Genomic DNA, 57,671 nt, shown 5'->3' on the forward strand with positions numbered 1-57,671 from the left:
TTTTATCCTTTCAATCTGCGTGAAAATTAAATTTTGTCTTTACTAAATCTTAAAATAATTACGCCCAATCCAAAAATCCTTTTTATCCTTTCAATCTGCGTGAAAATTAAATTTTGTCTTTACTAAATCTTAAAAAAATTACACCCAATCCAAAAATCCTTTTTATCCTTTCAATCTGCGTGAAAATTAAATTTTGTCTTTACTAAATCTTAAAATAATTACGCCCAATCCAAAAATCCTTTTTATCCTTTCAATCTGCGTGAAAATTAAATTTTGTCTTTACTAAATCTTAAAAAAATTACACCCAATCCAAAAATCCTTTTTATCCTTTCAATCTGCGTGAAAATTAAATTTTGTCTTTACTAAATCTTAAAATAATTACGCCCAATCCAAAAATCCTTTTTATCCTTTCAATCTGCGTGAAAATTAAATTTTGTCTTTACTAAATCTTAAAATAATTACGCCCAATCCAAAAATCCTTTTTATCCTTTCAATCTGCGTGAAATTAATATTTTGTCTTTACTAAATCTTAAAATAATTACACCCAATCCAAAAATCCTTTTTATCCTTTCAATCTGCGTGAAAATTAAATTTTGTCTTTACTAAATCTTAAAATAATTACGCCCAATCCAAAAATCCTTTTATCCTTTCAATCTGCGTGAAAATTAAATTTTGTCTTTACTAAATCTTAAAAAAATTACACCCAATCCAAAAATCCTTTTATCCTTTCAATCTGCGTGAAAATTAAACCTTATACTTCTTCGAAATACGTATCGGCATCATTTGGATTGAAAAATTCGTTTATCCAAAAGTTGGTATATAAAATATCGTCACCAATATTTTTTATGTTATGTGTGTACCAAATTGGCATATCCACATAAGCAGGTTCATCGCCATTTAATTCGAAATTTAAAACCTCATCCGTTCCAATTTTTCTCAATTGAATTAAGGCTTTTCCTTTGATCACAGCAAAACGTTCAATTTTTCTGGTGTGATAATGATTGCCTCTGGTAATGTTGGGTTTAGTTGTAGAAAAAGAAACTTGTCCTCCCACTTCTAACCTGATAATTTCTACAAAACTTCCTCTGTCATCAGTATGTTGCATCAATTTTACAGGAAAATGAGTGGCTATATCCATATAACATCTAAAAGTATTAAATAAATTTAATTCGAAAACCGATGGTAAAACCGGAATGCTTCCATTATCTTGATATTCTGATTTAAAATGTTGTAATAAAGCTAAAATTTCAGAAACTTTCTTTTCAGAAGTATGTTGAATTTCTAGTTTGGATTGATGCTTTTTTGTTCTAATTTGTGCGATAATTTCTTGAACCAATTCGCCAACATAAATCAGTTTTAAATCGCCATCCACATCAATTTTTGGCGTTTCATTATGTGAAACTTGATGACAAAATGTGGCGACAACCGAATTATAAAAAGGTTTTCCGAAAGGTCCGAAAACGTTTGGAATAATTAAACCTGTGAAAATTCCATGATTTTTCTTAGCCCAATTCGCAAGTATTTCTCTACCTTCTTTTTTTGATTTTCCGTATAAATTATCTCTTTCTTCCTGACTTGAAGAGGAAAGTAAAACATGCGGTTTTGAGTTCGTTCGTTCTAAAGCATTAACTAATTTCTGAACCAGATTTACATTCGTTTCATAAATTACATCTTGACTTTCATGACGATTCATAGCTGCTAAATGCACAATGACATCGCACTGAGAAACAAAATGATCTAATTTCTTATCATTCTCAAAAAAGTCACGTTTAAATTCTACACGTAAAAACTCATCAGAAAATAAACCTAATGTATTGTATAAATGTTTGCCAACGAAACCGTCTTGACCTGTAATACCTATTTTCATAATTATAAAGAGCCAAGTAAAAAGTAAAAAGAAACAAGTTCTCGAAAAGTAATAAGTTTCTTCATTTGTTATTTGTTTGAATTGTTTACGATTGCTCCTAATATGTTTTTCAATTCTTGACTTTCTTTTAATAAATTGTTTAATTCAATATTTTCTTTCTCGATTAATGCCTTAATAATTCTTAACCAATAATTAGATTCTCTAGCTTCTCTCAATGAAATTTTAACTTTATTAAGAAAATCTGCTTTTGATGAACCTGCTTGAGATTCTTCATAATTAGCACCAACCGATGTACACGATTTTCCTAGTTGATATCTTATAAGATTGCTTTCAGGCAAACTTTCAATAGTTCTTAAAAATTTTAAAACTGCAACTGCAAAATTAAAAGTTCTATCCAACAAATCATTTTGTCTCATTTTCAATACTTTTTACGTGGCTTTTATTTAACTTTTTACTTGGCTCTTTTTACTTTTTACTTGGCTCTTTTTACTTTTTACTTGGCTCTTTTTACTTTTTACTTGGCTCTTTTTACTTTTTACTTGGCTCTTTTTACTTTTTACTTGGCTCTTTTTACTTGGCTCTTTTTACTTGGCTCTTTTTACTTGGCTCTTTTAAAGGTCAAAATATTTATTGATTTCTTCTCCATAGATATCTTTTCTGATTAAAGGCAATTTCAACAATAACTGTTTCATTTCCTCAACGTCCAAAATATCTGTATTATGAGAATGATATTCTTCTAATTCGGTTAGTTTTATATCACCTTCTGAAAAATATTGTTCGTAATTTAAATCTCTATTATCCGCTGGAATTCTGAAATAATTACCACAATCTTCCGCTTTCACCATATCTTCCCGATTCACTAAAGTTTCGAATAATTTTTCACCATGACGTGTACCAATAATTTTTATTTCTGTGTTAGAACTGTATAGTAAATTTAAAGCTTTTGCTAAAACTTCAATGGTACAAGCTGGAGATTTTTGCACGAATAAATCGCCTTGATTACCGTTTTCAAAAGCATATAGAACCAAATCTACTGCGTCTTCTAACGTCATCATAAAACGTGTCATATTTGGATCGGTAATGGTAATTGGTTTACCAGTTTTAATTTGCTCTATAAATAAAGGAATTACCGAACCACGAGAAGCCATAACGTTTCCATAACGAGTTCCGCAAAAAATAGTTTTACTATCGTCTAAATTACGAGATTTGGCTACCATCACTTTTTCCATCATCGCTTTAGACATTCCCATAGCGTTGATTGGATAAGCGGCTTTATCAGTACTTAAAACTACTACTTTTTTGACTTCATATTTTTCAGCAATAGTTAGCACATTATCCGTTCCGATGATATTGGTTTTCACTGCTTCCATTGGAAAAAATTCACACGAAGGCACTTGTTTTAAAGCGGCTGCGTGAAAAATATAATCGACACCTTTTATTGCGGCGTCAATACTATGCACATCACGAACATCGCCAAGATAAAATTTTACTTTATTATTGTTGACTTTCTTTCGTAAATCATCTTGTTTTTTTTCATCACGACTTAAAATTCGGATTTCTTTAAAATGGTCGGTATGTAAAAACTGACTTAAAACAGCATTCCCAAAAGAACCCGTTCCGCCAGTTATTAGTAATATTTTGTCTTTAATTTGCATCTTTTGATGTGATTATGTTTTTATAAGCTATCAACTTGTAAAACTAATAATATGATTGATATAACTATTTAAATTTTAAGTTTATTTTAACAACTCTAAAAACAGATTGATTTCATTAAAAACTATTTGCTCTGTTTTTTTTATATTATGATTTGTTGCATGAACAAATGCTTGTGCAATTTCATTAATTTCTAAGGGATTAAATACTGAGGAAGGTTTGCAAACGACATAAGCATAAGGCAAATCAGCAGCAATAACATCACAACCTAATTCAATTGCTTCAATAAGACCGAGTCCAAAACTTTCGGATAATGAAGGATAAATAACAAATTTTATTTTTGAATATAAATTTGACAATTCTGGTCGAGGAACAAAGCCATGATTTATTATTGGATATCCTAGGTTTTTCAATTTTTCAATTTCATTTATTAAAGAAGTAAACTCATTTCCAACAGTTAAATGCAATTCTTGTTTTCTATCATTTGTATCACAATACTTTTTAAATCCTAATAATAAGTTTAAATGATTTTTATGAGAGCTTCCGTTACTTGCATACAAAAAACCTTTTTTATCTGGACTTATAATATTAGACGAATCTAATGGCGGATAAAACGGAATCACTTTTGTATTTATTTCGTTTGTAATTTCCAATTTTTGCAATAATCTTTTTTTTACTTCATCAGTTTGAACAATCCAAAAATCTGTATTTTGTTTTATTATTTTAAAAATTTTAGACTTAACATTGAAAATTATCCTTTGAAATAAAGACAATGAGTTTGGAATATCTAAAAAAAGGAGTTGATGAAAATAGGTAAATACTTCAGCTTTTAAACGAATTGAAGGAGGCAAATTTCCGAAGCAAATAACTTTTTCGAAGTTGTTTTTATGTTTTCTATAAAAAAAATGTCTTTTGATGAAACTTCCTTTTAAGTAAATAACTTTATTCTTTTTTATTTCAGCATGGTTATCTTTAACTCGAACATCTAATAAATAGGTTATTTCAATATTTTGTTTTTCAATTTCATCAATTAAATAATCTAATAAAATCTTTCCTCCACCATTATTTATAAAAACTGCGTCAAATAAAATCATTGTTAACTATTTTAAGTTGATACTCATTAGTGACGCCGCTGAAGTTTCAGGATTTATTTTTTTACTCAAAACCTTACTTCTTTTTCCCATTTCAATTAATTCTGAATTTGAAGTTAAATCAAATTTCTCAATTGCATTTCTTAAATCCATTTTATCGTTAGCCATAAAGACAAAAGAATTGTAATTATTTATTGCAAAAACAGAATTAGCACCACAAACATTGGAAACCAGTAAAGGTAAACCAGCAGCAGCCATTTCATGAATTACAACACCCCAAGGCTCTGATATGCTAGGTAAAATAAATCCTTGAACATCTTTTAATTCCTCTAAAAGATGTTCTGGTTGTATAAACTCTTTAACAATAATGGCATCTGATTCATGTTTTTTTACTATATCTAACTCTATTCCTCCACCAATTAATTTAAGTTTTAATTTTGATTTTGTTTCATTAATATAGTCTGTAAAAACATTTAATAAAATGTCAATTCCTTTTACTTTATCAAAACGACCGATAAACAATAATGTTTTAAAATCATCATTAACCTCCATTTTGTTGTTTTCTAACAAATTGGTGTTTGCAGAATAGCAATTAAATATTATGTTTTCATTTGAAAAGCCTAATCTTTTTGCGTATTCAAATTGATAAATTCCTGAAACCCATAAATGATCAAAATATTTTTTATGATAAAAGGGAGCAATAATTGTGGCTATTTTTTGTCGAATAGTATTTTTCCATTGTGTATCCATCGCCCCAACAATAGTGACTCCTTTGTTTTTTAAATCTTTACAAATTTCTAAGTATTCTTTATCCATCCAGCCAGAAACTACCACTAAATTTGGAGAAAATTTATTTACAAAATTTACTAATTCTATTTTATTAAAATCTTCTTTATAAAAATAATTTACCTTTTCTGATTTTTCAATTTGATAATTAGATATTTTTTTTTTCCAACTAATCACATTAATTTCTGAACAATAATTTTCAGCCAAAATGTTAATTGTTGGAACATTATATCCCATAATTTCAGAATACAAATAAAGTAGTTTCATAATTTCTTCATTATTTTATAAACTAAAAATTTAAAGTTAATTTATACATTATTTTATGGACAAGGTTCGGATTTCTATTTAATAATTTTCTTTCTTTAAGATATAAATCGTGGTTTAAATCACCTAAAGAGGCACCATATTTTAAGAACTGAGAAAGTGTTTTTCTACAATACCAAAATTTAAAATCATCATTTAGAGCGATATTTATAAAAAAATCTATATCGCCAATAATTCTATAAGTTTCATAATTAAACTTAATTACATCATATATTTTTTTAGAATAAATACTTGATGGCTGAACAAATGGAAGTATTCCTTTCTTTAAAAAATATTTACCGAAAGGATTTGCCTTTTGAAAAGTGATTTTATTTTCATTAGACCAATTAAATTCGGAATTACCATAAACAAAATCAATTTTTTCTGAAATTGCTTTCTTTAGAGCAAATTCATAATTTTGAGAATAGATAATGTCATCACAATTTACCCAAGCTAAATAATCAAATTTAGCATTTTCATATCCTAAATGAATTGCTCCATATAAACCGTTTTTTTCCGTTTGATGAATTACTTTGACATGCGGAAATTTACTAATAATTTGTAAAGTTTTATCAGTTGAACCTCCATCTACAATGATATGCTCAAAAGGAACGGTTAAGGATTGAATAGAAAGAATATTTTTTTCAACAAAACGCTCTCCGTTTAATACGGGTGTAATTATACTTATCATCTTACTACTGTTTTTTTATTTTTTAAATTATTCTCACTTACTAAATATAAAATTATTGCTAAAATAAATAAGTAATACGAAGTTAAAACCATCATATTTGCTACAAATATTGAAATGAAGAATGCAAAGATATCCAAACTAATGTTAAATGTTCTTTTTGCTAATTTAGTGAAAAACAAAATCCACAATAAAATACCTATGACTCCCGATCTCGCTAGTAGATTTATTATAAAACTATGTGGCGCACTATCAATTCTATCTTCATATTCTTTTGAATTGGTTTCTGTTAAAAACTTGGATGAAGGTATACTTATTAAATTTGGCCCAGTTCCTGTTATAATATAATCTTGATTAAAATATAAAAAATTTAAGGCGGCTCTATCAAATATTTCAAAATGACTAAAGAAATTAGGTTCATAAGAATTAACTTTTTCGTTAGCAAACTCATTCTCTTCTAATAAAGTGGCCTCAATTTTCAAAAGTGTATTCTGTCTAAAAAATTCGTCTTGATTTAATAATGAATACAGTAAAAACAGCATTGGTATTCCTAAAATTATAAATTTAATCCTACCAGAAAAAGCAAAATAAATCCCAACACTTATAACAAGCATTAATATTGCTGAAGCTGATAAACTCAGTAACAATCCTAATATTGAAACTAGGAGCCCAATGTTGACTAATCTCTTGTTATCAATATATGTTTTTAAACCTAATAAGGTTAAAAATGTTAAAACACAAACTCTACCAAAAGCTCTTGGTTCTCCATTTAATGCTGTATATCTATCTCCTATAAAGCGGGATTCTGAAAATAAAAAATTCTTAATTACTCCATTAAAACTTACATCAAGAAAAGCAACAATCAAATTTAAAACAATCAAATAAACAATTGATTTAATAACAAAATTCATAGTAATTTTGTTTGTTTTTAACCAAAACACAACTAAAAAAACTAAAAAGAATTCAATTATTATTCTAAAGGTTTGTACAACCGCTCTTCCTTCTGCTTTTTGACTCCAAGAACGAAGTAAATCTTGACTATCTTCCCATGGATGAATATATCCAAAAATAATTGCTAAAATTATTAAGTATAAAATTTCAAAATATAAGGGAAGTAATATCGGATTTATCCTGTTTGAAATTTTAGAAAAATTCATTAAAATAGTTGGAACATAAAATAATGAGATTATAAAATGTAAGGGCAATGAAAATCCAAAAGAAAAAACAATTAAATCATTCATCAAAGAAAATAGCATCAAAACAAAAATCCCCTTTGTGAACTTAGTCATATAAAAACAAAGGAATAACAAAAAGAAAATTAATGAACCTATCATCCTATATTTTTTTTATGAATTGTGCAGGGTTACCTCCCCAAATTTCATTATCAGGAATGCTTTTACTTACAACGCTTCCGGCCCCAATAACAGAATTCACTCCTATGGTAACACCTTTTAAAATGATAGAATTTGCTCCAATAAAACAACCTTGTTTAAGCAGTATAGGTTTTGAAATAATTTTGGCAACATCGTTAACTACTCTATTCTCAAAGTGAATAGGATGAAAATCAGAATCTAAAATTTGAACACCGCCACCTATCATAACATATTTTTCGATTTTTACTTCTTCTAGACTGAAAATGGTTACATTACTCATAGAAACAAAATCTTCAATAGTAACTTTGCCACTTGCACTACAATAAATTGCTGTACGATTGCCATTTCCAACTGGATTTGAATAATTATTACTAGTAATTATTATATCTTTTCCTAAATTAATTTCACCTCTATTAACTAATAATATAAATCCATTAATTATTGGAAACTTTTCATAAGAAACCATTTCAATTTTAAGTTTCAAATAATTGAAAACATACCAAATTGGAAATTTTATGGCATTTTTAATCCTTGCAAGTACTTTAGATAATAAAAAACTAATCATAAATAGTATTCTTTTGTTTATGCAAATTTTATTTATTCCAAATACCAAATGCTTTTTTTGAAATTAACTTTCTAGTTTGAATGAAACAAGAAATCAAAGTTACAAACATATTAATATTAATAGCCATTATAACTCCAATAGTATGTAAATTCATCATTTTTGCTAAAAAATAAGCCAAAGGAATATATACAATACATTGAATTATTGAAACTATTAATGTTAATTGAATTTTTCCAATTCCTGCAATGAAAGCAGAAAAAATAGAAATTCCTGTTATTAAAATAGTATATAATGCAAATTGAAAAGATAATTGAAACGGAATTGAAACTTTATTGCCAATCCATATTTTAAAAACTATTGGTGATATTAACCATAAAACTAATACTCCTATAGAGAATAATATCCATAATTTTAATAAGTTTTTTATCGAATTTTTTATCCAAGTATAATCTTCATTAGAATTAGCATCAGTAAATGCTGTCCAAAAAGGTGTTACAATTATTGTAAAAACAATTTGTGCTGCAGCAAATAACTGAAATGCAATATTGTAAGACGTAACTGAAGATGGACCATATAATCTAGTAATTAAAATACTACTAGATGAAAAAATAATTATACTTGTAATTTGAATAAGAAAAAACTTTAAACCTAATGTCATTAATTCATTAAATGAATTTCTTTTAGGAATAATTTCAAACGAAGGTTTATATTCTTTAAGTTCTTCTTTAAATACTATAAATGTTGCCAAAAAATAAACTATAATTGGCGAAAGCATAAACACGAAAGCAACAATAAATAAATTTATTTTGAAAAAATAATTTATTAGAATAATTACAAGAAAAGAAATAACATTACCTAACAAAACTAAAACATTACTAAATGCTGTTTTTTGTATTGCTAATAAAATAGTTGAAATATTTTTTAGTACCAATTGAAAACAAAAAAGCACAAACACAACTAAAACAATTGTATTTAAATTTTCGCTAATATCAGGATTTACATTTAGTATTTTATACCAATCAAGATAAAAATTAACACACAAAAATAGAATTAAAAATATAGAAGAAATTAAAAAAGTGGAAGAATATAAGGTTTGTACATATTCTTTACCTTTACTATAATTCTTATTTGCAATAGTTTCGGCAAATTTATTTCTAAAACCATTACCTAATCCAATATCCATAATATTGAACCAATTTACTATCGAAAAAATAGTAATCCAAATTCCATATTTTTCATTATTTAATATGGAAATAGTAAATGGAACCAATAAAAAACAAACCAAAACATTTAATCCTTTCGCAACAAAAGAACCCAAAATATTTTTTTTTATGATAAGTGTTCTTTCAGAATCAGCAGTGTTTTTTTTAAAAATATAATTTAACATCTTTACTTATTTAGTAACTTAAAAGAACAATCCTTAAATTAATTATTGAATAGAAACTTAATCTAAAAATTACAATCTTCCGTCAACTTCTGCTGTAAGGAAACCTTTTACATCATAAACAACATTATTACTTTTTGTTAATAAATTGATATCTAAAGTACTAAACACGGTATGAGAAACGCCTAAAATTACGGCATCAAATTGTGATGATGGAATCGTTTTAGTGGTTACAATTCCGTATTCATGAAGTACTTCTTCTGGTTTTGCCCACGGATCATAGATGGTAATATTTATGCCGTATTCTTTCAGAGCGTGAACGATATCTACAATTTTTGTGTTTCGTACATCCGGACAATTTTCTTTGAATGTGATACCTAAAAGCAACAATTCTGCTTTATGCAAAACGATTTCTTTCTTAATCATCAACTTCACAACCTCAGATGCAACATATTCGCCCATACTGTCATTCATACGTCTACCAGCCAAAATAATTTCTGGATGATAACCTGCTTCTATAGCTTTTTGTGCTAAATAATACGGATCAACACCAATACAATGTCCGCCAACCAAACCTGGTTTAAAAGGAAGGAAATTCCATTTTGTACCAGCTGCTTCTAAAACATCTTGTGTATTAATATCTAGAATATTGAATATTTTTGCTAATTCATTTACAAACGCAATATTGATATCACGTTGCGAATTTTCTATAACTTTAGCAGCTTCTGCCACTTTAATTGTGGGTGCTAAATGCGTTCCTGCAGTAATTACACTATTGTATAAAGCATCAACTTTTAAGCCAATTTCTGGAGTGGAACCTGCGGTAACTTTTAAAATTTTATCAACCGTATGTTCTTTATCTCCTGGATTGATTCTTTCTGGTGAATAACCTGCAAAAAAGTCGACATTAAATTTTAATCCTGATAATTTCTCTAAAACAGGCACACATTCTTCTTCTGTTACACCTGGATAAACTGTTGATTCGTAAATCACAATATCTCCTTTTTTTAAGACTTTCGCAACAGTTTCACTCGCTTTATAAAGTGGAGTTAAATCGGGTTTATTGTGTTTATCAACTGGAGTTGGAACCGTCACAATATAATAATTACAATCGGCTATGTCTTCTAATTTATTTGAACAATGTAAATAATTAGTCGTCAATTGTGAATTATGCTTTTTTAAAACCGATTTCAATAAATCTTCTTCAACTTCTAACGTTAAATCGATTCCGTTGTTTAATTCGGAAATTCTTTGCTCATTAATATCAAAACCAATTACAGGATACTTTGTAGCAAACAATCTTGCTAAAGGAAGTCCTACATAACCTAATCCAAGTATGGCGATTTTGTTGTGTGTTGTGTGTTGTGTGTTGTATGTATTTGAATTCATATTTACTTCCAGTTTTTTTCTACGTAAGAAATAAAATTAAAAATTTTACCTCCTAAATTTTCATATTCATTAATATAAGGTTCAAAAATAGAGTTGAACTCCGGATACAAAATAGATATTTTATAAACATGACCTATTGTTTCTAAACAACTACTATGAGAAAAAACTAAAAATCTTATAAAATCCGCTTTATACCTTCTTCTCCCATATCCTTCAATAATATTTGAAACAACACTATCCGAAGAGCGTCGAAGTTGGCTACCTAATTCATATAATTCATGTTTTGGTAATTTTAATGAACTTGGGTGAACTTGTAAAAATAAGTCCAAACTAATCTTATAAATATCTAAATCCTTATAACTTCTAGAATCACTCATAACCCAAAACAAACAACGTAAAACTCATAACCCACAACTCATAACCCACAACTCACAACCCAATCTAACTCCCAATTGCTTGGTAAATAAATCCAATTTTTTCTAATTCAGCTTTGTTCAATAAGTTTCTACCATCAAAAACGAATGCTGGTTTTAACATATTGTCATATATTCTTTGCCAATCGTAAGTTTTAAACTCATCCCATTCTGTTAAAACAGCAATAGCGTGTGCGTTTTTACAAGCATCATAACCATTTGTTTCAATAGAAATGTATTTTTTATTTTCTACATCAGTACGAGTTTCTAAATAATTTAAATCGAAATGAATTTGATTTGCTTCTACTTTAGGATCGAAAACAGCAATATTTGCTTGCTCGCTAATTAAATCATTGGCAACATAAATAGCTGCTGATTCACGAGTATCGTTGGTGTCTTTTTTGAAAGCCCAACCTAAGAAAGCAATTTTTTTACCTGAAACCGTATTATATAAAGTACTAATGATATTTTTTGAGAAACGACGTTTTTGGTGGTCGTTCATAATAATTACTTGCTCCCAATAATCGGCAACTTCATTTAAACCATAAGATTTTGCGATGTATACTAAATTTAAAATATCTTTTTGGAAACAAGAACCTCCAAAACCAACTGATGATTTTAAGAATTTTGAACCAATTCTACTATCTAAACCGATTGCTTTTGCCACTTCATTAACATCAGCTCCTGTTTTTTCACACAATTCACTCATCGCGTTGATAGATGAAACACGTTGTGCTAAAAAAGCATTTGCTGTTAATTTTGATAATTCTGAAGACCAAACGTTTGTGGTTAAAATGTTATCTCTACTTACCCAATTGGCATAGACTTCAACTAACTTATTAATAGCAACTTGACCTTCTGGTGTGGTATCGCCACCAATAAGCACTCTATCTGGAGCGAATAAATCTTCGATTGCTGTTCCTTCCGCTAAGAATTCTGGGTTAGATAAGATTTGAAAATTTACACCATTTCCAGTATGATCTAAAATATCTTTAATCGCTTGAGCTGTTCTTACAGGTAAAGTAGATTTTTCAATAACAATCTTATCCGTTTTAGCTACACGAGCAATTTGTCTGGCACATAATTCGATATATTTTAAATCAGCTGCCATACCTTTACCAACTCCATACGTTTTGGTTGGTGTATTTACTGAAATAAAAATAGCGTCTGCTTCATCTATTGCTTTATCAACTTCTGTTGAAAAAAATAAGTTTCTTCCTCTAGCTTCACCAACCACTGCATCTAAACCAGGTTCGTAAATTGGTAATAAACTTAAATCTTCATGATTCCAAGCGTTTATTCTATCTTGATTTAAATCGACAACAGTAACTTTTATATGCGGACATTTTTGAGCAATTACTGCCATTGTTGGTCCACCAACATAACCTGCGCCAATACAACAAATATTTTTAATCATTTTGTTCTGTTTTTAAATTTTTCCAATACCAATCGATGGATTCTTTAAGTCCTTCTTTAATAGAATATTTCGGATTATAGCCTAATAACTCTTTAGCTTTATCAATACTTGCCAAAGAATGTGGAATGTCTCCACCTCTATTAGGTCCATAAACACAAGAAACATTGTCTATTTCAGAATCGTATGGTGTTAGAAATTCTTTTATATATTTAATTAATTCGTTTAAGGTTGTTCTTTCTCCAAAAGCCGTGTTATATACTTGATTTATCGCTTCTGAATTTTGAGCCTGCAAAGCTAATTCATTCATTTGAATTACATTGTCTATATAAGTAAAATCTCTAGAATAATTCCCATCACCATTAATAACAGGACTTTCGTGATTTATAAACAAGGAGATAAATTTCGGAATAACGGCCGCATAAGCTCCGTTTGGTGTTTGATGACGTCCGAAAACATTAAAATATCTTAATCCGATAGTTTCCATACCGTATGTTTTACTAAAAACATCGGCATATAATTCGTTTACATATTTTGTAATAGCGTAAGGCGATAATGGTTTCCCGATAACATCTTCTACTTTTGGCAAAGCTTCTGAATCGCCATAAGTTGAAGAACTTGCGGCATAAACAAAACGTTTTATATGGGCTTCTTTGGATGCTTGTAACATATTTAAAAAACCAGAAACATTGACTTCATTTGAAGTTATTGGATCATTTATAGAGCGAGGCACACTTCCTAAAGCCGCTTGATGCAAAACATAATCTGCATTTTCAACTGCTTTTTTACAAGTTTCTAAACTTCTAATATCACCTTCAATTAAAGTAAAATTCGGATTGCTTAAAAATATTTCAATGTTATGTTTAAACCCTGTAGAAAAATTATCCAAGCAAACAACTTGGTTTTTGTTTTTTAAAAAATATTCACACAAATTAGAGCCGATAAAACCAGCACCACCTGTGATGACAATTTTTTTATTTTGAATTGAATTGTACACTTAATTTATGAATTATTCTTTTTAGATAAATTTAGCATATCTAAAATTTTCTCTTTTTTAGTTTTTGGTTTTCTTTCTTCTTCATCATAGTAGGCTCCATATCCGTAACCGTAAGCTCCATAACCATATCCGTAACCATATCCATATCCATATTTAGCTTTGTTTTGGAAACCATTGAAGATAATACTTACATTTTTCAATTCACCACGTAGGTGTTTTTCATTAACTACAGAAAGCATTCCTCTTTTGGTGTACGCTTGTCTTACCACATACAAAGTAGCATCTGCAAAATGTGATAATTCTAAAGCATCTGATACTAAACCAACTGGCGGAGTATCTAAAATAATATATTCGTATTTTGTTTTTAAATCGGCGATTAATTCACCCATGGCATCACTCATTAATAGTTCTGAAGGATTAGGAGGAATTGGACCTGATGTAATAATATCTAAATTTGGAATATGCGATTTATAGATAATCTCATCCACTGTTTTTTGCCCAACTAAATAATTTACTACTCCTAAATTATTATCTACTTTGAAATCACCAAAGATTTTAGGTTTTCTTAAATCCAAACCAACAATTACTGTTTTCTTTTCACTTAATGCAAATACAGTTGCTAAATTTATAGAACAAAACGACTTACCTTCACCTGATATGGATGAAGTTAGCATTAAAATTTTAGTTCCTTCCACGTTTTGTTTTTTGGACAAAAATTGCAATGAAGACCTTACAGCTCTAAATGATTCTGCTAATGGCGATTTTGGTTTTTCAAACACAGAAAGGTTATTATCTGTGTTTTTCTTTCCTATAACTCCAATGATTGGAATCTTAGTTAATTGAATAATTTCCTGTGTTGTATTGATATTTGTATCTGCTAAAGCTTTAATTAATACATATAAAAAGGGTAAAAAGAAACCAACAATTATTGCCAATACATAATTTATTGTTCGTTTTGGTCCTCTGAAACCACCACCAACATCTTTTGCTGAATCAATAAACTCTATATCAGAAACACTTGCGGCTTTTACAATATCTGCTTCGCTTCTTTTTTCTAAAAATGTGCTATATATTTTTTCTTTTAAGGAGTATTTCCTTGTAATATCAATATAATCTTGTTCTTTTCCTGGCAATTGACTAATTGACCCTTCTGCTTTATTTATTCTAACATTAATACTCTTTAAATCAATAGACAAGGCAGCTTTTGAACTTTCAATATTGTTTAGTAAAACTTTTTTAACTGATTCCATTTGAGAGTCTAACTCTTTATATGAAATTTGGTTTTTTACAGTATATGTTTTTTCGGCTCTTTCAATTGACAACTGAATTAATCTTGATACATTAGTAATTATATTTGGATCGTCAATTCCTGCAACTGCTGGTGCTGGCAATTTAGAATAATCAGTATTTTTCTCTAAATAACTTTTAAGAAAATTATAAAAGGCTAATTTTCGTTTTACATTGTCTTGTTCTAAATCTAAACTTGAAATTTCCTCTGAAAGTTTTACTCCACCACCTTCTAATTCGTAAACATTCGTGTTTTTTCTAAAATTTTTTAAGTCTGACTCTGTGTTTTTTAATTGTCCTTCTATTACATTTAAAGTACTATCAATAAATCTAATAGTGTTTACGGCAAAAAGATTTTTACTATTTAATTCGTTTTCTCTTAATATAGTAACTGTTGAATTTAAATATTCTACTAAACGTGCTTTATTAGACCCTTGCATATCTAACACAATTACTGAAAGTGCTTTTGAATCAGCAGTTACTCCAATTCCTTTATATGCTCCAACTGTTCCGTTAAAATCATCAAACCTAATATAAATATCTTCATTAAGATTTAATGGTTTTGAGGAATCTAAAGTAATTTGACCATTAAAAAAAGGAAGGTTAATTTCTTGATTAAATTTAAATTTACTAAAAAACTTTTTTCCTGATGTTTTTATTGTACTTGTAGAATAATCGGTATAATGATATAGCATTACTTCTTTAGCTTCCCCAAAATCTACTTCAAATTCAAACTCTGTATTTGAAACTGGTTTTATTCTGATTAGTGTATTTGCTAATTGTCCTCTTTGTTTATTAATTGCGGCTTTAAAAGGAATTGTACCATAAGCGTCAGGATAAAAATAATCTCCTTTTCTTAGATATTGAATATAATATTGTAATTTATCTACAACTTTTTCATTGTGTGTTCGAGAACGTAGCGTAGTAATTACGGTTTGAACTTTATCTGAAGTTCCTCCCCAGTTAAACGTTAAACTTGTATTATTAGAAAACATTGGATTGCTATCATCTTTTACAACAATTGAAGCATCCATTCCGAAAATACTTTCTTTCCTAATATTTACATAATATGCCCAATACATAGCTATTGACATGGAAAGTAAAAATATTTTCCAATGTCCAAGAAGTTTAACAAGAAATGCTTTAATATCAAAACTTGCTCCTTCACTTATTAATTTTATATCTTTTGTATCAAACATATTTTGAAATTATAAATTTTTCACTAATAAATAAGTTGTTGTAATTACTCCAAAAAGCGACAAAACCGTAGTTAGTGTTTGTAAACCGTTTGTTCCAAAACCTGTACTTTTTTGTTTTAATGGTTTTACATAAACATAATCGTTAGGCTTTAAATAAAAATATTGTGAATTGATAACATTTGCATCAGTTAAGTCAATTGTTTCAGATTGGTAACCTGTTGGTATTTTTCTCATTACCACAACTTCTTTCTTATTTCCAGTAATTTTTATATCTCCAGAATTTGCTATTGCTTCTAAAATATTTAATTTATCTTGAAAAACTGTTTTTGTACCAGTTGCTCCAATCTCACCATTAATAGTGTATTTAATTCCAGCTAATTTCACTGTTACAAATAAATTTGAAGCAGGAGTAAAATATTCCTCTAATAACTTTTTTTCAAGCAATTTACTAATATCATCAACGGTTTGACCTTGAACATTAACTAATCCTAAAACGGGTATTCTAATATTTCCAAAACCATCAACTTGATAACCATCAAAATACAATTGATCTTGGTTAACTATACCTGAAGCATTATTTCTTGTTTTACTGAAAATTTCAACTTCTTTTTGGTTATTTGCTCTTATTTCTACAGAAAGTATATCATCAACCTGAAGTCTGTATGGTTTATAAGCATCCGCATTAATCTCAATATCAGCTACTTTTTCTTTGTTTTTCTCTAAATAAAGCGTGTCTTTATAAGGAACACAAGAGGTCAATAATTGAAAAATAAAGAATATTTTTATGGTTTTTATAAAAAATTTCATATTACTTATTTATTGTTTTTTTATTAAAACAGTGCATCACTTTTTATTTATTTAGTATAATCTTGTTATTCTTGCGATATCCTATTAAAATTTAAGATTTTACAAATATACTTTTTCCTTGTTAATTTAAAAGAATTACATCGATTTAATTGAGGACTCAAAGGGAATTCTGTGCAATAAACTTCTTCCAAGTGTTACTTCATCCGCATATTCCAATTCGTCACCCACAGAAATACCTCTGGCAATAGTAGAAACATTTATTTTATACTCTTTTATTTGTTTGAAAATATAAAAATTTGTGGTGTCGCCTTCCATTGTAGAGCTTAAAGCAAAAATAATCTCTGAAACCTTTTGTTGTTTCACTTTTTCAACTAAAGAAATTATGTTTAATTGACTTGGAGAAACACCTTCAATTGGAGAAATTTTCCCGCCTAAAACATGATATATACCTTTATAAATTCTTGTATTTTCAATAGCCATAACATCTCTTACATCTTCCACCACACAAACAATTGAATGATCACGAGTGGCATTATTACAAATTTCGCAAATAGCATTATCTGAAATATTATGACAACTTTGACAATAAATTATTTCGTTTCGCATTTTAGTTAATGCTTCCGTTAGCAATAGAGTTTGCTCACTTGGTTGTTTTAATAAATGCAAAACCAAACGCATAGCAGTTCGTTTACCAATTCCTGGTAACATTGCTACTTCATTAACCGCGTTTTCTAATAATTTTGATGAGAATTCCATTTTGCAAATATATTAAAAAGTAAAAACCTATTCACATTTCTGTAAATAGGTTTATTATAAATTCTATTTCGTTTTATTCGTTAACTTTAGCAGAAATAATGGCTCTTTTAGCTTCTTTACCAAATTTTTCTTTTACTGATGGTTCGTACATTGATGTCACAACAATACATTCGTTTTCATTTGAATGTTTCACTAATACTTCCATAAAAATTTCTTTATCATTTTCTACAGTAATATTACCAGAATAAAAAAACACTTTTTTACCCGCATTATCAAATTCTCCTGTTTTTAAATTTTTAATACCTTCTGAAGGATCTTTTTTCATTTCAGTAATTAGTTCTGAATACTTTTTTGGCACAATCATACCAATTAAAGCCGCTTTTGGTTCATTTGAAAAATAGGCATTTCCTTCGCTTTCAGGATAAATAGATTTATTGAAATCCATATCAATTACAACTTCTGGAGCTATTTCTTCACTACCTTCTCCATCTTGAGCAAAAGCAGTAAGCGACAACATAAATAATGCTAAAAAGTAAAACAACTTCTTTGTAAGTATATTTTTCATCCTTAAATAAATTAATTTTTTCAAATGTAAACAAATATGCTTTGAATTTGCATTATTCTGCTATTTTTGTAAAAAAAACTTATGCAGCCAATTACTATACTTTTATTTTTCTTATCGTACTTTATTGTTTTGTTCGGAATTTCGTATTTCATGAATAAAAAATCTGGAAGCAGTAACGATACTTTTTTTAAAGCCAATAGTAAATCGCCTTGGTATTTGGTAGCATTTGGAATGATTGGAACCGCACTTTCAGGTGTAACTTTTATTTCTGTTCCAGGTGCAGTTGACGCGAATCAGTTTGCTTATTTTCAATTTATTTTAGGAAATGCTATTGGTTTTGTTATTGTAGCAACCGTTTTATTACCTTTATATTACAGATTAAATCTGACATCAATTTACACCTATATTGAACAACGATTAGGTTATTTTAGTTATAAAACGGCTTCATTTATTTTCCTATTGAGTCGAACAATTGGCTCTGCTTTCAGATTGTATCTGGTTGTTTTAGTGTTACAACATTTTGTTTTCGATAAATTTGGAATTCCTTTTTCAGCAACAGTTTTAATTAGTTTAGGGTTAATTTTTGCTTACACTTATAAAGGCGGATTGAAAACCATTATCATCACAGATACTTTACAAACTGTGTTTTTAGTGAGTTCTGTTTTCTTTACGATTTATTTTGTTTGTGACAGTTTAAATTTTGGATTAAGCGAAGCCATTGCAGAAATTGACAAATCAAAATATTCTAAAATTTTCTTTTTTGAAGATTTCATTGGTTCAGGGCAACATTTTATAAAACAAATTTTAGGTGGAATTTTCGTAACCATCGCCATGGTTGGATTAGACCAAGATTTGATGCAGAAAAACCTGAGTTGCAAAAACATCAAAGAAGCTCAAAAAAACATGTTCACTTTTACAGGGATTTTTGTAGTTATTAATTTATTTTTCTTAAGTGTTGGAGCCCTATTATATTTATATGCTTCAAAAAACAACATTCCAGTTCCAACATTAAATGGCGCTGTGAGAACCGATTTATTATTTCCTGAAATTGCCTTCAATCATTTTGCACTTGTTCCGGCTGTGGTTTTTTTATTAGGATTAACTGCTGCAACTTTCGCTACAACAGATTCTGCTTTAACAGCATTAACGACTTCTTTTTGTATTGATTTCTTAGGAATGGAGAAAAAGGAAGAAACTAAAAACACAGTAAAAACTAGACATTTGGTTCATATTGGTTTTTCTTTGGCCATTTTTGTGGTGATAATGATATTTAACTCGTTAACCAATCAATCAGTTGTAAAACTAATTTTCAAAGTCGCGTCTTATACTTACGGACCTTTATTAGGATTATTTGCTTTTGGAATTTTGGTTAAAAATCGTTCTGTAAAAGATAAATTAGTGCCTTTTATTTGTTTGCTATCACCAGCAATTACTTATTTAATTAGTATGAATTCTGGAATTGATGCAGAAGCTCCAAAACTAATTCCTTACGCTTTCGCAGAAGAATTAATCATAGTAAACGGATTGATAACTTTTATTGGTTTGTATTTAATTAGCAAGAAGTTTGAACAAACAACTTAATATTTTCTCAAACTAAAATCAATAAATTGAAAGTTCAAATATTACAAATAGATCAACTTCAAACCGAAAGATTACTACTTATTCCTTTTACTTCACAAATTTGCAAGAATCTGATTCGTAACGATTTTAGTGATTTGTATTCTATCGGTTTAAAAAGAGGAAAAAATTGGCCTGATGATGATGTTTTAGAAACCTTACCAAAAATAAGCAATAATTTATCTTTAGTTGAAGCACCAACAGGATTTGAATCTTGGATGATTATTAAAAATGAAACCTTTGAAATAATTGGAGATCTCGGATTTAAAGGGTTTAATTACGAAAAAGAAAATATTGATATTGGTTATGGAATTATTAAAGAAGAAAGAGGAAATGGCTATGCAGAAGAAGCCACAAAAGTCCTTATAAAATGGGCTTTTACCCAAGATATCGTTAAAGAAATAACGGCTCGCTGCTTGATTGACAATACAAGTTCTATCAAACTTCTTAAAAAACTAAATTTCGACATAACTAAAAATGACAATGAAATGATTTATTGGTCATTACAAAAGGTCAATAAATTTAATACTGATTCGTAGCCAACAAAACCAAGGTACAAGCGACTTCGAAGTCAATATTATTTTTCTTTAATATTTCATAAAACTCTGGATTTTCCGTTCCTGGATTGAAAACTACACGTCTTGGTTTTAAGGAAATAATATAATCATAATATTCCTCTTGATTTTTCGGATTTAAATATAACGTAACCGTATCAATTCCGCTAAAAGGAACTTTTGTTGTTTCAATTTTCACATCTAAAGCCATGCCTTCTTTTGTACCTATAGCTACAACTTGATGACTTTTATCAATTAAACTATGAATCGCTTTATAAGCATATCGTTCTTTGTTGGTGGTTGCGCCTAATACTAAAGTTTTCATATAATAAGATTTTATTTTTATCTAAATTACTAAATGTTTTTTAATTTACATTTATATAATTCTATTTTAAATTCTATCTTTGATTAACAAGATATATTTGCAAAAAAACTATGGACATTTTTATTTATTTATTTGTTGCTTTATTTTCCGTTTTAAATCCAATTGGAACTGTTCCAATATTTGTAGGATTAACTCAAGGCTACACTTCTTCTGAACGCTCAAAAACTTCACTTGTCACTTCAATCAATGTCTTTATTATTTTAATGATCTCTTTTTTTGTGGGTCAATACGTTTTATCCTTTTTCGGAATAACGATTACTGCTTTACGAATTGCGGGTGGAATTATCATTGCAAGTTCCGGTTTCTCCTTATTAAATGGAAATTTTAGCAAGAATAAAGGGATCAATAAAAAAGTACAAAAAGAAGCTGAAGCCCGTCAACATATTGCCTTAACACCTTTAGCCATGCCAATGTTAGCTGGTCCGGGTTCCATTTCTCTATTAATTGCTTATTATCAAGAATTAAGCGAATCAGGCGATGTAATTACAACAACGGAAATCTTGTTTTCTTGTTTGGCTATTTTAGCTGTTGCTGCTTTAATTTATATCGTTTTAAGAAGTGCACACTATTTAGCTAAGATATTAGGTTCATCAGGAATCGTGGCAATTTCAAGAATCATTGGTTTCTTAACAATTGCAATTGGTATTCAGTATATTATTAGTGCTACTTTAAGTATTATTAGAGGAATTTAAAGCTTATAATTTTAAAAAAATGTCAGAAAAATTAAGATTAGAATCAGATATTGTTTTAATTGGAGCAGGAATAATGAGTGCCACATTAGGGCTTTTACTAAAAGAACTAAACCCAAAATGTACCATTCATATTTTTGAAAGATTAGACAGAGCCGCAACAGAAAGTTCTGATGCTTGGAATAACGCTGGTACTGGTCATTCTGCATTTTGTGAATTAAACTATACGCCACAATTAGCTGATCATAGCATTGACATTTCGAAAGCTTTAAAAATTAGTGAATCCTTTGAAGTTTCACGACAATTTTGGAGTTATTTAATTAAAAAAAAACTTCTAAAAAACCCTAAAACTTTTATTCGAAAAGTACCTCATATGAGTTTTGTTTGGGGAAATGAAAATATAGAATTCTTACACAATAGATATCTAAAATTAAAAGAATATCCATTATTTGCAGGCATGCAATTTTCAACAAATACAAAAATTATTTCAGAATGGGCGCCTCTGATAATGGAAAATCGAAAAACTTCAGACACAATAGCTTGCACTAAAATGGATGAAGGTACTGATGTGAATTTTGGTTCGTTAACCAGAAGTATGTTTCAATATTTAAGCTCTTTAGAAGGTGTGCACATCCATTATAATCATGAAGTTAAGAAATTAAAAAAAACGGATGATAACAAATGGCGCATAAAAATTGAGAATCTAACTCAGAACTCGAAAGTAAGAACAATTACTTCTTTCGTATTTATTGGTGCTGGTGGAGGATCTTTACTACTATTGGAAAAAGCTAATATCCCAGAAGGTGAAGGATATGGTGGTTTCCCTGTAAGTGGACAATGGTTAAAATGCACTAATCCTGAGGTCATTGCTAAACACCAAGTTAAAGTTTACGGAAAAGCTTCAGTTGGAGCACCACCAATGAGTGTGCCTCATATTGACACGAGAATAATTGATGGTAAAAAAGCCCTATTATTTGGACCATATGCCGGATTTTCTACAAAGTTTTTAAAAAACGGCTCTTATTTAGATTTATTTGATTCTATTCAAATTAGTAATTTAAAACCAATGATTGGAGCTGGAATTTCAAATATTTCATTAACCAAATATTTAATTGAACAAGTCTTTCAATCTGATGAGGACAGAATGAATGCTTTAAAAGAATATGTTCCATCTGCAAAAGAAGAAGATTGGACACTTGAAAATGCTGGACAACGTGTTCAAGTAATTAAAAAAGATGAAAACGGGAAAGGTATTTTAGAATTTGGAACAGAAGTAATTGCATCAAAAGATGGGTCTTTAGCAGCCTTATTAGGAGCTTCACCTGGAGCTTCTACAGCAACTTCAATTATGCTTGAATTACTTGAAAAATGTTTTCAAAACGAGATGAAATCTGAAGCTTGGCAAAATAAATTAAAAGAAATAATTCCTGCTTTTAACGAAAAATTAAATAACAATTTAACTCGTGCTCAAGAAATAAGAAATTTTACTAATACCACTTTAGAATTAAACACTTAAATATTTAGTATTTAAACCAAAATATTTTAAGAAAATTCAATTTTAACTTTTGTTTGACCTTAATAAAGATTAAAATATCGTAATTTCATATAAATAATTCTGTATGAAGATTTTACTAACTGGTGCCAATGGTTATGTTTCTAGACGATTATTACCTGAACTATTACTTTTAGGTCATGAAGTAGTGTGCGCAGTTAGAGACAAAAACCGATTAGGAATTGACGACGAAATGTTGCAAAAAATTTCCATCTGGGAAGTTGATTTCACAAAACCTCATGAAGAAACAGCTATCTTAAATGATGTAGATATTGCTTATTACATGATTCATTCTATGTCGACCTCAATCGGAGATTTTGATGAATTAGAAAAAACTTCAGCTAAAAATTTTAATAAATATTTAGATAACTCTGCTATCAAACAAGTGATTTATTTGAGCGGTATTGTCAATAATAATTCCCTATCCAAACATTTACAATCTCGTTTAAATGTAGAACAAATTTTATTTTCTGGAAATTATAATTTAACGGTTTTACGAGCTGGAATTATTGTAGGTTCTGGAAGTTCTTCTTTTGAAATTATTAGAGATTTATGTGAAAAATTACCCTTGATGATTGCTCCAAAATGGGTGTTAACTCGAACACATCCTATTGCGATTAGAGATGTTTTAAAATATTTAATTGGCGTTATTGAAAATCCGAAAACGTATAATAAATCTTTTGATGTTGCCGGACCAAACATTCTGACCTACAAACAATTGATGGAACAATATGCTGAAGTTAGAAACTTGAATTTAAAAGTTTATAATTTCCCATTAATGACTCCGCGATTGTCATCATATTGGTTATTTTTCGTCACCTCAACATCTTATTATTTAGCGGTGAATTTAATTAACAGTTTGAAAGTAGAAGTGATTGCAAAAGATTCGGAAATAAAAAAAATCATTCCGTTTGAAGGCACTACGTATAAAGAAGCGATACGATTAGCGTTTGATAAAATTGAACAAAATTCTGTTATTTCAAGTTGGAAAGACAGTTTAACTAGTAGCAGATTGAATCAGCCACTTTCTAATTATATTCAAATTCCAAAATATGGTTGTTTTAAAGATAAAAAAAGAATCAAAATCACCAATGTAGAAAACACAATAGAAAACATTTGGTCTATTGGTGGTCATCGAGGTTGGTATTATGCGACTTGGATTTGGAATTTACGTGGAATTCTTGATAAAGCCTTTGGAGGAATTGGCATTCGTAGAGGAAGAACTCATCCCTCACAATTAGACAATGGAGATGCTTTAGATTTTTGGCGTGTTTTATTAGCCGATAAAGAAAATAAACGTTTGTTACTATTTGCCGAAATGAAAGTTCCCGGTGAAGCTTGGCTAGAATTTAGAATTGACAAAACCAACACCTTACATCAAACGGCAACATTCCGACCACACGGTATTTGGGGTAGATTATATTGGTATGCTATGTTACCGTTTCATTATTTTATTTTCGATGGGATGATAAAAAATATAAACAAGTTTAAAACCACATCTAAATAAAAAATCCCGATTTCTTATTTGAAATCGGGATTTTTTATCCTTTTATTTGTTATTCTACTTTCGGTAAGAAAACCTCAGCCATCATGCAACGAGCGCTTCCACCACCGCATGCTTCAATAATATCTAAACTCGCGTGTAAAATTTCGCAGTGTTTTTCAATTTTATCGATTTGAGCTTTCGTTAAACTTTGGTAAGCCGAATTACTCATTACTAAATAACGCTTGTCATCCTTACCACGAACTTGCAACATGTTTCCAGCGAAATTGTTTACTTGTTCTTCTGTGATTAAAATAATTTCTTTTCCATCCGCTTTTAGGTTTTCTAAGACCATTTTACGTTCTTTTTTATCATCAATACAATCTGAGCAGATTACTGCAAAAGTTTCTGCAATACACATCATTACATTGGTATGATAAATCGCTTTTCTTTCCCCATTAACAGTTTGGAACGCTTCGAAAATAATTGGCGACATGTCAAAATCTTCACAAAACTCAATGAATAATTCTTCATCAGCTCTTGGAGAAAGGGCGCAATATGCTTTATTGAATTCTCTATCTAAAATTAAACTTCCTGTTCCTTCTAGATAAATATTATCTTCTTCTGCAGAAGTATAATCCATAATTTCAGTGATTTCGAAACCTTTATCTTCTAAAACATCTAAAATATCTTCTCTTCTTTCTAACCTTCTGTTTTCGGCAAACATTGGATATAAAGCTACATCACCAGTTTCGTGAAAAGAAATCCAATTGTTCGGAAAAATACTATCTGGTGTATCTGGTTCTTTTTTATCTTGAATCACAATTACATTAATACCAACGCTTTTTAGTTTTTCAACATAAGCATCAAATTCTTGTACTGCTTTGAAATTAACCGTTTCTGGTGTTAAATCATCTAAAACTTTTTGATAATAGTTGTTCACAGCTGTTTGTTCGTTCATACGAAACGCCACTGGACGAATCATTAATATGGTGTTGGTAGTTTGTTTCATGTTTTTTTGTTTAAAGTTTCAGGTTTCAGTTTTTACAACGTAAAACTTGATACAAATTTATTTAATCTCTAATTAAAGGTAAAGTTGAACAACGTAAAAGTCCTTCTTGTTTTGAAATTTCTGCGTATGGAATTTCTTCAACTGTAAATCCGTTTTGTCTTAACCAATTGTTTAATCTGGTAAAATTTTTCTCAGACACAATAACATCAGGTGCAATTGAAAAAACATTGGAATTCATATGATACATTTCTTCACGTTCGATATGAAATAAATTTTCTTTTCCGAAAAGGTTCACTAAAAACATATAATCGGCTTCTTCACGGAAACCACTTTTGTAGACAATTCCTTTATTTGTTCCAATCGGTTGAAAACAACAATCTAAATGTAGCGCATTATCTCTAGGCTCAATTTTTGATTTCACTAAATCGAATGCTTTCACTTTTTTATTTGGAAATAAATCTTGAATATATTGCACACCTTCCATATTAGTACGAGCTGTAATATAATCCTTATAATCTGAACCTTTGTAAGTTCCGATAAAAATATAGTCGTTCCAAGGCATTACATCACCACCTTCAATATGCACTTCATCTGGCGGTCGTACTACTTTTTTAGGATCAATTTGATCAATTACATATTGTATAGCGTCTAATTCACGTTCTCTATCTGGCAAAATATTGGCTTTTATAAAAATATCATCGATTACAAATCCAATATCACGAGAGAAAATTTGATTGTAATTTTTAATAATTTCAGGACGAAATACTTTTACATCATATTTTTGAAAAACTGCATTAAACGCTTCCATTTCAGCAACCATATCTGCTTCTATTGGATAAGTACCCGCTTTAATGTGTTCTAATGATTTTGGATCATAAGCTTCTTCAATTGTAGGTGTTGGACCGTTATTTACTGCTATCCCTAACACAACTGCTCGTAATCTTGATGTTTCGTTTTTTACATTTAATGATAACATATAGCGATTTTTTACAAATATAGAAAATTGAAAACGATTGAGAAAGTTTGAAAGTTGCTTTTACATTAATTATTCAATTGTTAGCAAATTATTAATTTTTATTACCAAAAATTTTTATGTTGCATATTGATTACTAATATTTTATCTTTGAAAAAACTAAAAATTAATTTACTATGGGATTATCAAATTTTTTTAGCTCTTTGTTTGGAAAAGCTAAACAAACTGCAGAAAGTGCAAGTGAAAATATTTCTGAATTTGCAGATTCGGCAATGGATAAAGCTACAGAAGTTGTGGCTGATGTAAAAGAAAAAGTAGAAGAAGCAGCAGAAACGGCTTCTGCAAAATTAGAAGAAATGGGTGTGCCAGAACAAGTTTCTCAATTGGTAGATTCAGCAAAAGATAAAATCGCTGAAGCAACAGATTGGACAGAAGAAAAAGCGGCAGTTGCTAAAGAAAAAATAGCTGAAGTTGTGGAAACAGTTGAAGCGAAAGTAGAAGACTTAAAAGGAAACAAAGAAGAAACTCCTACTGAAGAAGCATAAAAAATATGAAAATAAATTAAAAAGGCTCCGAAAATTCGGAGCCTTTTTTTTATAGATTTAGTTTACCTACAATTTTCTTAATATCTTGTTCTTTAGATTTCGGATAAATGAATAAAACACCTTCTTTATCTACAATTATATAATCTTTTAAACCATCAATGACAACCAATTTTTTTCCTTCGGTTCTGATGATGTTATGTGTAGCATTTTCTAAATAAACAGTAGCATTAACAATGGCGTTATTTGCTTCGTCTTTGTCTAATTTATCGTATAATGAACCCCAAGTTCCTAAATCATTCCAATCAAAAGTAGCCGACAAAACAAACACATTTTGAGCTTTTTCTAAAATAGCATAATCGATGGAAATATTTTCTGCTAACGGATAATTTTCTGCAATAAATTCTTTTTCATCAGGTGTATTGTAGGCATCATATCCTTTTAAGAAATGTTCGTACATTTCTGGTTGAAACTTTTCAAAAGCCGTAACTATTGATTTCACACTCCAAATAAAAATTCCTGCATTCCACAAGAAATTTCGACTTTGAATGAATTTTTGAGCCGTTTTATAATCTGGTTTTTCTCTAAATTGCACTACTTTTTTAATCAGTCGAGAATCTAGTTTATCGTACTCAATATAACCATAACCTGTATTTGGAAAAGTAGGCAAAATACCTAAAGTCATTAAAGTATCTTGTGTTTCACAATGATTGAATGATTGTTTTAAGTTGGCTGCAAATTGCATTTCGTCTTCAATCCAATGGTCACTTGGCGCCACTAAAATTAAGGCATCTGGATTTAGTTTTTTAATTTTTAAAGAAGCGTACAAAATACAAGGTGCTGTATTTCGCATGGCTGGTTCTAAAATAACTTGTTCTTGTTTTACAGAAGGCAATTGTTCTAAAACTATATCGTTATAACTTTCGTTTGTTAAAATTAAAATATTTTCTTTTGGAATAATTTGCGATAAACGACTAAAAGTTTTCTGAATTAGCGTTTCACCCGTTCCTAACATATCATGAAATTGCTTTGGATATTCAGCCGTACTCACTGGCCAAAATCTTGAACCCACTCCACCTGCCATTAATATGGCGTAATAATTTTTATTCATCTATTTTGAATTTTAAAGCTTTTAAATTTGCTTTAATTTGAAATCACTTCTACTTCTGCATTCGGTTGAAACAAGAACATTCTACCTGAACTTACTTCTAAACATTCGTATCGTTTGACACGTAATGCAATCTTTTTAAAAACTTTTCCGTTTTTAATTCGGAACACGCTTCCAAACGGAATTTCAAAGATATAATTATTCTCTGTATTTCTTTCATCAAATTGTTTTAAAGCTAAAGACAAAGTTGCGTCTGTATCAGAACTGGCTTTCGGATTTCTAAAATGCCTTGCCATTAAAGGTAAAATTTGATGTGGGAAAATTTCCGGACGAATAAATGGAACCATTAAATGTTGAAACGTAATTTTCCATTCGGTTCCGTGCGGTAAAATGTTTCTACCGTATTTTTCAAAAGCTACCAAATGTGCGATTTCGTGAATTAATGTCATTAAAAAACGATATTTATTCAAATTCGCATTTACGGTAATTTGATGAAAACCATCAGGATGTCTACGATAATCACCATGACGTGTATTTCGTTCATTGACAATTTTCAAGTGCACCTGATTTTGTTTAATCAGTTCGAAAACTGGTTCCACTGCGTGTTCTGGTAAATATTTTTGTAAAACGTCTGACATTAATTATTTATCGTTATTCTTTAATCCTAATATTGATTTGGCATTACTTTCCGTTATCACTTTTTTTCCAGTTTTTGCTTCTAATTCTTTTCTAGCAACATTAGCTACATTTCCACCTTGTTCAGCTACTATTTTATTTTCTTCAAAAGTCTCTGTATTTACTGCTTGCGAAATATCTTTTGCTGATGCTTCTGCCAACATATTTAAAATCAACTCGATATTTGTCATGTTGTCCCGAAGATTCTCTTTCTTTAAACCTTTTAATACTTTATATTCTTTTGTTGTTTTATCTGACCAAGTTTTTGAAATTATATAGGTTAAAATTGAAATTGTTGCCCTTCTTTTAAACCTCTATTTTTCCATTCACCCGTTAATTCTTTTCGAATTTCAATACTTTTTAAGCGTTGATTTATCCAATTTTCAGAATAACCTAATTGTAAGTATTGTTCCAAAGCTCTATCAATTGAAAGTTCTGGATCTTGCATTTCATCTAATCGTTCTGCCACAATTTGTGCTAGCCAAAGCTTAAATGGCTCTGCTTTTGGCGATGGAACAGATTGAATTAATCGAAATAATTGCTCTGTATCAGCAACATCCGTTTTGTAAAATTTACCATCTGAGGATTGCATTTTCAGTTGACTACAATTTGTAGCCAACTCACTACCTTCTTTTTTTAGACGAAGTTTTAAAACACTCCAATACTTCCTAGCGTTAGAACTTCTATTAAATCAATAACAGAAATAAACCATTTTTCTTGTTCAGCATCCCAAACAGTTCTTACTTTTTATTTTCAAATAATTGAATGGCGTTTTCATTTTTCATATTTTGGCGTGTAAATTAATAATACTTATTTTGAACTCTTACAAATTTATCTATTTTTGTCAAACTACTAATATGTTTTTTCATGAATTTAGAAATAAAAGAATATTATAACAATTTAGCTTCATCTTATGACATCAATAGGTTTGAAAATTCATATGGTAAATTTATTGATTCGCAAGAAAGATTATTTCTATCTAATTGTTTAAAAAACATTAATTCGAACCAAATATTAGATTTAGGTTGTGGTACTGGAAGATTATTAGAATTCGCAAATTATGGTGTAGATTTTAGTCAAAACATGCTTGAAATTTCGAAATCAAAATTCCCTGAAAAAGAAATTTTAGAAGGAACGGTTACTTCAATTCCATTTACAAATAATTCATTAGATTGTATTTTTTGCTTTCATGTAATTATGCATTTAGACAATGAAACAACAACAGGATTTTTATCAGAAACACATGAAAAACTGGCTAATAATGGGCGATTAATTTTCGATTTTCCATCCGAAAAGAGAAGAAAATTATTGAATTTTAAATCCGAAAATTGGCATGGTGCAAACAATTATAGTTTAGATGAAATAAAAAAAATGACAGAAAACAATTGGAACATTAAAACCAGACAAGGAATTTTGTTTTTACCCATTCAACGTTTTCCAGTTTTATTAAGACCATTTATGTTGAAAGTAGACACGTTTTTATGTAAAACATTTTTAAAAGAATATGCGTCTTATCTAGTAATTGAATTACAAAAAAAATGAGTTTTAAAAAACATATCCCAAAAAAGATAAAAGTAAACATTCAATTATTCAAAAGAATTCTCAATGATTACAATATGAAATTTTCAAAGAAGAGAAATGAAAAAATCATTTTGAATCAAAAACTTGAAACCGTTCAAGAAATAAAAAAGGGAAGTTATTATGAAAATAAAGTCCATAATTTTCATTTCGTATCGAGACAAATTTCTCAAGTTATAATTTATCCGAATGAAGTTTTTTCCTTTTGGAAAATCATTGGCAATCCAAACAATAACAAAAACTTTAAAGTCGGTAGAAATTTAGTTAATGGAAAAATATCAGAAGAAATTGCAGGCGGAATCTGTCAAATTAGTAGCATTATCTATCATACCGCAATAAAAACTGATTTAGAAATAATTGAAAGACACAATCATTCTATTGATATTTATGCTGAAGAGGAAAGATTTACTCCATTAGGCGCAGATGCAACTATTGTATTCCCCTACAAAGATTTAAGAATTAAAAATAATTATAATTTTCCAATTTCCTTTTCTTTAAAAATTAATGAAAATGAAGTTCTTTGTGTTTTACTTAGTGAAAAACATATTCAAGAAAATAATCTAGATTTTGTTCGAGATTATTTTCCGAATACTATATGTGTTTCAACAATAAAAAATGGTGAAATCATTAAAAAATCTATTTACAAAAAACCTTAAGGCGTTGTAGAACTCACTTGCAACACTTTTCCGTTATAATATTTGTTTCCAGTTAAGGCGAAATTATAAATATAATCGGCCATTTCTTTTGCTGAAAGTGGTGCTTCGTAACCTGGAAAAGCTTCTTGTAACATTTCGGTATTTACAGACCCTAAGGCTAAAACATTGAAAGCAATTCCGTTTTCTTTGTATTCTTCCGCTAATAATTCTGATAACGTAATTACAGCACCTTTACTTGAACTGTAAGCTGAAAGTCCTGCAAATTTCATACTTCCTTGGATGCCGCCCATAGAACTTATGGTTACGACGTGACTCCCTTTTTCCATAAATGGAATACACATTTTAGTCAATTCGGCAACAGCAAAAACATTTACTTTATAGATATTTTGAAATTCTTGTGTAGTAATTTCAGTGAAATTTTTATGCAATAAACTTCCTGCATTATGAATTAATACATCAACTTTTTTCCAAGTTTTCGAAATAAATTCATTCACTTGTTGTAACTGATTTTCGTCTGAAATATCAATTGGCAAACACGTAATATTTTTGTGATCGATTAAAGTTTGAGGTGTTTTACGAGAAATGGCTAAAACATTATAACCTGAATTGGCAAACTGCAACGCCATTTCGTAACCGATTCCACGAGATGTTCCTGTAATAATTATATTTTTATTTTCCATTTAGCTTAATTTCTTTGGTTGGGGCATTCGTCATTTTTTCTAAAACTGGAATCGTTTTATTTACGATTGTTGTAATATGAGCTGTATTCATTAATTCGAATTCGTCATCTGGTTGATGGTAAAATTGAAAATTCTCAAAATCGAAAGTGGAAACCGTTTGGGCTGGCACATTAAATTCGTCATAAAAAGGGAAATTATCTGACGCTCTAAATAACATATATTTCGTTTCAGCTGAAATATAACCCACTAATTTATCTCCAGAATATTCATTCATTTTAGCAGCCATATTACTTTTTCCAAAACCGGTAATATACATTAACATATCTCTATTTTGCATTGGCACACCAACCATTTCATAATTAAACATGAAATATAAATTCATATTTTGTTGTTTCAATTTTGCTGCTAAATGTTTAGAACCTAGTAATCCTTTTTCTTCTGCAGAAAAGAACACAAACAACAAACTTCTTTTATTAGATTTTGCTTTCGCGAAGTATTTCGCAACTTCTGAAACTGATGTAGTTCCTGCAGCGTTATCGTTGGCACCATTGGCAATATCGTCTCCATTTACGGCAGAAATTTTACCAATATGATCATAATGTGCACCAATAATTACAAATTCATTTTTTAAAACTGGATCCGTTCCTTCAATGTAACCTACAATATTATATGATGTTTTTTCAAAATTTGAAAGTGTATCACGATAGGTTTTGAAATAGGGTTTGATACCGTTTTCTTTTAACAGATTTTCAAGGTAAATGGATGCTTTTTCGATGCCTTTACTTCCAGAATCTCTTCCTTCCAATTCATCAGAAGTTAAATATTTTAATGTTTTAGAAATATCTGCTTCTTTTGCAAAAGCAATTACTTCGTTAGACTTATTTTCTTGAACTTCTACGATAGCATCAGGAGTTGGAATCATTTTAGCGGGTCCGCAAGATGCAATTAGAAAACCAAAAGCAATTAGTGAAATTTTGTTCATATTTTTAAATTTTAGTAAAAATAAAAAAATCCCATCAAGTATTTACAGGATGGGATTTTTATTTATGTATTTTATGAAAATTTTATGCTAACATTGTAACTGGATTTTCAATAAATTGTTTTAATGTTTGTAAAAATTGTGCTCCAGTTGCGCCATCAATTGTTCTGTGATCGCAAGCTAAAGAAAGCATCATTGTATTTCCTACTACAATTTGTCCGTCTTTCACTACTGGTTTTTCAACAATTGCTCCAACAGATAAAATCGCAGAGTTAGGTTGATTTATGATTGAATTAAATTCTGTAATTCCAAACATACCTAAGTTAGAAATCGTGAAAGTACTACCTTCCATTTCTGTTGGTAATAATTTTTTAGATTTCGCTCTACCTGCTAAATCACGAACTCCAGCACCAATTTGAGACAAACTCATTTGGTCTGTAAAGTTTAAAACAGGAACTACTAATCCGTCTTCCACAGCGACAGCCACACCAATATTAACGTGATGATTGATAAGAATTGAATCCTCTCTCCATTGTGAATTAATTTTTGGATGTTTTTTTAATGCCATTGCTGATGCTTTAATCACCATATCATTAAAGGAAACTTTAGTATCAGGAACTGTATTAATTACAACTCTAGATTTCATCGCTTCATCCATAGCAACCTCAATTACTAAATTGTAATGTGGTGCTGTAAATAATGATTCTGCTAAACGTTTCGCTATAATTTTTCGCATTTGCGAATTCTTAATTTCTTCAGTAAATTTTTCTCCGTTTGGAACAAATACTTTTGCTGCAACTGGAGTTTCTTTAGCTTCAACAACTGCTTGAGCCGGAGCGCTAACTGTAGATGGAGTAAAGTTTTCTACATCTGATTTTGTAATTCTTCCGTTTTCACCAGAACCTTTCACTTGAGATAAGTTGATTCCTTTATCAGAAGCTATTTTTTTAGCTAATGGTGAGGCGAAAATTCTATCATTTGAGTTTGTTGGAAGTTGGGTGTTTGAAGTTACTTCAGTTTGCGTTGATGCTTTAACTTCTTCAGCTTTCGGAGCTTCAGCAGTTCCATCAACTGCATAATTTGCAGCAATTGCAGAAACATCAGTACCTGCTGGTCCTAAAATGGCTAAAATAGTATCAACTGGAGCAGTTCCACCTTCTTCAACACCAATATATAATAAAGTACCTGCATTAAAAGATTCGAATTCCATTGTAGCTTTATCTGTTTCGATTTCTGCTAAAATATCTCCTTCTTTAACGGTATCACCTACTTTTTTTAACCAAGTAGCTACTGTTCCTGTTGTCATCGTATCAGACAAACGAGGCATAGTTATTACTTTTACTCCTGCTGGAATTTCAGTTTTAGCTGAAGTTGCAATTGGAGCATCCGATTTTACTTCAGTAACTGGAGTTGCTTCTGCTTTTGGAGCACCACCTGCTAATAAGGCAGAAATATCTTCACCTTGTTTTCCGACAATGGCTAATAAGGAATCAACTGGTGCCGATTCTCCTTCTTGAATTCCGATGTGTAATAAAACCCCATCATAGAAAGATTCGAATTCCATTGTCGCTTTATCTGTTTCGATTTCAGCTAAAATTTCACCTGTTTTTATTGTATCACCCACTTTTTTCAACCAAGTTGCTACCACTCCTTCTGTCATGGTATCACTTAAACGGGGCATTGTAATTACTGTTGCCATAATTTATAGTCTGTGAGGAATAAATGGATAATTTTCTTGTTCGTAAACCACATCATATAATTGTTGTGCTTCAGGGAATGGAGATTCTTCAGCGAATTTTTCACATTCAGCTACTAAATCATTTACCCTTTGATCTATTGCTTCAACTTCAGCTTCAGTAGCGTAATTGTTTTCTTTGATGATATCTAAAACTTGAGTAATTGGGTCGATTTTTCTGTATTCTTCCACTTCATCTTTCGTTCTGTAATGTTGTGCATCTGACATAGAGTGACCTCTATATCTGTACGTTTTCATTTCTAAGAAAGTTGGTCCGTCTCCACGACGAGCTCTTTCCATTGCTTCATGCATTGCTTCAGCCACTTTTACTGGATTCATTCCGTCAACTGGTCCACAAGGCATTTCATACCCTAAACCTAATTTCCAAATATCTGTATGATTGGCAGTTCTTTCAACAGAAGTTCCCATCGCATATCCGTTGTTTTCACAAATAAATACGACTGGTAATTTCCATAACATAGCCATATTGAAAGCTTCGTGTAAGGAACCTTGACGTGCCGCACCATCTCCAAAATAAGTTAATGTAACTCCGCCAGTTTCAAAATATTTATCGGCGAAAGCCATACCAGCACCAACAGGAATTTGTGCTCCAACAATACCGTGACCTCCATAAAAACCATGCTCTTTAGAGAAAATATGCATTGAACCACCCATACCTTTAGAAGTACCAGTAACTTTACCTAATAATTCTGCCATTACTGCTTTTGGATCCACGCCCATACCAATTGGTTGTACGTGATTTCTATAAGCTGTAATCATTTTATCTTTTCCGCCTAACTCCATAGCATGTAATGCACCTGCTAATACAGCTTCTTGTCCATTATATAAATGAAGAAATCCTCTTACTTTTTGTTGTATATATAACGCAGCTAATTTGTCTTCAAATTTTCTCCAAAACTGCATTTCTTCATACCATTTTAGATATACTTCTTTTGTAATTGGTTTCATATGTTATTTATGAATTTATTTGTTTTTATTTTTTACGAACCACAAAAATACTACAACCTATTTTATTCTAAAAATTAATTGCTGTTTAAATTTAGAAATTAATCGATTTAATTTATTTTTTGCTAACGAAATCGTTATAGGTTACTTTTATCGAACATGAATGGCAATAAATTTTTCAAAGAATCCGATTTATATATTGCTCCTTTTGCTCCCATAAAATAAATTTCGATAGGTAAATCTTGTTTGATTTCATATTCTGCAATAGATTGTCGACAAGAACCACAAGGCGGAATTGGATTTTCCGAATCTCTATCTGAAGGCGTTGCCGAAATAAATAATTTCACAATTTTATTATTTGGATAATTTGCACCTGCATAAAAAATCACTACTCGTTCTGCACAAAGACCAGACGGATAAGCCGCATTTTCTTGATTTGAACCTTGTAAAACCACTCCATTATCTAAAACTATTGCTGCTCCAACTAGAAATTTTGAATAAGGCGCATAGGCATTCTTTCTTATTTCAATAGCTTGGTTCATGAATTCTTTTTCAGATTGTGATAATTCTTCGAAAGACTCGAAAACTGACAATTTAGTTTCTATTTGAATTTCCTTCATATTTCGTTCTATATTATTTTAATTTTTTAGGAAAAAAAATCCAAATTCAAAAAAAATTGAATTTGGATTAAAGTTTATTTTATGTTTTATTAATTATCATCGTATTCGTCACCGAAATTAAATGTTAGAGAAAAACGCAATGTGTTTTCTAATGGGTTTCTTACTTTTGAAGCGGAGAACAAATAGGAAACATCAATTTTAACAATATTATATTTGAAACCTGCGCCTAAAGTTAAATACTTTCTGGCACCTTTTTCTACACTTTCATTAAAGTAACCTGTTCTTAAAGCAAATGAATCTTGGTACCAATATTCTGCACCTAAAGCCCATGTAAACTCTTTTAATTCTTCAGAAAAACCATCAGGTGCATCTCCAAAAGATTTGAAAATCCCGCTTGTCCAACTTATTTTTCTATAGTTTTCGTTATTCGTATCTCTTGCAGCAGTTACTTCGTTAGGATCTGTAGTATCACCATCATTATTTAAATCTACAGGAACAGGAATTTGAGGTGTTGGCACTAATAACTTTGTTACTTCACCAATAAGACTCACTTTATTATAATCGTCAAAAATAAAATCAAAACTTCCTCCTAACCTCATGTTTGCAGGAATAAAGTTTTCATTTAGTTGATCATTATCGTAAGAAATTTTTGGTCCTAAATTTTGAAAGTTAAAACCTGCTCTCCATCTTCCATTAAAACTATCGTAAGCTTCTTCTTCAGATTGATACAAACCAGAGATATCTACCGCAAAAGTAGAAGCTGGTTTAGCATCTGTATTCGCATTTGCGATTTTTAGATTAGAACGGATATAACGCCCAGCAATACCCATAGCAAATTCAGGGCTCAATTTTAAGGAATAAGAACCATCTATAGCTAATTCATTTGGACTTGCAATTACAGCCACTTCATTTGGATCACCCGTTTCTCTTAATTCAATATCTCCTAAACCAAAATAACGCAAACTTCCTGCAAAAGCACTTCTGTCGTTAATCTTGTTAAAATAAGTAATTTGTCCTAATGAAATATCGTTAGCAATACTTGTTAAGTAAGGCGTATAACTCATAGAAAAACCTTGCTTTTGTTTTGAAAAAGCGTATTTAGAAGGATTGTATTGTTGCGAATAAGCATCAGCTGAAGTTGCTACACCCATATCTGCCATACCTGCAGAACGTGCATCAGCGGCAATTAATAAAAATGGAACTCCAGTAGTAATTACTCTATCTTGCGCATTTGTAAACTGAGCAATTAAAATAATTGGTAAAAATTTAATTAGATTTTTCATCTGTTTGTTTTGGTTAATACTATTTATTTCAGATGTAATTTTGTTTCAATATGTTTTTTTTAAAGCAAGCCGACAAATATACATTTTTTTTATAGGATAACAAGTTTTTCTATTTTTTCTGTTTTTTTACCTGTTGTTGATGATTTTACCGTTAGTTTATAAACGTAAACACCTTTTCCAATTCGGTCACCGAAATCATCTTTTCCATCCCATTTTATATCTCTAGAATTAAAGCCCTCATTCACAATTGTTTGATTAATTGTCTTTACTAATTTTCCTGTAATTGTTAAAATTTGCACTTGTACCTCTAAAGGTTCAAATGGTCGGTTATGATTGAACCAAAACTCCGTGTAACTCACAAATGGATTAGGATAATTTAATACATTTTTCAGTTCTAAATCGCCATTACCAATAACAATAAACTGAATTTCTGAAGTAATTAAATTATTGTAAACATCCCAAGCTTTGAATAAAATTGTATGAAGCCCTGGCGCTAAATCTCTATATGGATAAGTAACTTTTCCTTTTTTGTAATTATCCGTTTCTGTTTCGTAATAATCATTTAAAATATAAGGATTATTTTCATCACCATCTAAAACAGCTACAATATCATGTCCAATTCCGCTTGCCGTATTGATACCATTTTCATCCTCTAAAAAGGCTAAAAATATTGGCGATTCATTTGTAATTCCACCGCTTACAAAATTGGTGTCATTCATGTACAATTTTAATTTTGGCGGCGTCGTATCAGTGGGTGCGGCAAAATTTACTCCACCAACTTTAATTTGGGTATTATATCCTGTTTGATCTTGTAAAATTGAATTATCTCTTTTAGCGTAAAAACTTACTCTTGCATTACCTACAGGGATTTGAATATCTTGTGGCACGATGAAACTGAATTCGAATTTACCGTTAACAACTGAAGCATTTCCTCTGTAAATCACTTCACCTAAAGTGACAAAATTTAATTTTGGTTGATTATATGGCGGTAACGAAACGTTATCATTATCTAAAGTTAGTCTGTTCAAATTTTTATCATAAACTTGAACGGCTAAATCACCATTATAATTAGCAATCAAAACATTATTTTCATCTAAAACTTCTCCAGTTAATGTTGCTAAAGACAAAGCTTGCAAAGAAAGCGTTGTAGCATTAATATCTTCACCATTAACTTTTGTAAGAACCACTTTTGGTCTAGGTATTGCTAATTTCAGTGCTGGATCACCAACATAAAAAACCACCCTTTTATTTGAACCTCCGACAGCAATTTTAGAACGTCTTAAACTCTCGGCGATAGATAAATAAGAATTATTTTCCATGGTAAATAAATTGGCATAAATTTCTTCGTTTAACTGAATACCTAAAGATTGACCAATTTGTCTGGTTGTCGCTAATAAGGAAATAGCACCACCCGCTTTATTCCAATACATATATTCACCACCAGTTGGACGATTCGGATCGTCAAAACGAGTAAATTCACAAGTAATTGTAATAAACAAAGGATATTTATATCTATTATTCAGCACTTGTGCATCGGCTTTTTCAAAAATACGCTCTACAGCAAAACTTTCTTCATTACCATGCCCGTAATAGTTTAAAACCAAAGCCCCTAACTCAATAGCATCAATAAAAGCTTTTTTAGCTTGTGGATATCTAGGGCCACCAGCATTAACTTGTTGAGTATAGGCATCTGTAAAAATTTTATTGGTATTGAAGAATGGATTTGCAGCAGTAACTTGATCTGCTAATTCATTTAAATCTTTTTGTAGAAACCAGTCTCCAGATAAAAACGGATTCGGATCATCCGCATAATACACTAAATTATTTCGCCATCTTTTATATGATTTTTCATCGTAATATTCATACACTTTATTTACCATTTCTGCTGCCTGAACGTTGTTATTTACGATCATTCTTCCAACGGCTAAATCCATTAAATCAGCCGAAGCTTGCAAATCACCTTCATTATTATCCATAAGTGTAAAAAAATCATCCGACATAAATGAAGCGAATAATGAAAAATTACTACTATTATTAGGATTTAAAGATTGCGAAGGATAAAACCCATGAAAAATTGGAACAACATTAGTATTGTTTCTAATTCTGTCTTTAAAATCATAAGAAGCATCTCCAAATAAATTTAAATATTTTACTCTATTTGCAGTACTTGAAGCATTACTATAAACGTATTTTACAAAATTTCTGATTGCTGCTACATCTTGTTTACCTCCACCAAATTCGTTGTAAATAGCTGGTAAAGTCACAACCTTAACATTCATATTAGAATTATTTCTATGAAAATTAGCCAAACTTTCTGCTTGAGCCACTAAATAGGTAGGCGTAACAATTAAATAATCGATATCTTGAAAAACACCTTGATTATTTTTAAAAATTGTTCCTTTTAAATTTTGATTCGCAACATTAGTATCTGCGTCTCTTAAAGGAGAATATGTATCTGAAAAATCTACAGCTATAAATTTTCGACTTTGTCCTAAAGGCAATTTAAATTGAATACTACTAGAGGTATTATCCAATTTAGTAATATTATAAATATCCGTGATTTCCCAAACCGCATTAATATTTGTAGCATTAGAAATAGAAAACTGTCCAACACCAATATTTGTTTTGACTAAATTATTAGAAAACAAAAACTGTTTGCCGTAACCTTTTAATTCCGCATTATACTTTAAAGTAATATAATCTAAATACCCTTTTGAGGAAGGAATACCATTATTATTGTACTCTATATTAATTGATATAGAATTATTAGCGGGCGTAAAACTTGTATTTAAAATATTTTCAAAACCTAAAGAAGAACCCGAAGCGGCATTTATTAATACATTCCCAATCTCAACATTATTAGCTTTTACCTTAAAAGACGTTGTAATAAATGAAACGGCAGCAAAATCACCAAAAAAATTAACAGCTGAACCTGCAACATAATTAGGAAGGGTAAAATTAAAATTTTGACTCTCTTCTACATTAAAACTTTCGCCAAACCATCTTCTTCCGATTTTACCCGCATTAACTAAATCTAATTCATGAAATTGATAACCATCATAATTAGATAGTAATAAATTTGGAACTGCAGTTGGTTCAATATATGCTTGAATTCTTTTTCCAGAACCACCAGATGTTGTTACATAATAATAAGACCTATCCACAAATTGATTCACATGAGTTAAACTTTCTTCATTCCAAGTATCAACACCTTCTGCATAAAATAAAATAAAATCAGCATCATTAAAAACACCATCATCTTCACCTAAAAACTGAATGGCATTTTCTTCTAAATCATTTGGATATGGAATACTATTTAATAAAGGCAACATTCTACCTCCATTTCCATAAATTTTAATATTCCTTGGATCAACACCAACGTTTACTCCTATGCTTTGAAGAAAACCTTTACTTAACTTATAAACTCCAGATTTTTCTACATAAAATTTGTTCCAACTCCCATTTGATAAAACAGAATTCTGAATAGCGTTTACCGTATTAATAGATCTATTAGAATTAGAACTCGTATATTCGAGTGTAAAAGATTTAACTCTTTTAAAACCATTACCATCCTTAATTATTGGATTAAAACTAAATGACAACAAAGCTTTATCTCTTGCAAAAGATGAAAATGATTTAAAGTCTAATTTAGTAGAAATATTTGAAACATCTAAAACTCCTAAAAGTGTAACATCGATTGTTTCATAAATAACATTAGTAAGAAATGCATCTGCATCAGAAACTAATCCGTCAACATAAATAACATTAGAATATCTTATGGTTTTTTTTGAATCATCAAATTCAAAATTTCTAGATTCAAATTGCGGCAAATTATATTTTAAATCACCTATAACAAATGAGGAATTATTTGCCCAAACAAGAGAAAAATCCTTCGAATTTTGAGCAAATGTCAAAAATGAAGAAAACAACAGTATTAAAAAAATCTTTTTCATTATCATAGTAACGCAAAATAAACTAAAATATTGTTAATATTAAATTTTTAAATAAAATTATACAATATTTAACACGTTAATCCGTTAGTAATTAATCGAGTTTACATAATGTTTAATTTTTTTTTATTTTTTTGTTGCATATTAATCGTTTATTACTATCTTGCGGCACTTAAATTATTACCTACAAAAGTATGAAAGTTACTAAAATTATGACTTTAAAATTGTTATTAGCGTTGTCTATAACAATAGGTTTTACCAGCTGTAGCAAAAAAGGAAGCACAAAAGGTGGTTCTAGCGCAACTGGATGGCAAATCAACGACAAAAAAGGTGGTTTCCAGTATAACACAAAATTCAAAAAGCAAGAAACTCCTCCTGGAATGACTTCTATTGAAGGTGGTGCGTTTACAATGGGTAAAGTTGAAGACGATGTTATGCATGATTGGAATAATAGTCCAACAAAGCAACACGTTCAATCTTTCTTCATGGATGAAACTGAGGTTACCAACATGATGTATGCAGAATATTTATTCTGGGTTAAATCTGTTTATCCTCCAACAGAAGACAATTACAAACACATTTATAACGGAACTATTCCAGATACTTTAGTATGGAGAAATCGTTTAGGTTACAACGAAACGATGACAAACAACTACTTAAGACACCCCGCTTATGCTAACTACCCAGTAGTTGGAGTTAACTGGATTCAAGCAACTGAATTTTGTGAATGGAGAACAAATCGTGTGAACGAAAATATTCTTGAAAAAGAAGGTTACCTTAAAAAAGGAAATAAAATTAGTGCTGATGTAACTGCAGAATCTAATTTCGATACAGAATCTTACATTAATTCACCTTCAAAAACTTTTGCTGGTAACCAAGAAATTGTTTTAAAGAAACCAATGGGTTCAAAAAGCAGTGGAAGAAGAACAGGAAAAGACGGTGCTACTGAAGGTTCTTCAGAAGCTAAAAACGTATATGCTCAAAGAAGTTCTGGTTTAATTTTACCAGAATACAGATTACCAACTGAAGCGGAATGGGAATATGCTGCATTAGCTTTAGTAGGAAACAGAGAATACAACATTTACAAAGGTCAAAAGAAATACCCTTGGAAAGGTCAATATACTCGTTCAGGTAAAAGACAATATAGAGGTGACCAATTAGCCAACTTCAAGCAAGGAAAAGGAGATTATGGCGGAATAGCAGGATGGTCTGATGACGGTGCTGATATTACAAACTATGTAAAAGCTTATCCTCCAAATGATTTCGGATTATACGATATGGGTGGAAATGTTGCGGAATGGGTACAAGACGTTTACAGACCTATTATTGATGATGAAGGAAATGATTTCAACTACTTTAGAGGTAACGTTTATACTAAAAACAAAATTGGTGAAGACGGAACTGTAGAAATGGTTACTGTTGACAACATTAAATATGACACTTTAAGTAACGGAAAAGTAATGGCTAGAAACTTCCCTGGTTCTATCGCTCAAATTCCAGTTGATGACAACGAAACATATTTAAGACAAAACTTCTCAACTTCTGACAATAAGAATTACAGAGATGGAGACAGACAATCTACAAAATACTTTGACTTTGGATCTTCTGAAGAAGAAAAAGAAAAAGCAGATGACCCTAACAAAAGAATGTACAAAGCTCCATTACATAAAATCTCTGTAGATAGCGCTGGAAACCAAGTTAAACAATTTGACAAGGCTGACAACAGAACTACTTTAGTTGATGACAATGTAAGAGTTTACAAAGGTGGTTCATGGAGAGATAGAGCATATTGGTTAGATCCAGCTTCAAGAAGATATTTCCCACAAGATATGGCAACTGACTACATCGGATTTAGATGTGCAATGTCGAAAGTTGGACCTAAATCTAACAAGAAAACTCCAAGAGGAAACGTAAAAGGATAATAATTCTTTAAAATATTTTAAAAAAGCCCTTTAATTTTAAAGGGCTTTTTTTATTTTAGCACTATGGAAACAGCAACAATTCACAATTACTTTTTGCAAACAACTGGTATTGCAACTGACAACAGAAAAATCAACACAGATAACTTATTTGTAGCTCTTAAAGGCGATAACTTTAATGGAAACAAATTCGCTTTAAGTGCATTAGAAAGCGGAGCAAAATATGCCATCATTGATGAAGCTGAATACAAAATTGACGAACGTTTTATTTTAGTTGAAAATTCTTTAACCGCCTTACAACAGTTAGCAAACTATCACAGAAATCAATTAAACATTACCATAATTGGTTTAACCGGAAGTAACGGAAAAACAACAACTAAAGAATTAATTAACGCTGTTTTATCTCAGAAATTCAAAACTAAAGCAACAATTGGCAACTTAAACAACCATATTGGCGTTCCTTTAACTTTACTTTCTTTTGATACTACAACTGAAATTGGTATTGTAGAAATGGGTGCCAATCATCAAAAAGAAATTGAAATGCTATGCGGAATCTGCCAACCTGATTTCGGTTACATTACCAATTTCGGAAAAGCACACTTAGAAGGATTCGGCGGAACGGAAGGTGTAATTAAAGGGAAAAGTGAATTGTACGAATTTTTAGCTACACACCACAAAACAGCTTTTGTAAATTCGGACGATACAATACAAAACGAAAAAACAGCAACTATCAATCGAATCACTTTTGGCATAAACAATACTGCAAATTTTTTAAACATTACAAAAATAGAAACAAATCCGATGGTGAAAATTGAATTTGAAAACACTACAATTCAATCTCATTTAATTGGCTTATACAATGCCAACAACATTAATGCTGCCATCACAATTGGAAAACATTTTGGCGTAACAAATGATAAGATTAAATTTGGTTTAGAAAACTATATTCCTAATAACAATCGATCACAATTATTAGAAAAGAATTCGAACAAAATAATTTTAGATGCTTATAATGCGAATCCAAGTAGTATGAACGCAGCATTAACAAACTTCTTTCAGCTAGAAGAAAAAAATAAAGTTGCTATTTTAGGAGATATGTTTGAATTAGGAATTGAAAGCTCAGACGAACATAAAAAACTAATTGAGTTTTGTTTCAATCAAGAAGACACTACTTTCCATTTTATTGGAAAGGATTTATTTGCACATAAAAATTCAAACCCAAATATGAACTTTTATGAAACTTTTGAATCTTTCCAATCTGTATTTCCAAATCACAAAACAGAAAATAGTTTCTTACTTATAAAAGGCTCACGTGGCATGAGTTTAGAAAGAACTTTAGATTTATTATAAAAAAAGAGCAACCAAATATCGGTTGCTCTTTTTTTATAATATTGAAAATCAGTAAAATTATTTTACTATGATCTTCTTTATTGTATTATTTTTAAACTTCAACAAGTATATTCCTTTAGCATAACCTGAAAAATCTAGTAATGTTATCGGCTCTTTAATTGATATTTCTTTTATCTGTTTACCCGTAGTATCAAATAATACTGCTTTTGTATCTATAAGTTCTGGTTGTGTTACATTAACTGTAATAATATCTGTACTTGGATTTGGATAAACACTAATTGTTCCAACACTATTTACATATTCATCTGTTGAAAGAAAAACATTATACAAATCACTTTCCCAAACACCTCTTCCATAAAAAGAAACTCTTATTACACTATTACTTGTCCCATCAAAATAACCAAACAAATCAGTAATCCTTGCAATAACCGGCAATCCTGTAGAAAAACTTACCCAATCAGTAATTGTATTATTTCTGTAATACACACCAAATGGAGTTGTTAAATAAAAACTTTCATCTGATTTATATGGATCATGAATTAAATTGAGAATATTACTACTTGAGAGCGTTCCTGAAATATCTGACCAGTTGACAGCCTTATTAATAGAACGATATACTCTATTCCCACACGTTAAATAAATAATATTAGTATTGTTTTTATTAACAACTATTGTACTGTAAACATCTGTTTCAGAAGGTGCTGTAGAAACTTGCGCAAAAGTATTTCCATTTGAAGTATAATGAACTTGACCATTATCAAGAACAACGTATATTTCATTTATATTTGTTGGAGACACTGCAACACTTTTTATTGTTCCTGTAAATATTTTTACAGTAGTCCAAGTAGGAGAAGCGGTAAGAAGATTAATGGTTTTTTTAAGTTCAACTCCTTGACTTACTAATCCAAAACTAGTATTCTGATCTGTAAAAACATAATTATCATTATTACTTGGAGATGTGATTCCATATGAAGACTCAGGATCATTTAGAACAAGATCTTTTTTTGTTGCATCTTCGTGGTAATATGCAATATTTGGATTAGAGTAATCAAATGTCACTTTAGATCCCCAATCTCCTCCACGATTACAAAACCATGCATTGTTATTTAAATAAATTTCCCCATTATCTTGTGTACCTACAGTAACAATATTTCGAGATAATTTACTATGCCCCATATGATAAATTTCAGTTGCACTTAAACCGTTACAACTCTGTACCCAATTATTTCCTCCATCTGTACTTGAAAAAATACCTCCATCATTAATATTATATAACTTAGTATTATCGTAAGGAGAACTTATTATTTGATGCATATCTGTATGACAATTTTCATACCAGTTAGTCAGTTTCGACCATGTAACTCCTGCATCCGTACTTTTCCAAACTACATGACCTACTGCATATACTATATTTGCATTAATTCTATCTGCAAAAATATCCCAGTTATAGTTACCTTGTCCGTTTTCAGTTGGTTCATAACCATTTAGGTTGGGTTGGCTATTTCCTTTTCTTAATGTAAAAGTTACTCCTGAGTCTGTAGATTGATATATAATTCCTCCTTTTGATGTTGTCGCAGAATCATTATTACTTCCCACAAAACCAACATATACAACAGAACTATTAGAAGCCGAAGTAGTGATTCTTCCTCCATTTCCAGGAACAGGATTTACAGATGCAATTTGCGACCAAGTTTCTCCATCATTAGTACTTCTCCAAAATTGGTTATCGTTAACAGCATAAATTATTGTTGTTGAACCTGGTTTATATTCCATATCTTTAAAGGCACCTCCACTTTTTTTAACAGTCCAAGTAGCACCAGCATCAGTGCTTTTCCATATTCCATCAGTTGTTGCAGCTAATATGGTATTATTATTATTTGGAGAAACAAGAATTTCAAGCGCCATACGATTACTAATTCCTGAATTTGAAATAGACCATGTTACCCCTCCATTACTACTTTTATAAATCCCATATTCATCAGAATAATAATTAGCATCTCCTGTAGATAAATAAAGTATATTATCATTAGTAGGATCTACACAAATTGCAGAACAACTTCCTTGGGGAATCTGAAAATCAGTAGATGTCTTAATCCAATTCGAACCAGCATCACTACTTATCCATAAACCACCAGAAGCACTAATTGCATATATTTTTTGATTATCTGTGGGATGAAATTTTATTTGACTAACTCTACCAATTCCGTTTATTTGTCCAGAGATGTCTGTTGGAAATAAAACTGGTCCTTTAATTGTCCAGTTTCCACTTGTATTTTGAGCAAACACAAATTTTGTAAAAAAAATTATTGATAATAGAAGTACTTTTCTTAGATGTAGTAACATTTTTTTTAATTTTTAATTTCTAGCTTTTTTCTCTTTTTCCCAAATTTCTAATTTCTCATCTTGAGTTAAAAGTGTTCCATCGCTTTTTACATAAGCTAAGTTTTTTTTCTGCCATAAAAGAAATTTCTTATATTCAAAACTGTAAAGTATCGCTTCTTTTTCTTTATTTTCCCTTATTTTAGAGTTCTTTGCAGCAAAAACCTCATCTTCAACAACAGGTTTTTCTTTATTTTTCCAATATTCATTAAAAGTAGATACGGCTTCGAAATAATTCACATTTGGATCGTTCATCATTTTTATCCACTTTGGAGTGTCATCTTTAGCGTCTTGAGCTTTTACATTTTGCAAGAAACCAAAGAAAAGTATAAGAATTTTAAAAAGAATATTTTTTGTTTTCATTATATATATAATTAAATTTATAAAACTATTAATTAACAACAAACTAGCTGTCGAACAAATATATAATTTATTTTAATTATTTGTGATGGATTAAACAAGTTTTCTGCAATTTTGAATACTAGAATACTAAACAAAAAAACAACCTAAGTAGTAAAAAAATTGAGACACAAAAAAGCCCGACTTAAAAATCGGGCTTTTATATATTTATAATTGAAATAAATTATTTTACTAATCCTCTTGAAATCACAATTCTTTGAATTTCAGATGTTCCTTCATAAATTTGAGTAATCTTTGAATCACGCATCATTCTTTCCACATGGTATTCACTTACATAACCATTTCCACCGTGAATTTGAACCGCTTCATTAGCCACTTCTAAAGCAATTTCAGAAGCATATAATTTAGCCATCGCACCTGAATGTGCAATATCTTCACCTAAATCTTTTTCAGCCGCCGCTTTGTGAATTAACAATCTTGCAGCCGTAGTTTTTACGTGCATGTCAGCTAATTTAAAAGCAATCGCTTGATGTTGGAAAATTGGTTTACCAAAAGCTACACGTTCTTGAGCATATTTCAAAGCCAATTCATAAGCACCTTGAGCAATACCTAAAGCTTGAGAAGCAATTCCAATTCTTCCTCCGTTTAAAGTTGACATCGCAAATGAAAACCCAAAACCGTCTGCACCAATTCTATTTTCTTTAGGAACTTTTACATTATTGAATAATAAAGTATGCGTATCAGAACCTCTAATTCCCATTTTCTTTTCTTTCGGTCCAATATCAAAACCTTCCATTCCTTTTTCCATAATAAGAACGTTAATTCCTTTATGTCCTTTAGAAGCGTCAGTTTGAGCAATTACTAAATAAGTAGAAGCTGTTCCACCATTTGTAATCCAGTTTTTTGTTCCGTTTACTAAATAATGGTCACCCATATCAATAGCTGTAGTTCTTTGCGAAGTAGCATCAGAACCTGCTTCTGGCTCAGATAAACAGAATGCTCCAATTACATCACCTTTAGCTAACGGTGTTAAATATTTAATTTTTTGTTCTTCTGAACCATATTTTTCTAAACCTGCACAAACTAATGAGTTATTTACAGACATGATAACAGCGGCAGAAGCATCAACTTTAGCAATTTCTTCCATTGCTAAAACATATGAAATACTATCTAAACCAGCTCCACCATATTTAGGATCAACCATCATTCCTAAGAAACCAAGTTCTCCCATTTTCTTAACTTGTTCAGTCGGAAACTTTGAATGTTCATCTCTTTCTATAACACCAGGTAATAATTCTGTAACAGCGAAATCTCTTGCCGCTTGTTGAATCATTAATTGCTCTTCGTTTAATTTAAAATCCATTATTTTACTATAGGTTAATTGAATATATCTGAAAAATTTCGTTCAAATGTAGTTATTTTATATGAAATTTTCAATAAGAAATTGTATTTTTAACCCATGTTTAAGCAGAACTATAACGTTATCGGAGTAATGTCGGGCACTTCATTAGATGGAGTGGATTTGGCTCATATAAAATTTGAAATAAATCACAATAAATGGTCGTATGAAATTTACGAATGTGATACTATTTCCTATACTAATGAAATCATTTCTAAACTAAAAAACGGAATTAATTTCAGCACAAATGAACTTTCAGATTTAAATATTGAATATACCAATTTACTTGGAAACATTATTTCTGACTTCATTACCAAAAATAACATTTCAAATATTGATGCGGTTTGTTCACACGGACATACGATTTTACATCAACCGCAAAATGGATTCACACTTCAAATTGGGAATTTACAAGAAATCGCAAAAATCGTTCAACAAAAAATAGTGTGCGATTTCCGAGTTCAAGATGTCAATTTAGGTGGTCAAGGCGCGCCTTTAGTGCCAATTGGTGATAAAATTTTATTTTCTGAATTTGATTATTGTTTGAATTTAGGCGGATTTTCTAATATTTCTTTTGAAGAAAACAACCAACGAATTGCGTTTGACATTTCACCAGTGAATACCGTTTTGAATTTTTATGCGAATACTTTTGGATTAGAATATGACGATAAAGGTAAAATTTCTGCTTCAGGAAAATTGAATTCGGAATTATTATACGAATTAAATCAACTAGAATTTTACAACAAATCGTTTCCAAAATCTTTAGGATTCGAATTCGTAAAAGAAACAGTTTTACCTATTTTAGAAAGTTACAGCATTTCAACCGAAGACAAAATGCGAACATTCACGGAACACATTGCTTTTCAAATCGGGAAAATTCTAACAGCCAAATCAGGAAAATTGTTAGTTTCTGGTGGTGGAGTTTATAACGATTTTTTAATTGGCAGAATGAAAGCACATTTACCAACTATTGAAATCATAATTCCTGACGAAAAAACCATAAAATTTAAAGAAGCTTTAATTTTTGCCTTACTTGGTGTTTTAAAATTACGAAATGAAATTAATGTTTTAGCAAGTGTAACCGGTGCTAAACAGGATCATAGTTCTGGTGAAATTTATGAATAGCATTTTTTTGCCACGAATTCACGAATTTTATTTTCGAAATGTGAATAAACTTATTTCATCGAAGATGAAAATTCGAATTAATTCGAAACTTTTAATTTTTAAAAATTCGCCAATTCGTGGCAAACAAAGAAATAGTTAATAAACTAATTTATTTGAAGCCAAATTTGATTCAACACTAAACTATCACATTTTAGTTCTTAATAAAATCAGTTACATTTTTAATTAAATCCTTGCTTTTTAAATCGTGTCCTAAACCTTCCGTTAAAATTAATTGACTGTTTGTCCAATGTTTATTTAATCGGATTGAATAGTTATAATTCGTAGCTAAATCATTTTTATCATGAACGATTAAAGCTGGAATGGCAATACTTTCCGCAAATCTAGCACTCGAAAAATAACTTGGTGCTTTTCCTAATTGAGTTTGAAATTCATCAATAATTAAATTAAGAGATTTCGTCGTTAATCCTAAAGTTTCTTTATAAAATTCGAAAAAATCTGAAGCTTCGCCTGGCGCACCCATAATTACTACTTTTTCAATCGTATGTTCTTTATATTGATCTAAAAAATAGGTTGTAGCAAATCCACCAATAGAATGACTAATTATAGATGAAATTTCAGAATTTAGTTCTAAAAAAGCATTGATGACTTTCGCATACAAAACCACATGAATCGATTTTCCAGATGACAAACCATGAGCTGGCGCATCTAAGGCATAAACAGTAAAATCATTTTTAAGCAAATGTTCTATGTAATTTTTCCAACGAAACGAATGACTCGACCAACCGTGAACTAGCAATATTTTTTTACTACCACTACCCCATTTATAGGTTTGAATTTTATACCCTTCCAAATCCAAAACTTCCGACATTCCTTTTTGTAAAAATTCCAATTGATGCGGTTTTACTTTTCGTGCAAACGGATTACAAAAAAGCAGAAAACCATCCTTTTTTAGCTTTTTTGGGTGTACAAACGACAATAAATTGAAATAAAAACCCATTGATTTTTGCATTATTTTCTTAAAATTCATCATTATTTTTATTTTAAGATACCAATTGGTATCAAATTATTTAAATTTTTTTATAGTAATATGTCAGAAACAATCCAATTTTTTAAATGATTGACAACAATCTCAATATCGGAGTTAGAGTTTTGTAATTTACTCATCATTACACCGCCTTCAAGCGTTGAAATCATTATAGTTGCCACTAATTTTTCATTCACTAAAGCCCCGACTTGTTTATGTGTTTTTCCATTGATAATAATTCTTTCAACAGAATCACGAAAAACAGTTAAAGCTTGTTGCGCTTTTTGCTTCAATTCTAAGTTGGTATCGTCTACTTCAACGGAAACATTTAGCAACGGGCAACCACCAATAATTAATGGATTTGTAATGTAACTTTGGAACAAATTTAACACACAAAACAGCTTATCTCTTGTGTTATTTTGAGCTTTAATTTTCTCATTTAGCGCCACAAAAATAGCTTGCATCATTTTCTGAAAAGCTTCAATTTCTAGACATTCTTTATTCTCAAAATGCCTGTAAATCGCACCCTTCGTTAAGCCCGTAGCATCAGTGATATCACTTAAAGACGTAGATTTATACCCTTTTGTATTGAAAAGGCTCGTTGCTTCTTTTAGCACTTTTGCTTTAGTTATTTCTGAGGATCGCATATGCAAAGATACCAATCGGTATCAAAATAACAAAAAAAAAGTAAAATTTCTTTTTACATTGTTTGAAAAAGCTAAATTTGCATATCAAAATTAATAACTTATATATGAAAGATTTACTACATAAATTCGAAAATAAAGAACCAGAAATCGTTTTCAATTGGAAAGATCCAGAAACCGAAGCAGAAGGTTGGACAGTTATTAACTCTTTACGTGGTGGTGCCGCTGGTGGTGGAACGCGTATGAGAATTGGTTTAGATCAAAACGAAGTGCTTTCTTTAGCAAAAACTATGGAAGTAAAATTTTCAGTATCTGGTCCAGCAATTGGTGGAGCAAAATCTGGAATTAATTTTGACCCAGCAGATCCTCGTAAAAAAGGAGTTTTAGAACGTTGGTACAAAGCCGTTTCTCCATTATTGAAAAATTATTATGGAACGGGTGGTGATTTAAATGTAGATGAAATTCACGAAGTAATTCCAATGACAGAAGAATGTGGTGTTTGGCATCCACAAGAAGGTGTTTTTAACGGACACTTCAAACCAACTGAAGCGGATAAAATTAACAGAATCGGACAATTACGTCAAGGTGTAATTAAAGTGATTGAAAACGGAGAATTTACTCCAGATTTATCAAAAAAATATACTGTAGCCGATATGATTACGGGTTACGGAGTGGCAGAAGCTGTGAAACATTTCTACGGAATTTATGGCGGAAGCGTTGTGGGTAAGAAAGCCATAGTACAAGGTTTTGGAAATGTAGGTTCAGCTGCAGCCTTTTATTTAGCTAAAATGGGTGCGACAGTAGTCGGAATTATCGATAGAGATGGCGGAGTTCTTAACGAAAACGGTTTCACATTCGAAGAAATTACAGAATTATTCAGAAATAAAGATGGAAACAAATTAGTTTCAGACCAAATGATTCCTTTTGCAGAAATCAATGATAAAATTTGGAAAATGGGTGCGCAAATTTTCGCTCCATGTGCTGCTTCAAGAATTGTTTCTAAAGACAATGTTGAGAATATGATCGCTTCTGGATTAGAAGTTATTTCTTGTGGTGCGAATGTTCCTTTTGCAGATAAAGAAATTTTCTACGGACCAATTATGGAAGAAACGGACAATAAAGTAAGTTTAATTCCAGATTTTATTTCAAACTGTGGAATGGCAAGAGTTTTTGCTTACTTCATGGAGAAAAAAGTTCAAATGACAGACGAAGCTATCTTCAATGATGCTTCAGAAATTATTGGAAAAGCCATTCAAAAAACATTTGATGTGAATTCAAGTAAAACAAACATCAGTGCAAGAGCTTATGAAATTGCATTGAAACAATTAGTGTAAACACACAACAATATTTATTTAAAAAACTACGTTGGAACAATTTTTGACGTAGTTTTTTTGTTTCAACAATTTTTATTACATTTATTCGTTATTATAACATAAATTTATTGAATGAGAAAATCTATAAAAATATTAAAATTCATTAATGATCACGGCTCAATGTTGCTTCTTATATTAGCGGTATTAGCTGTAATTTTATATTTTCTTGTTCAGTACTTAAAAAAACAGGATTTCTCAGATTCTAAAAAATCGCTTATCATAACTTTTTATTCTTTTGGAAGTATCTTACTTCTATTGTTTTTCCTTCGTTTTTGGCCTCCATATGGTAAAACTGAAATGCTTATCGCACAAGGTGGTGGCGGTGGCGGAGTTGAACTTAATTTTGGAAATACTGACAAAGGTAAAGGCGATGATTATTTGAGTGAAACTTTAGAAGTTAACATGAAAGAAGTCGCAGCTCAACCTGTTGAATCTACTCCAGATGAAATATTAACTCAAGATAATGTTGGTGCAGATGTTCCTACTCCACCAAAAACAAATATCAAACCAAAAGATAAAAAACCTACTGAAACCAAGCCAGTGGAAACTCCAAAAATTCCAGTTAAAAAAACCAATAGTGCCTTATCAAATATGATTAAAGGTAATAAAAAAGGTGGTGACGGGAATAGTTCAACGAGCGGAAACCAAGGTTCTTCTAATGGAAGTACCAATTCTAATGGATACTACGGAAATGGTGGTTCTGGCGGTGGCACTGGTGGCGGAAACGGAACAGGAAACGGAACAGGTTCAGGAGCAGGAAGCGGTTCTGGATCAGGTGGTGGAAATGGAAGTGGTAATGGAAAAGGAACCAACTATACTTTATCTGGAAGACGTGTAGCCTATATTCCAACAATTGATAATGATTGCAATCAAGCAGGACGTGTAACTATTGAAGTTACTGTAGACAAATCTGGGAAAACCATTTCTGCTGTGAATGGAAAAGGTTCAACTGGAGATGCTTGTTTAATTGCATTGGCAAGAAAATATGCTTTACAAACCAAATGGCAACCAAGTGAATCTGCAGCTGATAAGCAAACTGGAAATATTACTTATAATTTTTCGTTTTAAATATTCATAAATCTTACTTCGTACTTCGTAAATCATACTTCGTACTTTTTACTATATTTGCATCTCTTAAAAATACTAAAAAATGCAACATATAATTGATCGTTTTATTGGATACGTAACTGTTGATACAGAATCAGATCCAGAATCAAACACTACACCAAGCACAGCTAAACAATGGGATTTAGCCAATAAATTAGTTGAAGAATTAAAACAAATTGGTTTAACAGACGCATCTATTGATGACAAATCATACGTGATGGCGACTTTACCAAGTAATTTAGATTACGAAGTGCCAACAATTGGTTTTGTTTCTCACTTTGATACGACTCCAGATTTTACTGGAAAAGACGTAAAACCTCAAATCATAAAAAATTATGATGGTGGTGATATCGTTTTAAATGCAGAAAAAAACATCATTCTTTCTCCTTCTTATTTTAAAGATTTGTTGTTATACAAAGGTCAAACTTTAATTACAACTGATGGAACGACTTTATTAGGAGCTGACGACAAAGCAGGAATTACAGAAATTATGACTGCGATGGAATTTTTAGTTCAAAATCCACAGATTAAACACGGAACGTTAAAAGTATGTTTTACTCCAGATGAAGAAATTGGTCGTGGTGCTGATCATTTTGATGTTGAAAAATTCGGTGCGGATTGGGCTTATACGATGGACGGAAGTCAAATCGGAGAATTAGAATATGAAAACTTTAATGCTGCTGGTGTAAAAATCAGATTCAACGGAAAAAGCGTTCATCCTGGTTATGCCAAAGGAAAAATGATCAACTCCATGCTTTTAGCGAATAAGTTTATCAATAAATTACCAAAAGACGAAACTCCAGAAACGACTAAAAATTACGAAGGTTTTTATCACGTAACGAATATTCAAGGAAGTATTGAAGATACTTTAGTACAATTGATTATTAGAGATCATAACCGTAAGAAATTCGAAAAACGAAAAGAATACGTAGAAGAAGTTGTGGCAAAAATCAACAAAAAATACAAAAAACAATTTGGTGAAGATATTGCAGTTTTAGAAATCAAAGACCAATATTACAACATGCGCGAAAAAGTAGAACCAGTAATGCATATTGTGAAATTAGCCGAACAAGCGATGAAAGAATTAAACATCAAACCTTTAATTAAACCAATTCGTGGTGGAACTGATGGTTCACGTTTATCTTTTATGGGTTTACCTTGTCCGAATATTTTTGCTGGCGGTCATAACTTCCATGGAAAATACGAATATGTTCCGGTAGAAAGTATGCAAAAAGCTATTGAAGTGATTGTGAAAATTGCAGAATTAAATGCAATTCAGAATAAGAAGTAAGAATATTTTTGTAAACAAAAAAACCCAAATTCGATATGAATTTGGGTTTTTTTATATGTTTTGTTGTCACTCTGAACTTGTTTCAGAGTCTGCAATATTGAGATTCTGAAACAAGTTCAGAATGACAAATCAACTATTATTTCTTCTCGTTTAATTTTAAACTCATTTCTGCAGAAATAGAACTTTTTTCAATTTTCAATTTACCAGACATAGTTTCCATTACGATTGTAGTTTCAGCAATTTCAGAAACTTTACCGTGAATTCCAGCAATAGTTATAATTTTATCTCCAGCTTTTAAGTTCGCTAAAAAAGTTTTCTCTAATTTTATTTTTTTGTTTTTTGGCATAATGATTAAGAAGTAAAACACTCCTAACATTAACACCAACTGAATAATTAAGGTTGAGTTCATATATTTATTTTTTAGTTTTTATACTTGCTTTAATTTTGATATTTTCTATAACTTTTTCCGTATTACAAGTAACCATAATGGTTTTAGTTACTTCACCTGATTTACCGTTGGAATCGAATTTTACACTAATTGGCGCTGATTTACCTGGTTCAATTGCTTCTTTTGTTACTTCTGGAACCGTACAACCACAAGAACCATGTGCGTCAACAATATATAAATTTTTATCGCCAACGTTTTTTATTAAAAAAGTAGTTTCTACAATTTCGCCTTGTTCAATTTCTCCAAAATCATGAATTTCTTTATCAAATTCCACTATAGTTTTTGGCACTTTTGCGTTATCTTCTAAACTTGTTGTAATAGCTATTTCCTCTGTTTTTTCAACTTCTTTTTTACAAGAAAAAGTGATTAACAATGAAGCAACTACGAAAATTCTAACTATTTTTTTCATCATAATTATTTTTATAATAATCCTCTACCAGATTTTTTTAACTTTTCAGAAGCTTGGAAATCTTTTACTAAATTATCTAAAATCCCGTTGATAAATATACTACTTTTTGGAGTAGAATATTCTTTAGCGATTTCTAAATATTCATTTAAAGTTACTTTTACAGGAATTGACGGGAATTTCAACAACTCACAAATAGCCATTTTAAGAATAATCGTATCCAATTCTGCAATACGTTCTTTGTCCCAATTTGGTGTTTTATTTTCAAATTCTTTAGCGAATTCTACCTCGTTTAAAACTGTTTTTCTGAACAAATTTCTAACAAATTCTTTGTCGTCTAAATCTTTAAAAACTTGTGGTAATTCAATAGAATCTTCGAAACTTCTAATTGATTTGATTTGCTTCGAAAGTAAAGTATTAATCACAGGAATATCATCTACCCAAGTAATTTTAAAATCTTCTAAATAGTCGTATAATTTTTCGTTTGGTGCAATAATTTCATTAAAAACATCATACATAAAGAAAATGTCTTTTTTGAATTCTGTTGTTTCCACAGCCATATATCTTTTATACAAATCAGACGCTTTAATAGCTTCTAATAGAAAGAGAATACAATCGTCGTTACGTTTCCAGTTGTCAATTTTTCTTTCTTCTAACTTATCATAAAAAGCCGCATGATTGGCTATAATTTTGAAAAAACTATTATTTACAAACTTATAATTAGGATTTTGTTCTTCTTTGGTAGCCAAGTGTTTTTTAGAAGCGAGTTCTAAATAGGTTCTTTCTTTCAATTGTAATTCATCGAAAATAGAAAGCATTACTAAATACAAATCTTGAGAATTGTCTATACTTTGTAATAAAAATCTTTCTTCCTTATCTAATGAATCGGATTCGTGTTGATGCATCGCGTAAATGGTTTGCATCACTTTTACTCTATAATGTCTTCTGTTAAGCATGGCTAAGAACTTTAAAAAATTATCCCGAAACAATTTTTATAATTATTTCGGGACAAATTTACAATATTTTATTTTAAAGAATTATTTGTTTTGTAATTCTTTTTTTCTGTCATCAATTCTTTTTTGAGCAATATTTAATGCTGCTTGATGAGTAGTTATATTTTGAACATCTGATAAGTTGAAAATATCCATGGCTGTGTTGTAAATGTTTTCTGTTTTTTCCATTACTTGAGCAGATGTTAAATTTGCTAATTCTGAATAAACATTAATTACTCCACCAGCATTAATTAAGAAATCAGGAGCATATAAAATACCT

General features: G+C 30.3%; 54 protein-coding genes (1 of these 54 running past the window's edge). 14 read left to right on the plus strand and 40 right to left on the minus strand.

Annotated elements, in window-relative coordinates; genetic code table 11:
• Nucleotides 1–751: 751 nt before the first annotated feature.
• From UEQ13_RS01170 to UEQ13_RS01250, 17 genes are all read right to left on the minus strand, one after another.
• Nucleotides 752–1,870: a polysaccharide biosynthesis C-terminal domain-containing protein gene (locus UEQ13_RS01170; RefSeq protein WP_329804576.1), complete on the minus strand. Its 1,119-nt coding sequence runs from the start codon at nucleotides 1,868–1,870 to the stop codon at nucleotides 752–754.
• 65 nt (nucleotides 1,871–1,935) lie between these two features.
• Nucleotides 1,936–2,283: a four helix bundle protein gene (locus tag UEQ13_RS01175; RefSeq protein WP_329804521.1), complete on the minus strand. Its 348-nt coding sequence runs from the start codon at nucleotides 2,281–2,283 to the stop codon at nucleotides 1,936–1,938.
• Nucleotides 2,284–2,478: 195 nt separating this feature from the next.
• Complete coding sequence (locus UEQ13_RS01180; protein ID WP_329804522.1) at nucleotides 2,479–3,522, minus strand: polysaccharide biosynthesis protein; 1,044 nt, start codon at nucleotides 3,520–3,522, stop codon at nucleotides 2,479–2,481.
• Between the two features lie 81 nt (nucleotides 3,523–3,603).
• Nucleotides 3,604–4,614, minus strand: a complete 1,011-nt coding sequence (locus UEQ13_RS01185) for a glycosyltransferase (protein ID WP_329804523.1) — start codon at nucleotides 4,612–4,614, stop codon at nucleotides 3,604–3,606.
• A gap of 6 nt (nucleotides 4,615–4,620) precedes the next feature.
• A complete protein-coding gene (locus UEQ13_RS01190; protein ID WP_329804524.1) occupies nucleotides 4,621–5,664 on the minus strand; it encodes a glycosyltransferase in 1,044 nt (347 codons plus the stop codon).
• Between the two features lie 22 nt (nucleotides 5,665–5,686).
• Nucleotides 5,687–6,391: a glycosyltransferase gene (locus UEQ13_RS01195; RefSeq protein WP_329804525.1), complete on the minus strand. Its 705-nt coding sequence runs from the start codon at nucleotides 6,389–6,391 to the stop codon at nucleotides 5,687–5,689.
• The gene (locus tag UEQ13_RS01200) at nucleotides 6,388–7,545 is read right to left on the minus strand and encodes a hypothetical protein (RefSeq protein ID WP_329804526.1); all 1,158 of its coding nucleotides are present in this window, start codon (nucleotides 7,543–7,545) and stop codon (nucleotides 6,388–6,390) included. The genes UEQ13_RS01195 and UEQ13_RS01200 overlap by 4 nt, the downstream gene beginning before the upstream one ends.
• Before the next feature lie 178 nt (nucleotides 7,546–7,723).
• A complete protein-coding gene (locus tag UEQ13_RS01205) occupies nucleotides 7,724–8,326 on the minus strand; it encodes an acyltransferase (RefSeq protein WP_329804527.1) in 603 nt (200 codons plus the stop codon).
• Between the two features lie 28 nt (nucleotides 8,327–8,354).
• On the minus strand, nucleotides 8,355–9,713 hold the full coding sequence (locus UEQ13_RS01210) for an MATE family efflux transporter (protein WP_329804528.1): 1,359 nt from the start codon (nucleotides 9,711–9,713) through the stop codon (nucleotides 8,355–8,357).
• Nucleotides 9,714–9,782: 69 nt separating this feature from the next.
• Nucleotides 9,783–11,099, minus strand: coding sequence for a nucleotide sugar dehydrogenase (locus UEQ13_RS01215; protein ID WP_329804529.1), 1,317 nt, complete (start codon nucleotides 11,097–11,099; stop codon nucleotides 9,783–9,785).
• 2 nt (nucleotides 11,100–11,101) lie between these two features.
• Nucleotides 11,102–11,476 (minus strand): four helix bundle protein, encoded by a 375-nt coding sequence (locus tag UEQ13_RS01220; protein ID WP_329804530.1) that lies wholly within the window; start codon nucleotides 11,474–11,476, stop codon nucleotides 11,102–11,104.
• 64 nt (nucleotides 11,477–11,540) lie between these two features.
• Nucleotides 11,541–12,929 carry a UDP-glucose 6-dehydrogenase gene (locus UEQ13_RS01225; RefSeq protein WP_329804531.1) on the minus strand — a complete coding sequence of 463 codons (1,389 nt, stop codon included), beginning with the start codon at nucleotides 12,927–12,929 and terminating at the stop codon, nucleotides 11,541–11,543.
• On the minus strand, nucleotides 12,922–13,923 hold the full coding sequence (locus UEQ13_RS01230) for an SDR family oxidoreductase (protein ID WP_329804532.1): 1,002 nt from the start codon (nucleotides 13,921–13,923) through the stop codon (nucleotides 12,922–12,924). The genes UEQ13_RS01225 and UEQ13_RS01230 overlap by 8 nt, the downstream gene beginning before the upstream one ends.
• Nucleotides 13,924–13,928: 5 nt before the next feature.
• Entirely contained in the window at nucleotides 13,929–16,409 is a 2,481-nt protein-coding gene (locus UEQ13_RS01235; protein WP_329804533.1) for an exopolysaccharide transport family protein, read from the minus strand.
• A gap of 9 nt (nucleotides 16,410–16,418) precedes the next feature.
• Complete coding sequence (locus tag UEQ13_RS01240; protein ID WP_329804535.1) at nucleotides 16,419–17,216, minus strand: polysaccharide biosynthesis/export family protein; 798 nt, start codon at nucleotides 17,214–17,216, stop codon at nucleotides 16,419–16,421.
• Nucleotides 17,217–17,351: 135 nt separating this feature from the next.
• Complete coding sequence (gene recR / locus UEQ13_RS01245) at nucleotides 17,352–17,972, minus strand: recombination mediator RecR (protein ID WP_329804536.1); 621 nt, start codon at nucleotides 17,970–17,972, stop codon at nucleotides 17,352–17,354.
• A gap of 73 nt (nucleotides 17,973–18,045) precedes the next feature.
• Complete coding sequence (locus UEQ13_RS01250) at nucleotides 18,046–18,537, minus strand: hypothetical protein (protein WP_329804537.1); 492 nt, start codon at nucleotides 18,535–18,537, stop codon at nucleotides 18,046–18,048.
• Between the two features lie 81 nt (nucleotides 18,538–18,618).
• On the opposite strand from UEQ13_RS01250, the gene UEQ13_RS01255 reads away from it, so the two are divergent.
• Both UEQ13_RS01255 and UEQ13_RS01260 read left to right on the plus strand, forming a co-directional pair.
• Nucleotides 18,619–20,118 (plus strand): sodium:solute symporter, encoded by a 1,500-nt coding sequence (locus UEQ13_RS01255; RefSeq protein WP_329804538.1) that lies wholly within the window; start codon nucleotides 18,619–18,621, stop codon nucleotides 20,116–20,118.
• Between the two features lie 26 nt (nucleotides 20,119–20,144).
• Nucleotides 20,145–20,693, plus strand: a complete 549-nt coding sequence (locus UEQ13_RS01260; RefSeq protein ID WP_329804539.1) for a GNAT family N-acetyltransferase — start codon at nucleotides 20,145–20,147, stop codon at nucleotides 20,691–20,693.
• Here the strand turns inward: UEQ13_RS01260 and UEQ13_RS01265 are convergent.
• On the minus strand, nucleotides 20,677–21,033 hold the full coding sequence (locus tag UEQ13_RS01265) for a CoA-binding protein (RefSeq protein WP_329804540.1): 357 nt from the start codon (nucleotides 21,031–21,033) through the stop codon (nucleotides 20,677–20,679). The two genes, UEQ13_RS01260 and UEQ13_RS01265, sit on opposite strands and share 17 nt — an antisense overlap.
• Before the next feature lie 110 nt (nucleotides 21,034–21,143).
• On the opposite strand from UEQ13_RS01265, the gene UEQ13_RS01270 reads away from it, so the two are divergent.
• The 3 genes from UEQ13_RS01270 (at nucleotide 21,144) to UEQ13_RS01280 (ending at nucleotide 24,841) form a co-directional block, all read left to right on the plus strand.
• A complete protein-coding gene (locus tag UEQ13_RS01270) occupies nucleotides 21,144–21,785 on the plus strand; it encodes a MarC family NAAT transporter (protein ID WP_329804541.1) in 642 nt (213 codons plus the stop codon).
• Between the two features lie 19 nt (nucleotides 21,786–21,804).
• Nucleotides 21,805–23,298, plus strand: a complete 1,494-nt coding sequence (locus UEQ13_RS01275; RefSeq protein WP_329804542.1) for a malate:quinone oxidoreductase — start codon at nucleotides 21,805–21,807, stop codon at nucleotides 23,296–23,298.
• A gap of 103 nt (nucleotides 23,299–23,401) precedes the next feature.
• Complete coding sequence (locus UEQ13_RS01280) at nucleotides 23,402–24,841, plus strand: SDR family oxidoreductase (protein ID WP_329804543.1); 1,440 nt, start codon at nucleotides 23,402–23,404, stop codon at nucleotides 24,839–24,841.
• Nucleotides 24,842–24,890: 49 nt separating this feature from the next.
• Here UEQ13_RS01280 and ctlX read toward each other — a convergent pair whose 3' ends face one another.
• Nucleotides 24,891–25,829: a citrulline utilization hydrolase CtlX gene (gene ctlX, locus UEQ13_RS01285; RefSeq protein WP_329804544.1), complete on the minus strand. Its 939-nt coding sequence runs from the start codon at nucleotides 25,827–25,829 to the stop codon at nucleotides 24,891–24,893.
• 61 nt (nucleotides 25,830–25,890) lie between these two features.
• Nucleotides 25,891–26,805 (minus strand): dimethylarginine dimethylaminohydrolase family protein, encoded by a 915-nt coding sequence (locus tag UEQ13_RS01290; protein WP_329804545.1) that lies wholly within the window; start codon nucleotides 26,803–26,805, stop codon nucleotides 25,891–25,893.
• Between the two features lie 173 nt (nucleotides 26,806–26,978).
• Here UEQ13_RS01290 and UEQ13_RS01295 point away from each other — a divergent pair, with 173 nt between their 5' ends.
• Complete coding sequence (locus UEQ13_RS01295; protein WP_329804546.1) at nucleotides 26,979–27,347, plus strand: hypothetical protein; 369 nt, start codon at nucleotides 26,979–26,981, stop codon at nucleotides 27,345–27,347.
• A 49-nt stretch (nucleotides 27,348–27,396) separates the two neighbouring features.
• Here the strand turns inward: UEQ13_RS01295 and UEQ13_RS01300 are convergent, their stop codons facing one another.
• The 4 genes from UEQ13_RS01300 to UEQ13_RS15540 all read right to left on the minus strand — a co-directional run bounded on the left by UEQ13_RS01300 (nucleotide 27,397) and on the right by UEQ13_RS15540 (nucleotide 29,719).
• A complete protein-coding gene (locus UEQ13_RS01300; RefSeq protein WP_329804547.1) occupies nucleotides 27,397–28,455 on the minus strand; it encodes a mannose-1-phosphate guanylyltransferase in 1,059 nt (352 codons plus the stop codon).
• 32 nt (nucleotides 28,456–28,487) lie between these two features.
• The gene (locus tag UEQ13_RS01305; RefSeq protein ID WP_329804548.1) at nucleotides 28,488–29,090 is read right to left on the minus strand and encodes a SprT-like domain-containing protein; all 603 of its coding nucleotides are present in this window, start codon (nucleotides 29,088–29,090) and stop codon (nucleotides 28,488–28,490) included.
• 3 nt (nucleotides 29,091–29,093) lie between these two features.
• Nucleotides 29,094–29,318, minus strand: a complete 225-nt coding sequence (locus tag UEQ13_RS15535; RefSeq protein ID WP_329804549.1) for a hypothetical protein — start codon at nucleotides 29,316–29,318, stop codon at nucleotides 29,094–29,096.
• An 89-nt stretch (nucleotides 29,319–29,407) separates the two neighbouring features.
• Entirely contained in the window at nucleotides 29,408–29,719 is a 312-nt protein-coding gene (locus UEQ13_RS15540; protein ID WP_329804550.1) for a BRO family protein, read from the minus strand.
• 275 nt (nucleotides 29,720–29,994) lie between these two features.
• Between UEQ13_RS15540 and UEQ13_RS01320 the strand changes: the two genes are divergently transcribed.
• Together UEQ13_RS01320 and UEQ13_RS01325 are read left to right on the plus strand one after the other, a co-directional pair.
• On the plus strand, nucleotides 29,995–30,669 hold the full coding sequence (locus UEQ13_RS01320) for a methyltransferase domain-containing protein (RefSeq protein ID WP_329804551.1): 675 nt from the start codon (nucleotides 29,995–29,997) through the stop codon (nucleotides 30,667–30,669).
• Nucleotides 30,670–30,743: 74 nt separating this feature from the next.
• Nucleotides 30,744–31,361 carry a VanW family protein gene (locus tag UEQ13_RS01325; protein ID WP_329804552.1) on the plus strand — a complete coding sequence of 206 codons (618 nt, stop codon included), beginning with the start codon at nucleotides 30,744–30,746 and terminating at the stop codon, nucleotides 31,359–31,361.
• Here UEQ13_RS01325 and UEQ13_RS01330 read toward each other — a convergent pair.
• The 7 genes from UEQ13_RS01330 to porU all read right to left on the minus strand — a co-directional run bounded on the left by UEQ13_RS01330 (nucleotide 31,358) and on the right by porU (nucleotide 41,577).
• Nucleotides 31,358–32,041, minus strand: a complete 684-nt coding sequence (locus UEQ13_RS01330; protein ID WP_329804553.1) for an SDR family NAD(P)-dependent oxidoreductase — start codon at nucleotides 32,039–32,041, stop codon at nucleotides 31,358–31,360. The genes UEQ13_RS01325 and UEQ13_RS01330 overlap by 4 nt on opposite strands.
• Nucleotides 32,031–33,023: a M28 family metallopeptidase gene (locus UEQ13_RS01335; RefSeq protein WP_329804554.1), complete on the minus strand. Its 993-nt coding sequence runs from the start codon at nucleotides 33,021–33,023 to the stop codon at nucleotides 32,031–32,033. Before UEQ13_RS01335 ends, UEQ13_RS01330 begins: the two co-directional genes overlap by 11 nt.
• Nucleotides 33,024–33,105: 82 nt before the next feature.
• A complete protein-coding gene (locus tag UEQ13_RS01340; RefSeq protein ID WP_329804555.1) occupies nucleotides 33,106–34,719 on the minus strand; it encodes a 2-oxo acid dehydrogenase subunit E2 in 1,614 nt (537 codons plus the stop codon).
• 3 nt (nucleotides 34,720–34,722) lie between these two features.
• Nucleotides 34,723–35,724 (minus strand): pyruvate dehydrogenase (acetyl-transferring) E1 component subunit alpha, encoded by a 1,002-nt coding sequence (pdhA, locus tag UEQ13_RS01345; RefSeq protein ID WP_329804556.1) that lies wholly within the window; start codon nucleotides 35,722–35,724, stop codon nucleotides 34,723–34,725.
• A gap of 134 nt (nucleotides 35,725–35,858) precedes the next feature.
• Nucleotides 35,859–36,341: a cytidine deaminase gene (gene cdd / locus UEQ13_RS01350; protein ID WP_329804557.1), complete on the minus strand. Its 483-nt coding sequence runs from the start codon at nucleotides 36,339–36,341 to the stop codon at nucleotides 35,859–35,861.
• Nucleotides 36,342–36,430: 89 nt separating this feature from the next.
• Nucleotides 36,431–37,624 carry a type IX secretion system outer membrane channel protein PorV gene (porV, locus tag UEQ13_RS01355; RefSeq protein ID WP_329804558.1) on the minus strand — a complete coding sequence of 398 codons (1,194 nt, stop codon included), beginning with the start codon at nucleotides 37,622–37,624 and terminating at the stop codon, nucleotides 36,431–36,433.
• Between the two features lie 89 nt (nucleotides 37,625–37,713).
• Nucleotides 37,714–41,577, minus strand: coding sequence for a type IX secretion system sortase PorU (gene porU / locus UEQ13_RS01360; protein ID WP_329804559.1), 3,864 nt, complete (start codon nucleotides 41,575–41,577; stop codon nucleotides 37,714–37,716).
• A gap of 191 nt (nucleotides 41,578–41,768) precedes the next feature.
• Between porU and gldJ the strand changes: the two genes are divergently transcribed.
• Nucleotides 41,769–43,496 carry a gliding motility lipoprotein GldJ gene (gene gldJ, locus UEQ13_RS01365; protein ID WP_329804560.1) on the plus strand — a complete coding sequence of 576 codons (1,728 nt, stop codon included), beginning with the start codon at nucleotides 41,769–41,771 and terminating at the stop codon, nucleotides 43,494–43,496.
• Nucleotides 43,497–43,559: 63 nt separating this feature from the next.
• The gene (locus UEQ13_RS01370; protein ID WP_329804561.1) at nucleotides 43,560–44,843 is read left to right on the plus strand and encodes a UDP-N-acetylmuramoyl-tripeptide--D-alanyl-D-alanine ligase; all 1,284 of its coding nucleotides are present in this window, start codon (nucleotides 43,560–43,562) and stop codon (nucleotides 44,841–44,843) included.
• 57 nt (nucleotides 44,844–44,900) lie between these two features.
• On the opposite strand, the gene UEQ13_RS01375 is transcribed toward UEQ13_RS01370, so the two are convergent.
• The 3 genes from UEQ13_RS01375 to UEQ13_RS01385 all read right to left on the minus strand — a co-directional run bounded on the left by UEQ13_RS01375 (nucleotide 44,901) and on the right by UEQ13_RS01385 (nucleotide 48,945).
• Nucleotides 44,901–47,186, minus strand: a complete 2,286-nt coding sequence (locus UEQ13_RS01375; protein WP_329804562.1) for a T9SS type A sorting domain-containing protein — start codon at nucleotides 47,184–47,186, stop codon at nucleotides 44,901–44,903.
• A gap of 12 nt (nucleotides 47,187–47,198) precedes the next feature.
• Entirely contained in the window at nucleotides 47,199–47,585 is a 387-nt protein-coding gene (locus tag UEQ13_RS01380) for a hypothetical protein (protein ID WP_329804563.1), read from the minus strand.
• 220 nt (nucleotides 47,586–47,805) lie between these two features.
• Nucleotides 47,806–48,945 (minus strand): acyl-CoA dehydrogenase family protein, encoded by a 1,140-nt coding sequence (locus UEQ13_RS01385; protein ID WP_166124489.1) that lies wholly within the window; start codon nucleotides 48,943–48,945, stop codon nucleotides 47,806–47,808.
• 96 nt (nucleotides 48,946–49,041) lie between these two features.
• Here UEQ13_RS01385 and UEQ13_RS01390 point away from each other — a divergent pair, with 96 nt between their 5' ends.
• Nucleotides 49,042–50,106 (plus strand): anhydro-N-acetylmuramic acid kinase, encoded by a 1,065-nt coding sequence (locus UEQ13_RS01390; protein ID WP_329804564.1) that lies wholly within the window; start codon nucleotides 49,042–49,044, stop codon nucleotides 50,104–50,106.
• 190 nt (nucleotides 50,107–50,296) lie between these two features.
• Here the strand turns inward: UEQ13_RS01390 and UEQ13_RS01395 are convergent, their stop codons facing one another.
• Both UEQ13_RS01395 and UEQ13_RS01400 read right to left on the minus strand, forming a co-directional pair.
• Nucleotides 50,297–51,136, minus strand: a complete 840-nt coding sequence (locus UEQ13_RS01395) for an alpha/beta hydrolase (RefSeq protein ID WP_329804565.1) — start codon at nucleotides 51,134–51,136, stop codon at nucleotides 50,297–50,299.
• A 47-nt stretch (nucleotides 51,137–51,183) separates the two neighbouring features.
• Nucleotides 51,184–51,777: a TetR/AcrR family transcriptional regulator gene (locus tag UEQ13_RS01400; RefSeq protein WP_329804566.1), complete on the minus strand. Its 594-nt coding sequence runs from the start codon at nucleotides 51,775–51,777 to the stop codon at nucleotides 51,184–51,186.
• A gap of 104 nt (nucleotides 51,778–51,881) precedes the next feature.
• Here UEQ13_RS01400 and UEQ13_RS01405 point away from each other — a divergent pair, with 104 nt between their 5' ends.
• The 3 genes from UEQ13_RS01405 to pepT all read left to right on the plus strand — a co-directional run bounded on the left by UEQ13_RS01405 (nucleotide 51,882) and on the right by pepT (nucleotide 55,545).
• Nucleotides 51,882–53,108, plus strand: coding sequence for a Glu/Leu/Phe/Val dehydrogenase dimerization domain-containing protein (locus UEQ13_RS01405; protein WP_329804567.1), 1,227 nt, complete (start codon nucleotides 51,882–51,884; stop codon nucleotides 53,106–53,108).
• Nucleotides 53,109–53,219: 111 nt separating this feature from the next.
• Complete coding sequence (locus UEQ13_RS01410; RefSeq protein WP_329804568.1) at nucleotides 53,220–54,215, plus strand: energy transducer TonB; 996 nt, start codon at nucleotides 53,220–53,222, stop codon at nucleotides 54,213–54,215.
• Between the two features lie 82 nt (nucleotides 54,216–54,297).
• On the plus strand, nucleotides 54,298–55,545 hold the full coding sequence (gene pepT / locus UEQ13_RS01415; RefSeq protein ID WP_329804569.1) for a peptidase T: 1,248 nt from the start codon (nucleotides 54,298–54,300) through the stop codon (nucleotides 55,543–55,545).
• A 136-nt stretch (nucleotides 55,546–55,681) separates the two neighbouring features.
• Here pepT and yajC read toward each other — a convergent pair whose 3' ends face one another.
• The 4 genes from yajC to UEQ13_RS01435 all read right to left on the minus strand — a co-directional run.
• Entirely contained in the window at nucleotides 55,682–55,954 is a 273-nt protein-coding gene (gene yajC, locus UEQ13_RS01420; protein ID WP_329804570.1) for a preprotein translocase subunit YajC, read from the minus strand.
• 4 nt (nucleotides 55,955–55,958) lie between these two features.
• Nucleotides 55,959–56,402 carry a DUF1573 domain-containing protein gene (locus UEQ13_RS01425; protein WP_329804571.1) on the minus strand — a complete coding sequence of 148 codons (444 nt, stop codon included), beginning with the start codon at nucleotides 56,400–56,402 and terminating at the stop codon, nucleotides 55,959–55,961.
• Between the two features lie 11 nt (nucleotides 56,403–56,413).
• Complete coding sequence (gene nusB / locus UEQ13_RS01430; RefSeq protein ID WP_329804572.1) at nucleotides 56,414–57,355, minus strand: transcription antitermination factor NusB; 942 nt, start codon at nucleotides 57,353–57,355, stop codon at nucleotides 56,414–56,416.
• Nucleotides 57,356–57,436: 81 nt separating this feature from the next.
• Nucleotides 57,437–57,671, minus strand: the end of a protein-coding gene (locus UEQ13_RS01435) for a Glu/Leu/Phe/Val family dehydrogenase (RefSeq protein ID WP_329804573.1). 872 nt of this gene lie beyond the right edge of the window; the window shows 235 of its 1,107 coding nt (coding positions 873–1,107); its start codon lies off the right edge, out of view; the stop codon is at nucleotides 57,437–57,439.

Origin of the sequence: Flavobacterium facile, from assembly GCF_036321945.1 — a bacterium.
GTDB classification, from domain to species: domain Bacteria; phylum Bacteroidota; class Bacteroidia; order Flavobacteriales; family Flavobacteriaceae; genus Flavobacterium; species Flavobacterium facile.

Excerpts from the sequence above, each read along its gene's own strand:
- yajC (WP_329804570.1), bottom strand. The coding sequence starts at position 55,954 with ATGAACTCAACCTTAATTATTCAGTTGGTGTTAATGTTAGGAGTGTTT.
- UEQ13_RS01200 (WP_329804526.1), bottom strand. The coding sequence starts at position 7,545 with ATGAATTTTTCTAAAATTTCAAACAGGATAAATCCGATATTACTTCCC.
- UEQ13_RS01375 (WP_329804562.1), bottom strand. The coding sequence starts at position 47,186 with ATGTTACTACATCTAAGAAAAGTACTTCTATTATCAATAATTTTTTTT.
- UEQ13_RS01385 (WP_166124489.1), bottom strand. The coding sequence starts at position 48,945 with ATGGATTTTAAATTAAACGAAGAGCAATTAATGATTCAACAAGCGGCA.
- UEQ13_RS01325 (WP_329804552.1), top strand. The coding sequence starts at position 30,744 with ATGAAATTTTCAAAGAAGAGAAATGAAAAAATCATTTTGAATCAAAAA.
- UEQ13_RS01175 (WP_329804521.1), bottom strand. The coding sequence starts at position 2,283 with ATGAGACAAAATGATTTGTTGGATAGAACTTTTAATTTTGCAGTTGCA.
- UEQ13_RS01210 (WP_329804528.1), bottom strand. The coding sequence starts at position 9,713 with ATGTTAAATTATATTTTTAAAAAAAACACTGCTGATTCTGAAAGAACA.
- UEQ13_RS01275 (WP_329804542.1), top strand. The coding sequence starts at position 21,805 with ATGTCAGAAAAATTAAGATTAGAATCAGATATTGTTTTAATTGGAGCA.
- UEQ13_RS01410 (WP_329804568.1), top strand. The coding sequence starts at position 53,220 with ATGAGAAAATCTATAAAAATATTAAAATTCATTAATGATCACGGCTCA.
- UEQ13_RS01270 (WP_329804541.1), top strand. The coding sequence starts at position 21,144 with ATGGACATTTTTATTTATTTATTTGTTGCTTTATTTTCCGTTTTAAAT.
- UEQ13_RS01295 (WP_329804546.1), top strand. The coding sequence starts at position 26,979 with ATGGGATTATCAAATTTTTTTAGCTCTTTGTTTGGAAAAGCTAAACAA.
- UEQ13_RS01225 (WP_329804531.1), bottom strand. The coding sequence starts at position 12,929 with ATGATTAAAAATATTTGTTGTATTGGCGCAGGTTATGTTGGTGGACCA.
- UEQ13_RS01205 (WP_329804527.1), bottom strand. The coding sequence starts at position 8,326 with ATGATTAGTTTTTTATTATCTAAAGTACTTGCAAGGATTAAAAATGCC.
- UEQ13_RS01180 (WP_329804522.1), bottom strand. The coding sequence starts at position 3,522 with ATGCAAATTAAAGACAAAATATTACTAATAACTGGCGGAACGGGTTCT.
- pdhA (WP_329804556.1), bottom strand. The coding sequence starts at position 35,724 with ATGAAACCAATTACAAAAGAAGTATATCTAAAATGGTATGAAGAAATG.
- UEQ13_RS01320 (WP_329804551.1), top strand. The coding sequence starts at position 29,995 with ATGAATTTAGAAATAAAAGAATATTATAACAATTTAGCTTCATCTTAT.
- UEQ13_RS01220 (WP_329804530.1), bottom strand. The coding sequence starts at position 11,476 with ATGAGTGATTCTAGAAGTTATAAGGATTTAGATATTTATAAGATTAGT.
- UEQ13_RS15540 (WP_329804550.1), bottom strand. The coding sequence starts at position 29,719 with ATGCAATCCTCAGATGGTAAATTTTACAAAACGGATGTTGCTGATACA.
- UEQ13_RS01335 (WP_329804554.1), bottom strand. The coding sequence starts at position 33,023 with ATGAACAAAATTTCACTAATTGCTTTTGGTTTTCTAATTGCATCTTGC.
- porV (WP_329804558.1), bottom strand. The coding sequence starts at position 37,624 with ATGAAAAATCTAATTAAATTTTTACCAATTATTTTAATTGCTCAGTTT.
- UEQ13_RS01330 (WP_329804553.1), bottom strand. The coding sequence starts at position 32,041 with ATGGAAAATAAAAATATAATTATTACAGGAACATCTCGTGGAATCGGT.
- UEQ13_RS01250 (WP_329804537.1), bottom strand. The coding sequence starts at position 18,537 with ATGAAAAATATACTTACAAAGAAGTTGTTTTACTTTTTAGCATTATTT.
- cdd (WP_329804557.1), bottom strand. The coding sequence starts at position 36,341 with ATGAAGGAAATTCAAATAGAAACTAAATTGTCAGTTTTCGAGTCTTTC.
- UEQ13_RS01395 (WP_329804565.1), bottom strand. The coding sequence starts at position 51,136 with ATGATGAATTTTAAGAAAATAATGCAAAAATCAATGGGTTTTTATTTC.
- UEQ13_RS01195 (WP_329804525.1), bottom strand. The coding sequence starts at position 6,391 with ATGATAAGTATAATTACACCCGTATTAAACGGAGAGCGTTTTGTTGAA.
- porU (WP_329804559.1), bottom strand. The coding sequence starts at position 41,577 with ATGAAAAAGATTTTTTTAATACTGTTGTTTTCTTCATTTTTGACATTT.
- UEQ13_RS01425 (WP_329804571.1), bottom strand. The coding sequence starts at position 56,402 with ATGAAAAAAATAGTTAGAATTTTCGTAGTTGCTTCATTGTTAATCACT.
- recR (WP_329804536.1), bottom strand. The coding sequence starts at position 17,972 with ATGGAATTCTCATCAAAATTATTAGAAAACGCGGTTAATGAAGTAGCA.
- nusB (WP_329804572.1), bottom strand. The coding sequence starts at position 57,355 with ATGCTTAACAGAAGACATTATAGAGTAAAAGTGATGCAAACCATTTAC.
- UEQ13_RS01340 (WP_329804555.1), bottom strand. The coding sequence starts at position 34,719 with ATGGCAACAGTAATTACAATGCCCCGTTTAAGTGATACCATGACAGAA.
- UEQ13_RS01300 (WP_329804547.1), bottom strand. The coding sequence starts at position 28,455 with ATGAATAAAAATTATTACGCCATATTAATGGCAGGTGGAGTGGGTTCA.
- UEQ13_RS01305 (WP_329804548.1), bottom strand. The coding sequence starts at position 29,090 with ATGTCAGACGTTTTACAAAAATATTTACCAGAACACGCAGTGGAACCA.
- UEQ13_RS01235 (WP_329804533.1), bottom strand. The coding sequence starts at position 16,409 with ATGTTTGATACAAAAGATATAAAATTAATAAGTGAAGGAGCAAGTTTT.
- UEQ13_RS01185 (WP_329804523.1), bottom strand. The coding sequence starts at position 4,614 with ATGATTTTATTTGACGCAGTTTTTATAAATAATGGTGGAGGAAAGATT.
- UEQ13_RS01390 (WP_329804564.1), top strand. The coding sequence starts at position 49,042 with ATGTTTAAGCAGAACTATAACGTTATCGGAGTAATGTCGGGCACTTCA.
- UEQ13_RS01240 (WP_329804535.1), bottom strand. The coding sequence starts at position 17,216 with ATGAAATTTTTTATAAAAACCATAAAAATATTCTTTATTTTTCAATTA.
- UEQ13_RS01290 (WP_329804545.1), bottom strand. The coding sequence starts at position 26,805 with ATGTTATCATTAAATGTAAAAAACGAAACATCAAGATTACGAGCAGTT.
- UEQ13_RS01215 (WP_329804529.1), bottom strand. The coding sequence starts at position 11,099 with ATGAATTCAAATACATACAACACACAACACACAACACACAACAAAATC.
- UEQ13_RS01265 (WP_329804540.1), bottom strand. The coding sequence starts at position 21,033 with ATGAAAACTTTAGTATTAGGCGCAACCACCAACAAAGAACGATATGCT.
- ctlX (WP_329804544.1), bottom strand. The coding sequence starts at position 25,829 with ATGAAACAAACTACCAACACCATATTAATGATTCGTCCAGTGGCGTTT.
- gldJ (WP_329804560.1), top strand. The coding sequence starts at position 41,769 with ATGAAAGTTACTAAAATTATGACTTTAAAATTGTTATTAGCGTTGTCT.
- UEQ13_RS01405 (WP_329804567.1), top strand. The coding sequence starts at position 51,882 with ATGAAAGATTTACTACATAAATTCGAAAATAAAGAACCAGAAATCGTT.
- UEQ13_RS01400 (WP_329804566.1), bottom strand. The coding sequence starts at position 51,777 with ATGCGATCCTCAGAAATAACTAAAGCAAAAGTGCTAAAAGAAGCAACG.
- UEQ13_RS01190 (WP_329804524.1), bottom strand. The coding sequence starts at position 5,664 with ATGAAACTACTTTATTTGTATTCTGAAATTATGGGATATAATGTTCCA.
- UEQ13_RS01255 (WP_329804538.1), top strand. The coding sequence starts at position 18,619 with ATGCAGCCAATTACTATACTTTTATTTTTCTTATCGTACTTTATTGTT.
- pepT (WP_329804569.1), top strand. The coding sequence starts at position 54,298 with ATGCAACATATAATTGATCGTTTTATTGGATACGTAACTGTTGATACA.
- UEQ13_RS15535 (WP_329804549.1), bottom strand. The coding sequence starts at position 29,318 with ATGACAAATATCGAGTTGATTTTAAATATGTTGGCAGAAGCATCAGCA.
- UEQ13_RS01380 (WP_329804563.1), bottom strand. The coding sequence starts at position 47,585 with ATGAAAACAAAAAATATTCTTTTTAAAATTCTTATACTTTTCTTTGGT.
- UEQ13_RS01280 (WP_329804543.1), top strand. The coding sequence starts at position 23,402 with ATGAAGATTTTACTAACTGGTGCCAATGGTTATGTTTCTAGACGATTA.
- UEQ13_RS01370 (WP_329804561.1), top strand. The coding sequence starts at position 43,560 with ATGGAAACAGCAACAATTCACAATTACTTTTTGCAAACAACTGGTATT.